Source organism: Gordonia sp. CPCC 205515, assembly GCF_048537925.1.
GTDB lineage: Bacteria > Actinomycetota > Actinomycetes > Mycobacteriales > Mycobacteriaceae > Gordonia.
The window spans coordinates 57,672-114,804 of sequence record NZ_JBCLVJ010000004.1 but is presented as its reverse complement, the minus strand read 5'-3'; the positions used below and the strand labels follow the sequence as shown (position 1 = coordinate 114,804).

Sequence of the window (57,133 nt, the reverse complement as noted above, 5' to 3'; positions counted from 1 at the left end):
CGGTCGCGGTTTGCAGTTGCAAACCCATCCGGTACAGCCGAGAACACCGATTCAATTTCTGATCACCCACTTCCGGAATATTTTCCGAGTACGTTGTTCGGCGATTTAACCCTTTCCGAGGTCAATGTTGTCGTACCTTCACAGACCCGCCAACCGACCGACGTCACAGTCGAACTGATGGGAATTGATCAAATGCTGCGGGAGTATGCGCCCGGACGCGCGTCCAGGCGATTCGCGACGCGAAACAGCGAGGACCGCCACTGGATTCCAATCCCCGTTGATAGCCAAGAATCGACAGTGGACGTCGAAGGGTTCATTCCAGACTTTGATGTGGCCGCAACACCACTCGTCACTCACCGAGGCAGAACTACGAGCCTCGCCCTCGTGCGCCCCCACAGTCTCACGCTCTCGAAAGTGCCTCCGGATATTAGGGATTCCTCGAACGCGCGATTGAGTTGGTGTTCGCAGTTCGTCGAGCAGGGCACCGGGGTCTCGGTGAACTTCCCGTCGACCGACCGGATGGGATCGATGATCCGAGAGGCTACCTTCTTCCTGCATGCCAGGAGTGATTGGGTCCGGGTACATCGTCTCGCAGTCGAGAGTGACGCAACCATTCAGTACGAGGACGGAACCGAGAAGCGGTCCCGCGTGCAATTCAGCAGTGCCGGCCAGTCTGCTGGTATCGGAGCCACGTTCGACGTCGATGCCCTCCGTTTCAGGGTGGACCTTCCAACGATTCCCGCCACAGCACAGGATCATGACCTCGGCATCGCCAGCGCCTGGTTCATGCACGTCATCACTACCGACGAGACGCTGCTTCAGCACGGAAATACCTTCCAACTGAGATCGCTCCATCAGGCCTTGGAAACGATGCTCATACTCGAGGCCGTCGAGAAACAGGTCACGCTCGAAGACGCATATTCGCTAATCGGCGACTCCGTTGTCACACGACTCGGCAAAACACTGCAGGCCTTGTTTCAACGCCCCGGACTGGTGGTTGACGACACTGATCCTGACGCGAATCCGAGTCGACTCCTCCAACGACTGACAGCCTTGGTGACGATTCCCGCAGTGGCAGTTCGAATCGATGCACTCGTCCCTGAACTCTGGCGACCCAACCGCACCGCACAGGACGCGTGGATTCGCACCCGACTACTCACCACCGTGGGGCAGGCCGCCTTTGCGGCCGCCAGGCAACTCTGTCCCGACCACGATCCCGACGGCTTGTACGTCGATACCGAACCCGGTTTGCGTAGCGACGGCCTTCCCCGCACTTGCGAGGTCTGGCTGTCCGAACCAAATATTGGCGGCGGAGGATTTCTCGAAGCGTTGGCTAACCGCATCCAGGCCGAACCACGTCGATTCCTACGCCTAACGTGGTCAGCTATCCAACCCGCGCCCGCCGAGAGGATCGACCGGCAACTGCGCGCGATTACAGACAGGTTGACGAGTGAACCCACGCTCATCGACGTTGTGGCCAACTATCGCTCTTGCCATACCCAAACTCAACGAATTGCCGCGTTGGCGAATGTCCGCAAGGCGATCGGTCGGCCCGCTATTCACGGTGACGAACACATGCTGATCGCCAACTTCGCCAACCGCATCTTGCGACCCGGCACTTCAACAGGAACCGACCAAACAGTCCACGAACTCGTCACCACATGGGCTGATGCCGAAGATCGTCTCGGACTCGAAATCTCCGCACGCACTTGGGCGTTCCTGGCCAGCATCGAGCAGACTCACGATGCTGCGTTAAATATCAGCGGGAGTGACATCGACGCCCGACAACGCCGCCTGGACGCCATGCTAAGCCTCCTTTGGCCGACGGGTTGGCAACTGCGGTCGGAGGCCTTGAAAACATGGAACCCATTCGCCGACCTCGCCGACCCCCTACCGGAACTGCTGCGGGAGATCGTCCCCGAAGGCTCCCGCATCGTCCCAATAGGCAGCAGTGCTGTCGTCGAGCAAATTCGGGAAATCCTCGCAGAGGATGATCAGGTTCGAGTGTCAGGATCCGACCTGGATATCGCAACGATGTCCGACCTCATCGTGGAACTCACTACGCACCCCGTCGAGAGTGAATGGCTCTACGTGCACCCGCGCGTCGTCGAAGTTACGACCACTCAGACCGGTGACACGCTCATCACGCTCGAGACGTCAGAAGGCGCCAGATGAGGCGCATCACTACACATGGCGACGGGCCGACACTCCTCGCTTCCGACGCCGTTGAATCGCTTTTCATCGCCGAACTCATGTCGCCGTCTCCTGACATCTGGCTACTTTCACCATGGGTATCAGACATCCCAGTGATCGACAACCGTTCCGGCGCATTCGCAGGACTCGCGCAAGAGATGGGGGGCCACACCATCCTTTTGACGCGCGCGCTTATCGAACTTTCGACGCTCGGAACTCACGTTCACGTCGTTGTCCGTCCAGATCCGCGGAACACCCAGGTGACCGACAGACTCCGTGCAGCGGCAGACACGACTCGAAAAATCAGTATTGTCGTAAGGGAGAATCTCCACGAGAAGGCCCTGCTCACGTCGCGGTTCTACCTGCATGGGTCAATGAACTTCACTCACTACGGCAGAACTGTCAACGAAGAGTCGCTGGTGCTCGAGAATGACGTGACCAGCATTTCCCGAGCGAACCTCGACTACAACGATCGGTTCGGAACACGATGAACCAACTGATCGAGGATTTCTTCGGCGCGCGCAATGAACTTGCTCGAGCCTCCCTCTCCACCGAAGAACAAGCGCAACTTAATAATTGGATCCGCGCGCTACTCACAGGAACGCAAACCGCATTCCTACCTCGGTCTTGGCAGGGCCGACTGTTTTGGTACGTCTTCACACCACGAGATCGCCGGGCGAATGAAATCCTGGAATTACTCGGAGCATGGATCGGCCCGACGTACAGCGACGTATCTCGAACCCGCGGGCGACTTGATCTCACTGATCCCTTCGACACGCGTATCGACAGCGCCTCCGAGTTCGCAGTCCATCGGTTTGAAGTATTGCCGCGGTCCGGATCGCCTACAACCAAAGACGCCAGAACATTTGTGCGGCAAGCCCTCGTCCGACTCACCGAGTTGTTGGACCATCGTCCCGAATCCGAATTCCGATTCGCAAGGACGACCGCTGACATCCTGGATGACCTCGGACACGCATTGTCAACACGCGACCGCGCTGCCGCCGAGATCGCACTGAACGAACTGTCAACGAACGGGGATCTGGACGCGACCAACATGTCGTTCGTCCGCATTCGAGCACTCGCAGCATTGGGTGACTGGCAGGAAATCCTCGCGGACCGGGCAATCAACGACGTCCTCCGCATGAACAGACCACCAGGTGTGACTCGCTCAATCCGACGAGCTGTATATCACACGTACCTAGCGGCTCTAGATCGCAATGAGCGCGATATCGAGTTGCTGTCCGCAACAGAAGTTCTTCCCAATCCGTATCGATCGATCGCGAAGGGGCCCACGCCGCGATACCGAGACGAACTGGTACTTCAAGTACTTCTGGCGCTTCGATCCGATGCACCGAACGCAACGACGGCAATCGAGCGTCTCATCATGGGCGCCGATGAAATCGAAGTGGGGTTGGAATCTCGGCTGCGGCGACTCGTTGCGGCCTCCACAGCAGACAGCCAAACGAGCGCGGCCCAGGTCGACCCTGCCTCCATGGCAGTCGAGTTGTACGACGCCGGCGACGCGCGAGGCGCCCTGCAAGCGGTCCTTATCCTCCCGCTGACAACCAAAACGGGCCGCATTGCAGTCTCTGCCGCAGCGGATCTCGAAGATGAGCAACTGGCTCGAACTGCACTTGACTACGTCAACCGGGATCCCGAAGTGCGCGCGCGCTTGGCGAGTATCAAGTCAATTCAAAGAAATCTCGACGCCCTCGACGAACTCGGCGACACCGGCGCGCCCCACGACTGGGCATCGTGGTTCGACATGGTGGCCCAGGGAACAGACTTAGCAACGGTCTCTGCGCATACTCCCGACGACTTCGAACGCTGGGCGCCTCTTGACCTTGCCGATCTCAGTGCGCGTTTGGATACACTCAACGACGACGCGCTCATGATTCTGGGGGAGGCATCGGGGCAGTTTCTGGCAGCACACCGCGAAGTACTCGAGGTTTCGGGTGCGACAGGAGGCAATGTCGGTCGCCGCCTCATCGAGGCACTTGCGGTTGGCAGTAAGTGTTCAAGCGGAATTCAAACCCAGGCGCTCAATCTCGTTGAGCTGGCATTTGCTGCAAGTCACACACCGTCCGAGTATCGAGAACTCATCGAGAACATCGGTGAGATCCGCAGAACAAATGCTGCGCCGAGTACCACTGAATGGCAGGTAGACCTCCTACAACTAGTTACGTCATACCCACACCCCGACCAGAATAGTTCGGCGCTGATCCAGTTTATTGTTTCTTGCTTGAACGACTTGACGAAATATCGGCTTTCGTTGTCGTTCACATCAATCACCGCGGTAAAAATGGTCGCGGACGAGGCGGGTATCGCGCTTCCTCCCGAATTTTTCGCTGATTCAGCCAACGAAGAGGAGGACGAACTAAACGCCTACTCCTACCTCACAGGTAAGCGTGTTGCCCTCTATTCCCTTATGGGTTCAGCGATCCGCCGCGCAGCTAGCGTGCTTCGACAGTTGGTTCCCGGGATTGACGTTCGCCTCTACTCGGACAGTGTCGGAAGCCCCTCACTCGCCAAGGCAAGTGAGAATGTCGATATTTTTGTCATCGTCACCGCAGCGGCTAAGCATGCCGCCACCGAATTCATCGAGGCCAATCGCGGCAAAGGACCGATTGTCCGCGTCAACTCTAAAGGCACATCTGCAATACTCCGAGAACTTCGAGGAAACAGCGGAAACTCGGGGTGACAATAATGGCAAGGCGGTCATCCAGGACCGCTTCACTGACAACGATTGAGCCCTCCGCGATGACTGACTCACACCGGCGATGGAAAGCACCACCCCTTAGCCAACTCGGCTATCAGCACCGCACAGTTCGAAGTAAGAGATTGGTCAGCAATTTAACATCATTTGGCGTATTCTGCAGTCCATTCCACTTACGCGTATCGTCAGGTCCTAGGCGCCATTGCCCGCCACTCCAGGCTGAAATCTTCGTAATCGCCTTTATTTTTCGCTCGATCTCAGCACGATCCAAATGATCCACATGGTAACCGTCTGTGAGCGCATCCATCACGTATCCAAGTGACTGAATCCCGGCGCCGTGCGTGAGTCTTGACTTTCTCGGGGGTGATAGCCATTCATCCGGCCAAGTGTCACTGACTATCGACCAGAACATTTCCAAGTGGGCGACCATCGCTTCTTCGTCACCCGAGCCGTCGATCGGATCCCGGTACCTGTACAGAGCTCCTTCGAAAAGACTGTTTTCGATCATTCTGAGAATACTGTTGTCTTTTATGTAGCCGTCTGGTGAGGTCGGGGTCTGAATTCGTTCGAAGAACGGACCCTCTGGGTTCAGGTTCAACTGAATCATGACCGAAGCAGGAAGCCTCCGGCGCGCATACTTTGGGGGAAGATACCCGGCAGCGTCAGGGATCAACTCATGTATTAGACCTTTAGGGAGGGGTTTTGTGTTATTCACGAGAATGAACTGCGAGCGCTGTTCGTCGTCGTCCGCCACAAATCCGACCGCCGCAATTGGAAAAGATTCGACTTCCGCATCTCTAATAGCGGCCACACGCTGCTGGCCGTCGACCAACAGAGCCGGTTTATAATCACCATCGAAGTCAACGGGCACGTGGAGTTCGCCTACAGTTGCCAGTTCCTGGCCATTCACGCGCCGGGACGGGCGGAAAGTCACGCTGTCGTTAAAAGCAACAACGACAGCGTTCGGCAACATTGCGCCATCGGACTCGATGTAGCGTCGAATGGCGCGAATATGACTCAGCACCTCTGGCCGTTGATAGCCTGCGAGTTCGCCATCCTCGCCGCGCCCAATCCTGGAGACAGTCGTGAAGTCCAAGAGTTGTTTTCCGTCGACGGCAAAACTATAGATTTCGCGGTCACCCTGCTTTATGCGAAGCGCAGGTAGACGCATGACTTTACGAGTAACGTTCGCTCGACTCATTGCTGGACTCCCTCTAGTCTCAGCGCGATCTTCTTTCGAAGAGTCGCTAGATTGTGAAATCCCCGGCGCTTATTCCGTTCAGTGCCACGAAAAACGGCGATCTCAATCCCATGATCCGCGCAGAGTCCACACCGACATGACCGCCATGGCGCCGCCTCTAGGGTACGCCTGTATTGCGCTTCGTAAGATTTCTTTTTCGGGTCAATAAAGATTCGCTCGTACTCTAGGACGGACTCGAGTGCCGCAGTCGCACTGACTTTTCCTGCATCATATTCACGTAAGGCAACTAATGCACTCCGCTCCCCTGAGATGGCTTCGGCTTGCCGGACGCGACCTGAAAGAATCGCCCGTTTCAGGGTCACATTTCCCTCGACTTGCGGAATACGGATGGCGGCATATGTTGTATCGACAGTGTGGTAGTTATCTCGGTCATCCATGAAAGCCTGTCTGAACGCTGACGTGCTGTCGAAACTTGTGACACCGTGGGACCTGAAATCATCGAAGTTCTCGATTCGACTAATACCAAGTAGGTGAAGGCCAACATCGTCGGCTCGAATATCGTCGATGGCTTCCAGACAATCGAGGATATCTGGAGTCTTCAGCGCAATCATTCCACCGAGAGCAATGCGCTTATATCCCATCTTCTGCAGTTCTGCGACACTCTCCGAGTAACTGATGGGATCCCACCCTTGAGCTGCGCCCACTGGCTCTACAGTCGAATTTCGAGACTGTGTTTCGTCGAGATACTTTTGAGCGCATTCAAGCGTGGTCTGCTGTCGTCGATACCAATCATCGGAAATCGGCTGGCCGTGTTTGAGATAGCCGAGGATCACGTGATCGATGCTCACGCCAGCGTCGAAACCACACTCTTCATAGAAATCCAGTACTTCACCGACGCTGTAGGGAGGTTCGGGTTCATTTGCGTACGTAAATGAACCGCAGTCCCCCATTGTTGAGGTCGTCTTAGGCAGGCGAAAGAAGGCTCGGACACCCATTCGATAAATCCGCTGCCGTTGCGGCATCGAATACTTACCGGCGCCCTGCACCGACCCATCCACCACGGCCTTAGACACAAGGACACCGTCGTATGCGGGCTCACTCAAAACTTCGTGCGCGTACCGATCATCACGCTGCCGAACGCGCAGTGGGGAGTATTCGTCGTGCACGAAGTCGTAGGTTGGACTCACAAGATCCTGGCTGTCCGGAAAGAAGAACTTCATCTCTGTGGACTCGCGCTTCTCGCATCAACGTACGCACGAGCGAGATAGTTCGACAGAGCCGAGATGTGCCGAGGCGTGTTTTGCAACTCGTTCCACGGCAACCCTAGCTCGTCCCAGATGCCGTTCGTCCAGCGACAACCGGCTGCAACTCGTCGGAGTTCGACCATTGCCGCTGACCCAGCGTCGGACGACGCTATATCAACCTGAGCCATCACTCGATCCATCAGTCGACTCATTGCTCTGATCCCGACGCCACCCATGAGACGCGACTGGGTCGGCGGTTTGCCCCAAGCCCCAGGAAATGTATCGCGCACTGCCGACCAGTAGATGAGGAGTAGCTTCCGAATACTCTCAGTGTCCGTGGTACCAGTCGCCATATTCCTGTACGGAAAGAGAACTCCAGCCGGTGATTCGAGTGACTCCCGAAGTGCCTCTACAAGACTCGTGTCCGTGACGACCGCCTTCTTTCTGTCTTGCTCATCCGTCGACGCACGCTTGATCAGCCCGACGAAGGGCGACTCTGGGTCCATGTTCAACATGTCCACCAAGGCCGAAGGAAGACGTTTTGCAGAGAGCCTCGGAGACGGTGCAGCGAAGACTTCCGGCAGCAGTTCTGTTACTAGATTCACCGGGAGCGGTGACACTGTATTGACACGCAAAAACTGCTCGCGCTGAAGTGCGAGGGTAGGGGCAATGAATCCCGCAATCGGGACCGGCAACCGGCGGTTCTTGGATCTGGCAAGTGCCAGACTTCGCTGCTGACCATCAACTATCCACGCAGGCCGAGGCTCCTCAGAATCGGTAGGTATCGGTATCTCGAGCACTCCACTGACCGCAAGTCCGTCCGATGCGCCCGGACCTCTGCTGGACTTGAAGCGAACGTTATCGGGCAACGCCAAGATAAGTCCGTTCGGAAAGAGGACGTCAGCCGAATCGAGATATTGCTGGATTTGTCGGACGTGACTCTTTCGTTCCGGCCTTTGATACCCGATAAGCCGTCCCGCCTCATCGCGTGAAATTCGTGCGACATCAGCGACTAGATCAATTTCCTCTGCAGCCAAGGCGAACATGAAAAGCGGCATCTCAGAGTTCTGGTTCAGCCGGAGCGCGCGTCGTTCGAGTATCACAGGCGCAGACATCTCACCCCGCCATTTCGCTGTGTAGCCGATGGAATCGCCGTTGCTCGCAGGCACGGCCGGAATCCCGTAGTTGCCGTAGGGCGCGCGTCGCGGATGTCTCAGGCTGCTCCACGAGGATCTCTTCGAGAAACGCCCGAACCTCATCGTCGGACATCGGTATGCGGTCGTACACCTCGACATGCCTGGATACCTGGGACCACTCCTGCCACGCGCTCCGAACGTCGTCGTCAGTGAGTCGTCGACTCTCTACGAGTCCAAGCCATTGACGCGCCATACGCAGGGTGAGACTCGATGCGGTACCACCGAGCTCTCGGCGAAGGGCTCTATCGGCCGGCAACCGTCGCACCGTCGGATTCTGTCCGCTGGTACCACCGACGAGTAGCAAATCATCGCATTGGGCATGCCACCGATCAATGTCATCGGCAATGACTTGCCCGTAGCTGTCCGATGCGACGATCAACATGTGATCTCGGAGGGCCTCGTCGGTAGGAAGCGACCCTGGTTGCTGTTTTATCCGCTGCCACCACTGAACTGTGTCCACTCCGTCGGCTGCCACCGAGTCTTCGTTTCCTCGCGCGAAGGTCGCTCCGTATGCCGGACCGAGGGACGCTGCGTGTCGTATACCGAGGCCCGCTGAGACCACGAACAAGTCGGCGTCGTAGTCGTTCTCTTGAGCAGTCGTAAGCAACTCCTTCGCCTGCTGCCAGGCCTCCCCCATGTAAAGATCTAGGAGGTGGGTGCCGCCACGAGCATCGCCAATTCGCTCGATCCACTGGTCGGCCCGTCGACCGATGCTGCCAGGGTCGAGGCTTCGCACTGCCAGGTCAGCAGGCACCGGAGAGCACTTTCGATTAGTGCAGCCAACGACTATTGCTAGTTTTCTCATCGGCGGGCCTCCCTGTCAGACTCACAAACTACACTATGGTTGTCTCTACTCAAGCGCGTAGTTATTCCCGAAACGCGTCTCGTCCAATCAGGAGGTTTTCGATGATCAAGCCACCCGCAGTCGTACTCCTCAGCGGCGGTCTCGACTCCACGACCGTCCTCGCCATTGCCAACGACCTCGGCTATATGTCATACGCACTGTCGTTTCGATACGGACAGAGACACCATGTCGAGTTAGACGCAGCACGCCGGGTTGCCGGTTCCATCGGCGTTGAACGACACGAGATCGTCGACATCGACCTTCGTACGTTTGGCGGATCGTCCCTGACCTCTGATGTTGCGGTACCTAAACACGATTCAGCAGACGCTCTAGCCCAGGATATTCCAAACACTTACGTCCCAGCTCGTAACACCATCTTCCTGTCCTTCGCCCTCGCCTACGCGGAGGTAGTTGGTGCTCGAGACATCTTCCTCGGAGTCAACGCACTGGACTACTCCGGCTATCCCGACTGCCGCCCCGAGTACATCGCCGCATATGAGACGATGGCAAACCTCGCAACGCGAGCAGGTGTCGATGGCCAACGCCTGAGCATTCATACCCCGCTAATCTCGATGACGAAAGCGGAGATCGTTCGTAGGGGGACCGAGTTGGGCGTCGACTACTCCGTAACGTCGTCGTGTTACGACCCTGACGCCAGCGGAAGCCCCTGTGGACACTGCGACTCGTGCCTGTTGCGGCTGCGGGGCTTCGAAGAAGCCGGCATGAATGACCCTCTCAAGTACCAAGGGAGTCTTGTGTGACCTACAAGGTCAAGGAGATCTTCTACACCCTCCAAGGCGAGGGAACCCACGCCGGCAGGCCGGCGGTCTTTTGCCGATTCGCGTCATGCAATCTGTGGACGGGACGCGAGAAGGATCGGCACCGAGCCATCTGCCAGTTCTGCGATACCGACTTCGTGGGTACCGATGGCCCCGGCGGCGGGAAGTTCGCATCTGCAGCCGAACTGGCCGACGCGGTGAGCGCAAAGTGGACTTCAGATGCCGGAGACCGCATGGTCGTCTGTACCGGCGGTGAACCTCTACTACAGCTCGATGAAGAGTTGGTAGACGCCCTGCATGCTCGGGGGTTTTACGTAGCAGTCGAGACGAACGGAACCGTGCTTCCTCCTCCTGGTATTGACTGGCTCTGCGTTAGTCCGAAAAAGAATGCGCCACTGATCGTTACAAAAGGTGACGAGTTGAAACTTGTCTACCCCCAGGAGGACCTGTCGCCCAAGACTTTTGAGACGTTGAAGTTCACGCGCCTGCGCCTGCAACCACTCGACGACGCACATACGCGCGAAAACACCGAAGCCGCGGTCACCTATTGTTTGCAGAATCCCAAGTGGCAGTTGAGCCTTCAGACCCACAAAATGTTAGGAATTCCGTGACCGGCGGTATGGAAATCTTTCGAGAGTTCACTTTCGAGTCCGCGCATCGACTACCAAATGTGCCAGAGGGGCATAAGTGCGCTCGCCTGCACGGGCATTCGTACAGATTGACCGTTACTGTCGGTGGTCCGATCGATGACAGGCTTGGATGGGTGATGGACTTCGGTGATCTGAAGACTGCCGTTGAACCCCTGGTCCGATCGTTAGATCACCGCGCGCTCAACGAAGTTGAGGGACTCGAGAATCCCACGAGTGAGAATCTCGCCATATGGATCTGGGACCGACTCTCCCCTGATATTCAAGGCCTCCGAAGCGTTCGAGTTCGGGAAACTGCTACGTCTGGCTGTACCTACTACGGACCAATCTGATCCACATTCAATCGCGACTACTCCCGATCCGGCGACGAAGCACCCGGGTTAGTTGATACCCCGATCGACTCGATGGAGATAAACAGTCAGCCCGTGATCCCGAGCGAGAGACTGTAGTGCGGTCGCGTTGGATCGGTCGACCTTGAGGTCAATCGAGTATTTGGGAATCCGAACAGACCACGGACTCGAGTCATGCTCCACATCGAGAACCACCGACTCCTCTGCCATCCGTCTGTAATGGCGATCAACCGACGCTCGGACTGTTTCGCGCCCAACGCGGTAGTGGCTCGCGAGGTCGGCATCCGTCCACCCCAATACTGCAAGCCGATGCATTTGCCTATCGCGCTCGACGCGCCAGGGTGCTGACCCATACTCGCCGGCGTTCTCCAATTGATCGCGTAGCCCGTCTAGAAACTTCTGCGCTATTGCGTCGCTCTGACCAGAGTCATGCTCTTCGGGTGGCGGATACCCGCCCCGACGTGCACTCATACGAGTTCCCTTTCCATTCGACACCAAGAGGTCACCTGAGACGTCCGGAATCAGCAATCCTTTGATCTTCGATGGTAGTTGTAGCTCGGGAGAGTGCTCATCGGCCGGCGGTCGGGCGAGAGCGTCTCATATGCCGTCGGCAATCGGAAGAAGTCGGTGACCATCGTCAGAGTCGGTTAACACCACCGGGACGTGTCGGCGGGCTTGCGTCAGCTCTGAAGTTGTCGATCATCGGCCAGAACCAGCCACGCCCTCCAACGCGGTGAAGTGACACCTTCTCGCGGTTCAGTGGTGACTTACAGTCTCGGACAGGCGGGACAGACCGGCCAAAATCAGTAAAGAATAAGTAATTCACGACCTTTTGTTTAGTAAATAGATTGCTTCCCCTTCATCTGTGTGATCAACGGGCGACGGAACACGAAACTGAGGCCTGGTAATTTGGCGATCAGAACTGGCTTCTTGGGGGTGGGGACATGGCCGACGATTTAAGCGTGGACCCGACAGAGGTTCGCCAGGTAGGAACACGGTTCTCAGATCACGCAGCTGACGTTCACGTCGCTTTTCAGGGCCACAACCAGAGCCTCGAGGATGCGGCGACCGGTCTTCTCCCCGGGGCAAAGGCTGGTCTATCGAGTCTTGTGTCGACGTGGACAGACCGGGGATCGAGCTTGACGACAACGGCGGGAACGCACGGCAACTCTCTGCACACCAGCTCGTTGACGTATGAGGACACCGATGCGGACACGACGCAGGCCATTGAATCGTCGATCAAACCACTGAACCTCTGATGAGTGCTCCGATCACCATCGACGAGCTGATCTCGAGTTTTGACCCCGAGCAGCTCACCGAGATCTTCCGGGTGTGCGCTGACCGACATCAGCACTGCAACGATCTGCACACGACCTTGCAGGCAATCGACACGATGCAGATCCCGTGGCAAGGCGACGCGGCAACGGCCGCGAAGAATGCCGTCGGTAAGACCCGAAAGGACCTCACCGATCACGGCGACGAGGTGTGGAAGGTCGGCGCCGCTGCCAACGATTGCTATGCCGACGCGGTCGCTGTGAAGGACCGAGCCAAGAAGTGTGAGAGCGAAGCGCACGGTCACGGGTGGGTCATAGACTCCGGCAACAAGGTCACTGATCCACATCCACCGGACACTTCAGATTGGTCACCGGAGGACGTTCAGAAGTACAAAGACGACATGGAGACGTTGCAACACGAGGTCGACTCGACGATCGAAGCAGCGAATCGACTCGATGACGACCTCGCAGCGTTGTTCAACGTCGCGGATGGGGAGCTTCCGGACACACCTCGGGGTGAAGCCTCCAATGTGAACGAGGCGGGCCGAAAGGCCAACGAAGTCGCGGCGTTCAAACAGCTGTACGGCCGAACTCCGACTTCGGACAATGATTGGCGTATCGCGCAGGCACTGGACCCTCACACATATGACCCCAAGTACCGGGGCGCGAAGTCCACAGTCCAGGTTGCGCGGATCAACCCACAGCCTGGCCATGGTGTCGTTCGCGCCAACTTCTACATCCCCGGCGAGGACGTGCAGAATGTGAGCCTGAATCCGCTCGACCTCATCAGTGGTCACACCCTCCCTCACAACCTTGGCGACAATCGTGGACCCGATTCCAATGCCAGCCCTGAGCACTCGCGGGTGTCAGCATTCGTGGACTACAACAACGGGAGCGTCATCGTGCGACAGAACCCGACCGTAGTCAGCGACTACTCGAAAGCTCCAGAGGCGGGAGTACCGACCGTTCATGTCGCACAAACAGCCGATGGGACGGTTCGGATGCAATATTCTGCGACCGACACGTTCGAATCGTGGGCTGCGAAACAGGCAGGGGTAGCAGTCGCCGGCGACTTGACTGTCCAGCCCCAACAAGACGGTCCCGCGAATGTTGGCGGGAAGATCACAACTTTTCCCGCCGCTGAGGTCTACAACTACGGCGATGACGGTGCGGTCACTCCGATAGCGGATTATCGCGCCACCGGATCGGATCTGGGTCCCATGCGATGGCTATGGATGGGCGCCAATCACGACATCGGAGGAGACGTACCCCAGGTGGGGGCCTCCGACCAAGCTTCGCCGCAAGTCGGTTACCCGGGAAGTCAACAGTCTTCTGCCGCTCGAGTGGGTACCGAACTCGGTTCAGCCGACAACCCGCCCACCGCACCGATCGTCCCTGCCCGCCGATGACCGACAGGCGCAAGTCAAGCTTTCTCCGACTCTGGCTCGGCTCCATGCTGTGGGCCATTCCGGTCAGTGCGGTCATCTGCATCCTTGCCACAATCGTCGCCCTCGAGATCTCTCTGATCGGGGAAGAACCGTCGCAGGCCGGTGACGGTCGCATCGCTTCGCTTTTCAGCGGATTCTTCTGGGGTCTCCTCATTTTCGTCGGATTCTGCTACATCTGGATTCCCCTGGTGGGCTTAATAATAGCGACAATTCGCTGGGTCAGACGCCGGCGCCAACGCTGGCCCGCTAGTTGACCGTCTCGACCAGAGTCGCGCTCGCTGCGCTCATCGGACGGCGGGGCTTCGCTACGGATTCGACACGGTCGACATTTTCGTCAGCCGCATGTGGTCGGCACACCCCTCGAACGGGCATCGCCGGATTCGGATAGCACCACCGGGTCCACTGGCGCGCGTGCTCCGAGGTTGCCGCTGCTCAAAGACCGGGTCCACCCAGACCCGCCAACGCATTTCGCAGCGGCTGCAACAGTCCACTGCCCATTTCAGCCTGCAGCAACACATTCCGCGCGTCCGCGACCACTGCGCGATCCTGCTCCTCGAGCAGTCCGTCGAACCTCTCATCCAGGATCCAGCTCGCATCCGTGACGGCATGGGCGGCGACGGCGTCGAGAAAAATCTCCATGCGTCGGATGCGATCTTCGCGTTCGCGCCCTTCGCAGACGAACCAGTTGAACTGCTTGTTCCACAGCGCCTTTCGCGCTTCGACCCCGGACACGTCGACGAAGGTGCCCTGGGTGGTGCGGGCGTCGCTGCGTTCGAGGTAGTCGTCGACCTCCATCGCGAGGCGGATCACGTTGTCGTCGGCCAACGATGCCCCGACGATCAACAGATGCTTGGTGAGCAGCAACGCCTGCAGCAGTGAGCCGGCCGGACGCGACTTGGCGTCGAACAGCACGAAGTCGCGTCGGGTGAGGACGATGCTGTTGGGCTGTCCGATGTCGCCGTGCAGCTTGAGCAGCCACGGCCGGCGTTCGTCGACAGTCTCCCAAGGGAGAACCGTGGGCCGCTCGCTGCCGGTGGCGTGCACGGCCCGCTCGTAGAGGTCGTCGTAGTTGGTGGTGACCGCTTCTCGGCAGGCCATCCCGGCGAGCAGAGCGTGGGCAAGTGCCACCTTCGTGCGGTCGCCGACGACCTCGGCGACTTTCGCATTCAGCTTCTCCGTGCCGCCCAGCCGCGCAGCGAGATACTGCGCCTTGTCGAGGTCTCCGAGTTTCTCGTAGTCGTCCGGGTACTCTCCCAGCCCTTGACCGATCTCGGCAAGCAAGTCGTTCCAACTGGGAAGTCCAGCAGCCATACTCACTCCGGCGCCGAGGAACAGTGCGAGGTGTCCGTTGGCGGCGAGGGCGCCGAGTCGGCGTGCCTCCGAAAGATCCGCCTCGCTCAGCTTCCACTGTTCCGTGCCGCCCGTCTGACCATGCCGTCGACTGTGTTGCGCCGCAGCAAAAGCCGCTCGGTTGGCGGCCACCAACAGGATGTCGATGCTCGTCGTGGCCGCCGCGCGATGCAACGTCTCCAGCAAACCCTTGAGAACGGCACCTCGGCGACCCCCGAGTCCACCGGCACCAATGCCGAGCACCGGCAGAGCGACACGCGGCAGCACCCGCCCCTCTGCCTTCTTGATGTTCGCGTCGGCGATCTCGGTGAGCACCTTGTCGACTCGACGAATTAGTTCGTCGTCGGTCAGGATGTGGTGGTCGGCCACGCTGATAAACCACACCGGGTCGCCGGTGGCACTGCGAGCGCAGTCTTGTGGCCAGTTATGCGGCTTTGCCGTGTTGATGTCGCCGGTGACCGATCGCGGCCAGTGCTGGCGGACGTCGAACTCGTGGTCGGTGGGGATGATGACGGCGTCGTAGTCGAAGTTCTCGATCAGTCCGTGCAGGACGAAGAGGTGTCCGGTCGAGTCGCGCTGAGTGCTCACAGCAGCACTCTATTCCGGCTACATCTGACACAATGTCCGCGTGTCTCCACGCCTGTCCGAGTTCCTGAACGCGCCGCTCTTCACCCGCGCCGAAGCACTCTCACCCCAGACACCGGTGCCGTCCGAGCCAGGTATCCACGGCGTGTGGTTCCGCGAGCTGCCCGCGACGATCGACACGACCGCGTGCGAGCAGCGAGATGGACTGACGCTCTTGTACGTCGGGATCAGTCCCGCCAAGCCGCCGGCAAACGGCAGGCCCGCGAGTCGGCAGAATCTCCGCACACGCATCCGGTACCACTACCCGGGGAAGGGCAGACGGATCGACGCTCCGCAAGTCTCTGGGGTGCCTACTGGCAGACAATCTAGGAATCGAACTGCGCCGCTATGGGTCTGGTGCCCAACGACATTTCGGTGCGGGCGAGGCGGTGCTCGATCAGTGGATGGCCGACAACGCACTGGTCTCGTGGATAACTGCCGGCGAACCGTGGGAGCTCAAGACTGACTTCATCGCCGAGCTGGATGTTCCGTTGAACATCGATCAGAACCCACACAACGCGTTCGCTGAGGAACTGAGCGAGACGCGACGTCGCGCGGATCATCGGGCGAAGCAGCTTCCGGTCCTTCCGAACCCAGGTCGGAGGTAGTCGAGGACTTAACCGCGTCCACCGGGCGAACGACACGACCTCCAGTCCGAACCTCCCCAACCAGCGACGTCCGCCTCTGCGTCGGAATTGCCGGTATTGCAGCGCCGCAGAGGGTTTCATAGCATTCCCGCATGGATAGCGGGGGCAACAATCCAGGAGATCAACTGCAGGTCATTCCAGACGACGTCAAACAGGTGGGCGCAGCGATCCGGGCGGCACAGCAGACTCTGCATCGCGCACTGAACACCACAGCCGGCGACGTGCACAACCTGACATCCGTCGACTGGACCGGTGACGCGGCGAAAGCATTCGGCGAGGGGTGGAACGACTGCCATCGCGGCGGAACCGAGATCCTCGACGCGCTGGAGCGACTCGCCGAGAAGCTGCACGTCTCCGGTGACAACTACTCGACATCGGAATCGGTCAACACGAGCACCTTCACCGGACTCAACATGGGCGTGACCTCATGACCGACGAGTTCCGCGTCGACCTCGATGAACTCGATTCCGTCGTCCAGCGACTCACTCAATTCGACAAGCTCATCGGCGAACAGCTCACGCACATCGACCAATTGGTGACGAACCTGCACGGTTCCTGGTCCGGTCTCGCGGCGACCGCCCACGCCGAGGCACACCGCACCTGGGCGGCCGGCGCCAAGACCTTCCACGACGGCGTCACCGAAATGGGTACGGTCGCCAAGAACGCGCACACGCACTACACGCGAGCTCAGTCGGTCAACCGACGGATGCTCGGGTAGCGCGTCATGGTCCAGGTCAACCCGCAGGTGTACTACGACGCCGCGAGCTCCTGCCACACACTCGCCGATGATCTCGCAACCCAATTGGGCTCCCTCAAGGCGAAGCTCACACGTACCGACTGCATGGCCCGCGACTACCCCCAAGTCCATTCGTGGAGTTCGACCTACGCCTCGCACTCCAAAGACTTCATGAATGGTACGGCCGTACTGGTCAATGCGTTGGAGAACTTCAGCGACATCCTCAACGTCGCGGGCCACAACTGGGCCATGGCGAACTACAACGCCAACCGCGATCCCAACAAGGGTGCGGCGCCCATTGCGCCCGCCCGGTCGCCCGGTCCCATCTGCCGCGGCGAAACCATCCTTCCGCCGTCGGCCACCGGCAACAACGGCGACGGCTTGGACACCAACATCGGCGGGCTCCTCGAGAAGATCGGCATGGCCGTACCCAACGGCGACACCGACAAACTCTCGACCGCCGCGTCGTCGTGGGCTGCGTTCGCCGGCCACAATTCCATCACCAACGCGGCCACCACCCTGCAGAAGTCACACGACGCGTTCCACGATGTCGTCGCCGACGACGCGACCGCGATTCAAGGGCACCTCGCCACACTGAAAGGAGGCGCGGCAGCGGTCGCCGGATTCGCAAGTGAGATGGGGTCGGCCGTCGATGGCCATCACGGAGGTTTGGTGGATCTCCGGAACGGGATCGACGAGAAGACCCAACACCTCCTCGCCGAACTCGGTGTTTCGACCGCGCTCACGGCGATCGTCGTCGGGATCTTCACCCTGGCGACCGCCGGCGCCGCCGCTGCCGGACCCGACGAAGCCATCGTGGGACTCGACGCTGCCGCGGTGGCCGGCATGGTCGCCGAGGCCGCCACCGCAATTCGTGGACTGATCACGACCAGTCAGCTCTTGGTGTTGCTTGGCGGAGTTGCTGCCGGGTTTGCCGGTGCAAAAGGTTTGACCCCGACGAGCGCCCTACAGCACATCGCGATGCTCACTGCACAGACGATCGACGACGGTCAACCTGAAAAGACGCAGGGCTCTGAACACGACACAAGTCACGACGGCACTGCGCCTGAACGTCCCCCCGAGGTACCCGACGATTGGATTCCACGGACCGCTGACAATGGGAAGGGCGTCGTCTGGCAGAAGCCCGGATCTGAGGGCAACAGCGATACGATCAGAATCATGGATCCCACATCCAGGTATCCCGATGGCTATGTGCGCTATTACAATTCGCATGGTCAACCGGTGACTCTGGAGAATAAGCCGGGTCCAAACTCTCAGACTCACATCCCCAGAAATCCAGATGGCAGCTTCCCGAAACCGAAAGGATGGTGAGGTGTGATTCTCCCGCTCGCAGGTGAACTCGTGACACCCAAACTTGAAGACTTCATCTTCGTTGCCGAAACATCGTCAGGTTATGAACTGCAGGTGGAGACAGAACTTAATCTTCATAGGGCGACAGGTACAGACATCACGATCGGTGTAGCAGGCGACGAGGATCACGACATCGAACTCGGCAGTTTCTTCGCCGGGACTGTGCAGACTGCGGAGGTGTCTGGCTCCGGGATGTTGTTGGTGACAATGGAGTCTGGCAACCGACTTTCTGTCGAACCCGACCCTGACTTCGAATCGTGGACGCTGACCGGACCGGGTGGTTATCGCGTGGTGTGCATGCCAGGCGGAGAACTGGCGACGTGGGAATCCCAGACCTGAGCAACGCGTGTCGCACTGGTGATATGCGCCAGTCACCATCCCGAGGAACAACTGCCAATGCGGGTTCGAAACCGCCCGCCGCTCCGGCATCGACGCCCACCGTCTCCACGCCGAGTCCGGTGATGTCACGCTGTACGGCAAGGTAGGACTTCGCTACCGGGTAGCGACAAGTGATGGCTCAGCTACGCCATACCCTCACTTACCTAATAAGTGAGGGTATGGTTCGGATATGCCCTCACTTATGGCTGACGCGGCCCGCGACCGAAACCGATGGCCGGCGGTGTCGACCGAAGTCGTCGAATGGATCCCGACGATCCCTGCCGAGTTGCTCAGTCGAGCGCAACGCGTGCGGTATCGAGGGCCGTATCGCGCTGCGGTGGTTCCGCACATCGCATCCGTCACAGCGCATCTCCCTGCTGAGACGTCGTCCCTCGTCGCCGAGGCGAGCGCGGTGATCACCCGGTTCGATGCCGACCTCGGCCGGGAACTCGCGCCATTCGCCGCGATACTGCTGCGATCCGAATCGACGTCGTCGTCGCAGATCGAGAATCTGTCGTCGGGAGCCAAGCAGATTGCGCTCGCCGAGCTGGGCAGCCGCGAGAAGCGCAACGCCACCCAGATAGTCGGGAACGTCGCAGCGATGACGGCGGCGATCGATTTGGCGGACGATCTTGATACCTCGGCAATCCTGTCGATGCACCACGCACTGATGGAACACACCGACCCGGAGATCGCCGGGCGGTGGCGTGATGATCAGGTGTGGATCGGCGGCTCCAGTATCGGTCCGCATGATGCAGACTTCGTCGCGCCGACCGCCGAGCATGTACCCGAGCTCATGGCGGACCTCATCACATTCGCGCACCGCACCGACATTGCACCCCTTGCGCTCACCGCGCTCGCCCACGCTCAGTTCGAGACGATTCACCCGTTCCCCGATGGCAACGGCCGCACCGGCCGGGCACTCATCCAATCCATGCTCCGGGCCAACGGTCTGACGCAGAACGTAACGGTACCGGTGTCGGCCGGACTGTTGGTCGACACTCGAGGCTACTTCGCCGCGTTGGATGCCTACCGATCCGGTGACCCGTCCCTGATCATCGAAACACTCTCTCATGCAGCCCTTTCCGCAGTAGCCAACGGCTTACAGCTGGTGGCGGACCTGCGCCTCGTTCGCGAGAACTGGGGCAACCGAGTGCGGGCTCGACAAGGCTCGGGCGCGCAGCGCCTGCTCGACATTCTCCTCCGTCAACCCGTTGTCGACCGACAGACCACCGCAGTCGAACTGGGTATCTCTCCCGACAACGCCGACAGAGCCATCCAACCCCTCGTCGATGCCGGAATCCTCCACGAGTTCACCGGATTCAGCCGCAACCGGATGTGGCATGCGGCCGAGGTGACCGATGCCCTCGACGAGTTTGCGGCGAGAGCGGCTCGACGCGGAGGGTGATGAGTCGAGGCCACCCGGCTCGGCCGATCTCATCCGGCCAGTCGATTCCTTCAAGGGCCTACTCCTGTTGCACCGGAACAGCTCTCGCAGGATCTGGAGCCGCACATGTGGTTCCTGCGGCGAACACACGAGGACGGGATTCGTTGACCGCAGCGGGATGTGCTGCAAATCCTGGTGGCGGTCGCGACGGTCAACGGCCTGCGCCGGGCATCGTCGAATCCGACACGCAGCGCCGTGCGACAGCGCAAGGCGCCATCCTCGCAGGATTCCACCACGTGGCGGATATGCAAAGTTTTCGTCGATTTCTTTACATATACTGGGTGACGTGTGAAGTTCCTTTGCACGTGCGTAATGCAATGCAGCGGCGGGCACGATCCGTGCCATCCTGACACCATGGACCTCATCCGCCACCTACGGTTCTTTGTCGCGGTCGCCGAGGAAGGACACTTCGGTGATGCGGCCGCACGCCTGGAAATGACGCAGCCGCCGGTGTCGCAGGGCCTGCGTCGGCTGGAGAAGGCCTACGGCGTCACGTTGATCCGACGAACGTCCCGAGGCGCTGAACTCACCGATGCCGGACGCGAACTGCTCCCGCGCGCACGGCTTCTCGTCGACGACGCAGCACGGATCGGGGATGAGGCCCGCCGCCTGGCGACGCTGTCGGAGGTGCTGCGATGGGGTGCGGTCCCGCACCTGGGCAGCGCCGCGCTGGCCAGGTGCGCGCGCGTCGTCGGCGCCGCCTCGCCGGCCCAGGAGATGCTCACGGCTCCGGCGACGTCACTCGTCGAGCAGGTGCTCGCCGGCAGCCTCGACGTGGCCGTCGTCGATCATCCGTGCGTGACCGGCACGCTGCACATCGGGCCGGTGATCCGGGTGCCGCGCCACATCGTGGTGCCCGCCGGCCATGAGGTGGTCACAGCCACCCGCCCGCGGTTGCGGCAACTCGGCGACCTGATCTTCTGCCACCCACCACGCTCGTGGAATCCACCTGCCTACGACCAACTCCTCGACGGCATCCGCGAGTCCGGGCTGAACCCGCCCGTCCGTTCCGCGACGTCGGAGGCCGAAATGATCGCGGCAGTTGCGGGCGGCGCCGCCTTCGGGCTTACCGCGCACCCGAATTCGCTGCGCGACATCGCCGAAATCGAATGCACCACTGCCGCTGCCGAAGCAACCAGGCTTCGGCTGCGGGTCATTCACCGGTCGCCAGACCATGCGGACATCGCGGCAGCTCTGACTGACTCCATCGCGGCCCTCGGAGGCGCGGTATGACCTCCCCACGACTCAGCGGCCGGATCGCCGAGATCTTCGCCGACGCCGGCTGCGCCGGATGGGTCCACGCGGTAAACCTCGGGCATCCCCACCTGCGGTGCGATTACGGTTCCGACACACCCGTCGTACTCGCCTCGGTCTACAAGCTGCCGCTCCTGGTGTCTCTGTGCCGCCTGGCGGATCGCGGGCAGGTGGACATGAGCGAGACGATCGCGGTCGATCCGACCGAGTGGGCCGCCGGTTCGACGGGACTCGGCCTGTTCCGCGATCCCGTGCAGATGAGTTGGCGGGACCTCGCGGTGTCGATGATGACCGTCTCCGACAATGTTGCCGCCGACGTCATCTTGCAGCGCATCGGTCTCGACGTGGTTCGCGCCGATCTCGTGTCGCTCGGGCTGACGGAAATGCGCATCGTTGGCGGCATGCGCGAGGTCGACGATCGTCTCCGATCCGAGACCGGTACGAGCACCGTCGCCGAGGCGTTCGCGACATTGGCCGATCCCGATGTCGCGACCGAGGTTTCTGCCTACGACGCTGCGTATTCCAGTGCGTCGACACCGCGGGAGTGCACGACGCTGCTTCGCGCTGTCTGGGACGATCGTGCTGCTTCAGCGCCATCGTGTGCGTTCATCCGCGAGGTGATGCGCCGCCAGGTACTCACCGCACGCCTGGCCTCCGGTTTTCCGTACGGCCACGTCGCCGTGGCCGGCAAAACCGGCACCCTCGCGGCGATTCGGAACGAGATCGGTGTCGTCGAGTTCCCGAACGAGCACCCGGTGGCGGTGGCGGTCTTCACGAAGAGTGCCCGTGCAGACCCGTCGCTGCCGGGTGTGGACCGGGCGATCGGCGCCGTTGCGCACGCGGTGGTGTCGGAATTGCGGATGCCTCTCGACTGATATCGCCCGCGCTGACCTGGCTAGATACCGATCCGCTATCGACCTGGCAGCGTGGCGGACCTTGCCGACGGCCCCGAGACCCGGTTGGGTGCAGCACATGATGCGCACAACGCGGCTGACGATGACCGGTCTGCTGGTCCTCGCGGTGGCCACCGGATGCTTCCCGTGGTCGAACTCACCCGAAGACACCGTGAACCGCTTCACCGAGGCCCTCACACGCGCGGACGTCGACGCCGCGGCCGCGGAGACCTCAGACCCCGCTTCGGCGAAGGCAGCGCTGCAATCGATGTTCGATGGCATGGGCAGCAAGGCCACCCTGGCGGCGACGCCGAAGCTCGACGACAAGGACGCCACCGGAACCGTCGACTACAGCTGGACCATCCGAGAGTCGCGGACCGTCGGCTACCAGACGACAGTGACGCTGCAGAAGGGGGCCGGCGACTGGAAGGTGCAGTGGGCGCCAACACTGTTGCATCCGCAACTGAGTGCGGGCCGGACGCTCTCCTACAGCGACGACATGGACTACAGCACACGGGTTCTCGACCGCAACGGTCAACCGATCATGAACTGGCAGCCAGTCACTCTGGTCTCGTTGAACCGCGCCGACCTGGCCTCGGCGGCCCGACTTGCTCGAACGCTGCGCGTTGTCGAGCCGACCATGACCGAAGCCGGCATCCGCAAACAGTTCGAGTCCTCCCCCGCTGACGTGCAGACGGTGATCCGCCTGCGGGACAGCGACTTCGCTAAGATCAAGCGGCAACTCACCGGAATCACGGGCGTCACCACCACCAACCAGGGAGCCCTGCTCAGCGCGACCAAGGATTTGCATTCACCTGCGATGTCGGGCCTGGAAGACGTGTGGCGCAGCGCGATCGGCGCCACCGCCGGGTGGTCGGTCAGCATCGTCGACGGCAACAACGTACCCACCGACGTGATCAAACAGGTTGCGCCGCAGCCCACCGAGCCGATCCGCACCGGTCTGGACCGCGACATCCAGAGCCACGCACAGCGCGCCGTCGACACCGAGCGTCGTCCCGCAGTGGTGGTCGCGATCGCGCCGTCGACCGGTCAGATCGTGGCGGTGGCACAGAACAGCGCGGCCGACCGGTCGGGTGCCATCGCGCTGTCCGGTCTGTACCCACCGGGCTCCACGTTCAAGACCATCACCACCGCGGCCGGGCTGGAATCCGGAGTCGTCGAGTCGGACACGCGACTCCCCTGCCCCGGGCGCACAACCGTCGAGGGCCGAACCATCCCCAACGAGAACGACTTCGACCTCGGCACGGTGCCGCTGGCCACCGCCTTCGCGCAGTCCTGCAACACCACCATGGGTGCGCTGGCGAACCGGTTACCCGCCGACGCGTTGCCCACGACGGCACGACAATTCGGCATCGGGGTGGACTACGTGATCCCCGGCGTCACCACGGTCACCGGCACGGTCTCCGACGCCTCCTCGCCTGCCCTCCGGGTGGAGAACGGGATCGGCCAGGGCACAGTAGCGGTGAGCCCGTTCGGCCTGGCCGTCGCCGAGGCGAGCCTCGCCCGCGGTGCGACGATCACCCCGACGCTCATTGTCGGCAAGCAAACCTCCGCAAATACTGCACTACAACGGATTCCCACCGAAGTTACGCGACAACTCGGGGCGATGATGCGGCAGACCGTCACCTCCGGTACGGCCACCGCGCTGCGTGACATACCGGGCTTGGGCGGCAAGACCGGTACCGCCGAGTACGGAGACAACACGAATCCGCACGGCTGGTTCGCCGGCATCGTCGGCGATCTGGCGTTCGCCACGCTCGTCGTCGGTGGCGGATCGTCGGCGCCGGCGGTGCGCGTCACCGGAGACTTTCTGCAGCCGTTGGTGGATGGCTGAGGCATGGGCTCGTCAGGGCAGATCTCCCTCGCCGGGACGCGAGTGAGCGGTAGGAACCCCCGCCCGCTGGTTGAGCTCAACGGGCGGTGGGGACTGCTGTGAGTGGCGGAGAAGATCGTTACCCCAGCGCCAGATGACGACTGCGGTCAGTTCTTGACCAACCCGCCGTCGACGACGAGGTTCTGCCCCGTCACCGCCCGCGACCACGGGGACAGGAAGAACAGCACCGCATCGGCAAACTCGGCGGGTGTCGTCACCGACCGCAGCGGGGTGGATGCCGCTATCGCGTCGAACACGACCTCGGGAGTCGCGGCGCTGGCGTCGGTGGTCCGCAGAAGTCCACCCGAGACCATGTTCACGGTGATGCCGTCGGGCCCGAGGTCGTGGGACAGGGTTCTGGTCAGCGCCAGCAAGGCCGCTTTCGCGGCGGTGTAATCGTGATAGGGGACAACGGGATTCTGCACGAGGTTGGTGCCGATGTTGATGACCCGACCGCCTCCCGCGGCGCGCATCCCGGGTAGCGCGGATTGAATGGTGTTGAGGGCACCGCCGACGATTCCGTGCAGTTGGGTGTCGAGCTCGGCCCACGTCAGGTCGTCGGCGTGCGAGCGGTCGTCGCCGTTGAACGAGTAGTCGGGCAGCGCGTTGTTCACCACCGCTGTCACCGGCGAGCCGAAATGTTCTGCCGCAGCGCCGATCATTGCCTCGACGGCACTCCTGTCAGTGATGTCGGCTTCGACGCTGATTGCGCTGGAACCGATCTCGTCAGCAAGCGAACGAGCCGCGTCGGCACTTCGGCGGTAGTTGATGACAACGCGGGCACCCTCCGCCGCAATAGCGCGGACGAGATGGACACCGAGCCCCCGACCACCCCCGGTCACCAGGACGACTCTCTCGGCAATGGCAGCAGCACACATCGGACCATCCCTTCGCCGGTACTAACCGGAGCAGGTTCGACGGGTCTCATCTCAGCCGGCCGGTACCGGCACCCCGTGTCGGACACCACTCTGGCCGGTTTCGTTCCGCGAGGCAAGCTCGGCTCGCGCACCGAGCAGGAGGTGCTCGACGTCATCCGGTTCGCCTGTCGACGCGGTCAACCCACACCACAAATGGGCGGACACCTGCAGCGATGAAGCAACACAGCATCAGCCCTCGCTTGTCGGTGCGAAGCGCAATACTGTCTACATGCACTCAATCGCCCGCCCCGCACGCCTCCTTCTCGCTCTCGTTGCGCTCGTCGCTGGAATCATCCTCCCGACGGCAGGCCCGGCCGGAGCCACTCCCAAGCCGACGGTTATCAACGACTGCGCCGGCACCAGCTACGTCAAGCCTCGCATGATCAACTCGATCTACTGCGGCGACGCCGGGATCATCGTGTCCGACATCTCCTGGTCAAGCTGGCAGGCCGCCCGCGCCGAGGGGACAGGGGTCGAGCACCGCAAGACCTGCGTACCCAATTGCGCTGATGGACCGATCGCTGTGCAGCCGGTGACTGTCCGACTGTCGAAGGTGAAGAAGGGCGAGTTCACCACGATCACGCTGGTCAACGAGAACGGACTGACCGACACCTACCCGCTGACCGGGGTTCACCGCCGATAACGCACAAGCGGGAAGACACGCGTTCCTCATCTTGTGACACCTACCAGCGGGCGTATCCGACGAAACTACCTGTACCGCTCAGATTCTCGTTTCGACCAGCGTCGGGCTCGCTTCGCTCGCACGTCGCGCTCAACGAGCGGGTGAGGTGTCGCGCTCAACGAGCGGGTAGCGCGACGGACTCAACCAGCGGGTGAGGTGTCGCGCTCAACGAGCGGGTGGGGCGTCGCGCTCATCCAGCGGGTAGGCGACGTGCTCAACGAACGGGTGGGGCGTCGGCTCGCCTGGTGAAGACGTTTCGACACGGTCGCCTCCTTCGTCGGCGGCCTGCTCAACGAGCGATGGGGGCGGTGGGGAGGGGTGCTGACTCAGCGCGCGGTCGGGACGCCGCTGCACCGAACGCCCCGCGGAACGCTGCGGCCGGATGTCGGGCACTCAACCGGTCCGACCCGAACAGCTTGCGCCGCAGTGTGCCTTCGGCATACTCGGACTGCGCCAGGCCCCGTTCCCGCAGCACGGGTAGGACGTAGTCGGCGAACTCCTCGAACGATCCCGGGATCACCCAGTTGATCACGTTGATGCCGTCGACGCCGGCGGCCTGCCATGCCTCGAGGTGATCAGCAATCTGCTCGGGGGTGCCGACGACGACGGCGTCGCGCAGGCGTTGGATCTGCAGGTCGGCGACGGTCGGCTCGCGGTCGGTGATGTGCTGGCGCAGGTGGTCGAGGAAGCCGTGGGCGGTGTTGGTCTGGATAGCCGAAAGCGGAGTGTCGCTGGGATAGATCCGGCCATCCGGGTCGACGATCGCCGTATGCGCGGCATAGCCGTCGGTACTCACGAACTGTTGGTAGTACGCGAACTTCTCCTGCGCCTCCCGCTCGGTTGCGCCGATCACGAAGCTCAAACCCTGATGGAAGGTAACGTCTTTCGGGTCGCGGCCGGCGGCGACTGCGAGCGCGCGGGTCTCCTGGATCTGGCGTTCGGCGATCTGCGGGGTGGGTGCCACCAGGAACACCGCTTCGGCGTTGCGGGCCGCAAACGTCCTTCCCGCACCCGATGATCCGGCCTGGAACAGCAGCGGGGTCCGTTGCGGGGACGGCGACGGCAGGAACGGACCTTCGACGGAATACCGCTCGCCGACGTGAAAGATCTTGTGGACCTTGTCCGGATCGGCGTGCAGGCTGCCGTCCTTGTCGCGCAGCAACGCACCCTCGTCCCAGGAGCCCTCCCACAGTTTGTAGGCGACCTCCACGTACTCCTCCGCCCAGCGGTACCGCTCGTCGTGATCCTCCAGCGCGCGGTAGCCGAAGTTGCGGTAGCCGTTGTCCTGCGTGCCGGTCACGATGTTCCACGCGGCCCGTCCGTTGCTCATGTGATCGAGCGTGGCGATCTGCCGGGCAAAGTTGGTGGGGTGCTGTTGAAAGACATTGGAGGTCACCGCGAGACCGATATCGGAGGTGTGCGTGGCCAGCGCCGACACCAGAACCGTCGGATCATTGCTGGGGATCTGCAGGCCTTCCCGCACATACACCGAGTAGTCGGCGTCGGAATCTCCGTACAGGCCGGAGACGTCGGCGAAGAACATCGAGTCGAACTTGGCCGCCTCCAATGTCTTCGCCAGACCGATCCAGGTCTGAACGTCGTTGAAGTCGCTTTGCCGCGCATCGGGTCGACGCCACTGGCCGTGGTGGATATGACTGGTGGTGTTCATGACGAAGGCGTTGAAGAAGAGACGGTTTGTCATCAGTTGCTCCCAGAATGCTTGGCATCGGCGAGGTTCTGCACGTCTGCCCAGTTGTTCAGCGCCCAGTCACTGGGTGCGACTTGGTTGAGCAGGTAGTTGCCGACGATGGTCTGCCGGTAGATCACCGGATTGTGCGACCCGAGGGTGCGGGCATTGCGCCACAATCGATCCAGGCGGAATCGTTCGGTCACTGCCGACGATCCGCCCACCTCGAACAGTTCAGTGGTCGCCGACAGCACCAGGTCGATCACGGCGCTCTGCGCGGAGAACACGGCCAGATCGGCGGCGTCGAACAGGTCGTCGGTGGCCGTCCCGGCGACCACCGCATCCGCGACCGCACCCACCGCGTCGGCGGCGACGGTGGTGGCGGCGGTCGCCGCGAACGACAGACTGGCCACTTTGCCGACGACCTGCTGGATCTGCGGATCATCCTGGGGCCGCGGGTACCTCGGATTGAGGAGGTTGCGTCCGCGTTGCCGGACGAAGCCGGCGGCCTCGTCGACGGCGGATTTCCCGAGCCCGGACAGGGTGGCGAGGTGGATCAGCTGTAGGAACGCCAGCAGGTAGGTGCCTTTGAAGGCTCCGTTGGGATGGACTTCGACGTCCTCCTCGGGGATCCGGACGTCGTCGAAGATCGTTGTGCCGCTGCCGGTCAGGCGTTGACCGAATCCGTCCCAGTCGTCGATGCGGGAGACGCCCTCGCGGTCGACGGGCACCAGCACGTTGGCGCTGGTGTCGGTGTCGACGGCGGCGGTGGTGTGGATCCAGTCGGCGAACAGGCTGCCGGTGGAGTAGAACTTCTTGCCGGAGAGCACCCAATCGTCGTCGTTCTGGACGATGGTCGTGGCGTGGGTCCAGAACGAGGTGCTGCCCTGTTCGGATTGGGCGTTGCCGATCAACGCGCCGTCGGCGATGCGCCGCAACCACTTCTCGCCGACCGTCACGTCCGGATGACTCAGGCGGGATTCGACGAACGCGACGTGCCCGCGCAGGAGTTGCGGCAGGTTGGAGTCGGCGCGCCCGAGTTCGATCAGCTGCCGAATGAATTGGGGCACGGTGGCGCCCAGCCCGCCGTACTCGACCGGCACGCGGATGCGGCCGAATCCGGCCTCCCGCAACCAGTCCACCTGCTCGGTGGGTAATCGACGATCAGCTTCCCGTTCGATCGCCCCGTCGGCGATGCGCGCGAAGACCGGGGCGAAGGTGGCGTCGAGGTGCTGGTCGGTGGTCATCGCACGACCTCCAGTCGTGGTAGGGCAGTCAACAGGGACTGCGTGTACGGATGTTGTGGTCGCTCGAAGATGTCGTCGGCACTACCGGATTCGACGACCTTGCCGTCCTTCATCACCAGGATGCGGTCGCTCATGTGGTGGATGACGCCGAGGTCGTGGGAGATGAACAGGTAGCTCACGCCGAGTTCGTCCTGCAGGTCGGTCAGCAGGTCGAGCACCTGCGCCTGGATCGACACGTCGAGCGCCGACACCGGTTCGTCGCACACGATCACCGTCGGGCTCGGCGCCAAAGCGCGGGCGATCGCGACTCGCTGTCGCTGGCCGCCGGAAAGTCGCAGTGGCGCAGCGTCGAAATGGGCGTCGGTCAATCCGACCTGACCCAGCAGCCGCACCGCACGTTCACGGGCCTCGGCCTTGTTCGACGGCGGGGTCGCGCTGGTGGACAGCGCATCGACGAGGATGCGGCCCACCGACCACCGCGGATCGAAGGAGCTGAGCGGGTCCTGGTAGACGACGCCGATCTGTCGTCGGCGTTCCCGGCGGTCCTGCGGGTTCAGCGACGACCATGGCTGTCCGTGCAGGAATGCCGCACCGGCCGTGGGTGTTTCCAGGGTCAGCGCCATGCGGGCGGTGGTGGTCTTACCCGACCCCGACTCCCCCACGATGCCCAGCGTCTCGCCGGCGAACAACTGGAACGACACATCGTCGACGACGGTCCGATCCTTCTTGTCCGGGCCGCGGTACACCTTCGACAGGTTCTTGGCCTCCAGCACGATACGCTCGCCGTCGATCGGACCGCGGGACCGCGTGAGGACCTGCGCCCCCTTTTCGGGCCGCGCCAGCCGCGTGCCGCGGGTGTGTGTTGAGGGCACCGCGTCGAGGAGCGCACGGGTGTACTCGTGCTGGGGATTGTCCAGGACCTGCGACACCGGACCCTGCTCGATGATCTCGCCGTCCTTCATCACGGCCACGTCGTCGGCGAGGCGGGCCACCACCGACAGGTCGTGGCTGATCAGGATGATCGCCTTGCCACGGCTCTTGGTCTCGATGAGCAGATCCAGGATCTGCGCCTGCACCGTCACATCGAGGGCGGTGGTCGGTTCGTCGGCGATCAGCAGCGGCGGGTCCAACGCGATGGCCGACGCGATCAGCGCACGTTGCCGCAACCCGCCGGACAGTTCGTACGGCCGTTGGCGCGCCTTCACTTCCGGTTCGGGAACACCCACCGACGCCAGGAGTTCGACGGCCTTCGCGCTGCGCCAGTGCTTGCTGCCCTGCCGATGGATCTTGAGGGGTTCGGCCACCTCGTCGCCGACGCGGCGCAGCTGGTCGAGGGACACCAACGCATCCTGGAGGACGAAGCCGATCTCGCGGCCCCGGATGCGGCGCCACGATCGTTCGCTCTGCCGGGCCAGATCGATTCCGTCGAGCCGTAATTCGTCCGCCTGGATGCGGGCGCCGTCACCGGTGAGGCCCACCAGGGTGCGGGCGGTGACCGACTTGCCCGACCCGGACTCGCCGACGATCGCGAGGCATCGCCCCGGCGCGGTGGTGAACGAAATGCCCTTGACGACGTCGCGATCGCCGAACGACACCCGCAGGTTCGTCACGGTGAGCAGCGACTGTGCTTGTGTGTCGTGCGTTTCGGTTTCCGTTGCGGCTGGCGCGTTGACGGTGAGGGTCATCGGCCCGCTCCTTCCAGTTGTTGCTGCACGCGGCGTCCGACGGTGGTCACCGAGATCGCGAAGAGCACGATCACCAGGCCGGGCAGCACCTCGAGCCACCACTGGGTGGTGATGTAGTTGCGGCCGGCGTCGAGCAGGGCACCCCACTCGGGGCTGGGTGGGGGCACACCGAGACCCAGGAAGGCCAGCGACGACGCCCACACAATGGATTGTCCGATGCCGAGGGTGACCACGGCGACCAGCGGGCGCATGGCGTTGGGGAACAGGTGTTGCCGGATGACGGTGGATCGGCTGTGCCCCAACGCCTGTGCGGCTTCGATGTAGCCGGAGTTGCGGACGCTGAGCACCTGGCCGCGGACCATCCTTGCGTAGCCGGGCATCGAGCTGATGCCGACCGCGACGATGGATGTGGTGACCGACGGGCCGAACAGCGACACCACCAGCAGTGCCGCCAACAGCGCGGGAAAGGCGAAGAACACCTCGAGGATTCGGGTGATGAGGGTGTCGACGACACCGCCCGAGAGCGCCGCCACGAACCCGAAGATGATCGCCAAGCCCATGGCGATTCCGGTGGCACCCAAGCCGATGCCCAACGACAGCCGGGTGCCGTACACGACGCGGGAGAACACGTCGCGGCCGGCTTCGTCGGTGCCGAACAGGTGCTGCCACGAGGGATCGGCGAGCGCGTTGGTCAGGTCGATCTCGGTCGGCGAGTACGGTGCCAGCACTGCCGGAGCCACGGCGGCGATCAGTACGAGCAGCACGAAGAACGACGCGGCCAGCACGCCCGGTCCGATCGCGGTGATCCGCGCCCACAGCGGCTTGGCCGAAACACCCAGTGCGGGTGCGGTGATGGTGGTCATGAGTCACCCAATCGGGGGTCGATGAGATGGTAGGCGAGGTCGACGACGAGGTTGGCGATGATGTAGATCGCCGCCACCACAACGACGATCCCGGCGACCGTCGGCACGTCCCGCGTGTTGACCGCGGTGACCAGCACCTGCCCGATACCGGGCCGGCCATAGATGTTTTCGACGATGACGGCCCCAGAGATCAACGCGCCCAACGCCCATCCGGACAAGCTCACCGCCGGCACCACGGCGTGCCGGAGCCCATGGCCGAGGCGGACGGCGGTGTCCCCGAGTCCGCGGGCGCGGGCGGTGGTGATGAACGGCTGGTCGAGCACCTTGTCGAACTCGTCGCGGATCACCTGTCCCAGAAAGCCGCTCAGCGGTATCGCGAGGGTCAGGACCGGGAGCACCGACCCCCACAGTCCCGTCCCGCCGATGACCGGGAAGATCGGGATCTGGACCGCGAAGATCACCAGCAGGATTACGCCCACCCAGTAATGCGGCAGGCTCGCGGTGAAAGCCTCGAACGCGGAACCGAATCCGGAGACCTCGCGGCCGCGTTTGACCGTCGCGAGGCTCACGACCACCGCGATGATCCAGGCGAGGACCAACGCCGACAGCGTGAGGATCAGACTCGGCCCGATCTGGTTGCCGATGATCTCGCTGACCGGCTTGTACTGGGTGTACGACGTCCCCAGATCCCCGTGGGCGAGGCCCTGCAGATAGTGCAGCCACTGCACGATCAGCGGGTCGTCGAATCCGAATTCCGAGTTGACCGGCGCGAGCTGGTCGGCGGTGTAGATTCGTTCGTTGCCGTTGCGCAGGTTGAGGATTGCCGTGGCCCGGTCACCCGGCACGACCAGCTGGGAGAACCAGGCGAGTGAGGCCGCCGACAGTAGCACCAGGATCGCGGTGAGCACCTTGACGGCCACCCGGCGCGCGGCCTGCGCCCGCACCCACACGGGCCGCGCGTCGGGGGTGCCGAGTTGCAGGATGTTGGCCATCAGTCGGGCCGGCTGCTGGTGAGGTAGGCGTCGGAGAAGACGGGTTCGCCCTGACTCTTCTCCACCCAGAAGCCTTGCAGCTTATTGGATGCCGCGATGAGGGTGTTCTGGGTGTAGAGCCCGATACCGGCCGCGTCGTCGGCGATGATCTTCTGCGCCTGCTTGTACTGCTGGAACCCGGCCGTGGTGTCGGTGTTGGTGTTGGCCTGGTTGATCAGCGCGGTCAGTTGCGGATTGTTGTAGAACGACCGGTTGTTGCCGTTCGGGTTGTCCGGGGTGCTTGCGCGCCACACGATCCACAGGATCGCCGGGCTCGGGCTGGTCCAGTACGACGGCATCGCGTCGTAGGTCTTGGGGTCGCTGTACTTGCCGCCCCACTGTTCGGCCATCGTCGCCGGCGTCAGCTCGACGTCGAATCCCGCCTGCTTCCACTGTTCCTGCAAGGCCTGCAGGACGGTGGCGCCCTCCTGGGTGAAGATGAAGCCCGCCCCGTAGACGAGTTTCACGTGCAGCGGCTGACCGTTCTTGGTGTAGATCCCGTTGCCGCCCTTGCTCCATCCGGCCTGCTTGAGCAGCTCGGCCGATTTGCCCGGATTGAACGGATAGGGGTCGCCGTCCTGGTATCCCGGGGTGGATTGGGAGACAGCGGCATTCGGCTCATAGGGGATGACACCGTGGAATCCGGCCTCCACCGCCGATTTGCGGTCGGCGCCGTAGGCGAAGGCCTGGCGCACCAGTTTGTCGGTGAACGGACCTTCCTGGGTGTTGATGAAGAACGACACCGGTTTTCCGGGGGTGATGTAGCGGATGGTGTTGGAGAACTGCTGCTGCGCGTTCTTCCACTGCACCGTCGGCACCTCGTACACCACGTCGGACTGGCCGGTGGTCAGCGACGCGTAGCGAGAGGTGGCGTCGGGCACGAACTTCCAGTGGATGCCGTCGACGTAGGCGGGCCCTTTGTTCTTGGCGGTCGCCGGCCACGAGGTGTAGTTCGGGTTCTTCTTGAACACGACCTCCTGCCCCTTCTTCCACTGGGCGACGGTGAACGCGCCGGAGCCGATGGGCTTCTCGCAGTTCTCCTGCTTGGAGCGGGTCTTGAGCGCGGCGGGTGACTGAATGCCGAAGTAGCCCTGTGTGATCAGCCGCAGGAACTCCGGGTAGGGCTGGTTGAGGTGGATGGCGAGGTGCGTCGGGTCGATGGCCTCGGCCGATTTGTAGTACGGATCGATCGACACCTTGGCGGTGCCGTTGAGGTCGGTGTTCTCGAACTGGTCGAAGTTGTAGGCCACCGCCGCGGCGTCGAGCGGCGTGCCGTCGGTGAACTTGACGTTGTCCTTGAGGGTGAAGGTGTAGGTCAGACCGTCGGGGCTGACGTCCCACTTGTCGGCCAGCCACGGCTTGATGGTGTTGTCGTCGTCGAGGGTGACCAGGCCGTCGAGCACCTGCCGGGAGATGTAGGCCTGCTGAATCCATCCGCCGAAGATGCACGGTGGTTCCTGGACGTGGACGTAGTTGATGGTGCCGCCGCGCACCGGTGTGCCCGAGGCCGACGACGACCCGGAGTCGCTGCTGCTGCAGCCGGCCAGCGCCGCGCCGGCCAGGAGTGCGCCCGCCGACCAGATGGCCACGGACGGACGAAGAAATCGCTTCATTCCCATGCTTTCGTGTGTGTGAACGCGGGTGTGTCAGTGTGCGGTGACCAACGGCGCAAACGCGCCGCGGTAGCTGGTGGCGTGATGCCGGTCGGGGAGTCGGTCGCCGGCACCGAACAGCTTGTGCCGCAATGAGCCCTCGGTGTACTCGGACTGCGCGAGACCACGCTGCTGCAGAGTGGGGATCACATGATCGACGAATTCCTCGTAGGAGCCGGGGATCTCGTAGTTGACCAGGTTGATGCCGTCGACGCCGTGCGCCTGCCACTCCGCGAGGCGGTCGGCGATCTGCTCGGGGGTGCCGACGATCCGCAGATTGGTCGCGGTGTAGTGCGCGACGTCGCGCAGGGTGGCGGGCCGGTCGGTGACCACGTCGCGAATCCAGCCGATCACCGATTGCACTCCCTCGGTGTGGATCTCGCCGACCGGGGTGTCGAGGTCGTCGTGGCCGAAGTCGATGCCGATCGCACCGGACAGGTGCGCCAGGTGGGCGTCGTGGTCGATCCACTCGTCGAGGTCGGCGGCCTTGCGGTTCGCTTCCTCTTCGGTGGAGCCGGCGACGACATAGAGGCCCTGGAAGAACTTTAGATCGTCGGCCCGACGTCCCGCCGCGACCGCGCGTCGTCGAATGTCGGAGGTATCCCGCAGTGCTGCATCGACATTCGGGGACTGGATGAACACGGCTTCGGCGTTCTTGGCAGCGAAGGTGCGGCCTGCTTCCGACGCGCCGGCCTGGAACAGTAACGGTGTACGTTGCGGGCTCGGACTCACCAGATGCGGGCCCTCCACCGTGTAGCGCGGACCCTCGTGGTTGATGCGGTGGACCTTGTCGAACTCGGCGTGGATGCCGCGCTCGCGGTCCTGGACGAGGGCATCCTCATCCCAGGAGCCCTCCCACAGTTTGTAGGTGACGTCGACGTACTCGTCGGCCCATGCGTACCGCTCGTCGTGCTTTGTCAGGCCCTCGAGGCCGAAGTTGCGGCTGGCGTTGGGCAGATAATTCGTGACGATGTTCCACGCGATCCGGCCCTTGGTAGCGTGGTCGAGGGTGGAGATGCGTCGCGCGAAGTTGAACGGATGCTCCTGCAGGATGCTCGCGGTGAACGCGATCCCCAGGTGTTCGGTCGCGTACGCCAGCGCGCTGGCCAGCACGCTCGGGTCGTTGCTCGGCACCTGTAGACCGGCCTCGAAGTACTTGCGTTCGTCGTCGCGATAGGGCGCGTAGAGGCCCACGACGTCGGCGAAGAAGATCGCGTCGAACTTGCCGCGCTCGAGGGTTTTCGCCAGGTCGACCCAGTAGTCGAGGTCGTTGAAGTTGGCCTGCCGGGCTGACGGCCGACGCCACGTCCCCTGCACGATATGGCTGGTCGTGTTCATGACGAAGGCCGAGAAATGCAGCGGCCGAGGCGGAGTGGGTGAGCTCATCGTGACGGAGTCCTTGCGCTGGGAGCGGGTGCGAACTGCACGCTATGGCAAGGATGTGGGGTTTCGACCGGTTACATCCGGCGTGATTTCATGTTGGCGATGGGTGTGGGCGTGGGCTAAGCAGTGGCGTCGGAGGTCGTCACCCCCACCGCACCACCCCACCCGGCCGCAGCTCTTCGACCTCCCCACGGCACTCCACCTGGATCGGTGCCTGCGAGCCGGGCGCCGCGGTCACCTGCACTTCCCGACTACTGATCCGGAGCCGCAACCGATGTCCGCGGTAGATCATCGCAAACTCGAGTGCACCAAGGGAATCCGGCCAATGGGGGCGCAGGATCAGGCGGTTGCCGCGGGTTTCGAGTCCGGTGAAGCAGCGTTGCAGCAGATCGACGCTGCCGGCCATCGCGGCCAGATGGATGCCCTCTTCGGTGGTGCCGCCCTGGATGTCCTCGATGTCCGAGCGCAGCACGTCGTCGAAGAACTCCATCGCCTCGGGACGATTGGTGCGGGCCAGCACCCCGGAGTGCACGAGTCTGCTCAGGGTGGAGCCGTGCGAGGTGCGTGCCATGTAGTAGTCGATGGTCCGTCGGATGTCGTCGTCGGACAGCTTGTAACCCATGCGCTCGAACAGGTCTCGCAACTCGCTGTCGGACAGCACGTAGAACAGCATTACCACGTCGGCCTGCTTGGACGCCCGGTAGGCGTTGACGTCGTCGTCCTCGGCCTCCAGGATTCGGTCCAGGCGTGCGATGTTCCCGTACTTCTCCCGGTAGGCGTCCCAATTCAGTTCTGCCAGAGCCTCATAGCCCTCGAATTGGCTGATGACGTCGTCGTGGAACGGCACGAACATGCGTCGGGTGATGTCCTGCCAGCGGTCGGTTTCCCGAGACTGCAGACCCAGCCGCTGGGTCAGTTCGGCGCGTTCCCCCAGCGGCAGCAACGTCAGCACCTCGGCGGCACGGCGCATCAACCACACCGCCATGACATTGGTGTAGGCGTTGTTGTCGACCCCGTCGTACGGCTTGTCGGGGTACCCGCCGTGGAACTCGTCGGGTCCGATCACCCCACGGATGACATACCGGCCACGCGATTCGTCGAAGTCGGCCAAACTGGCGTAATAGCGGGCGATTTCGATGAGCATCTCGGCGCCGTAGTCGACGAGGAACTCGACGTCGCCGGTCACCTGGTAGTACTGCCACACGTTGTAGGCGACGGCGATGCCGATGTGGATCTGGCGGCGACTGGGGTCGGGGTTCCAGTGCCCGGAATCCGGATTCAGGTGCAGCTGTTGGCTTTCCTCGCGGCCGTCGCTGCCCGACTGCCAGGGGAACATGGCACCCCGGTGTCCAGCCTCGGTGGCGGCGGCCTGCGCTTCACTCATCCGCAGGTAGCGGTAGCGCAGGAGCGATCGGGTGAGGGTCGGCATCCGCAGGTTCAGCACCGGGAACACGTACAGTTCGTCCCAGAAGATGTGGCCGCGGTAGGCCTCGCCGTTCAATCCGCGCGCCGGCACCCCGACATCGAGTTCGGTGGTGTTCGGCGACAACGTCTGCAGCACCTGCATCAGATGGAACCGGACGATGCGCAGCACATCGTCGCGGCCCTCGAATGCGATGTCGAAGCGATCCCACAAAGTGCCCCAACGCAATACATGCCCGTCGAGCAGCTCGTCGAACCGTCCGAGCCGATCCAGCCACCGGGCGGCCTCGACAGCCGGTTCGGAGATCGCCGGGTCCCGGCCGGTGAACACGGTCACCACCTTCTCCAGCGTGACCGGCCGTCCGTCGTGGGCGTCGACGGCGATATCGTGACCGATCCGCTCTCCTGCCCCCTCGGTCTCCCGGACCAGGCGGTACTCCCCCGCCAGCCGTTCTTGCCCGTCCCACAGCAGGTTTCGGGCCGCCATCGCCACCGGCACCCCCGACTGATTGGTCCGCACCTCGAGCACCACCGCGTCGTCGGAGAGTTCGGTGGCCGCCACCGCCTCGAGGTGGGTGCTCGCCAGTTCCCGGTAGCGCGCCACCAGCGAGTTGGTGACGGCCCCGTCGAGCAGGGATCGGAACTCGACCCGACCCGACCATCCGTGCGGGGTGATCGTCGTCTCCAGTGCGCAGGCGTGCGGCAGATGCATTGCCATCAACCGCCTTTCGGAGACATCCGTGATGCGCCCGGCGGCATCGCGGAACCGGAAGCGGCGGGTGAGGATCGAGCGGCGCACGTCGAGGGCTTGCTGGTAGTCGAGGAGATCGGCGTCGTCGATGTCGAACCAGGGGCCGTCGTCGATGCGGAAGGTCAGCGACAGCCAGTTCGGCAGGTTGACCATGCTCTCGTTGTCGATGGTGTGGCCGTCGATCTGGTCCTCGAGGCGGTTGAAGATGCCGGCGCCGTATGTGCCCGGATAGTGCGTGTCGTCGGCCCGTTCGCACGGGACCGCACCCCGAGTGCCGAAGACTCCGTTGCCGATGCTGCACAACGACTCTCGGAGCTTCTCGGTAGCCGGGTCATACCCGTGATACACCACCGTCCAGGGACTGTTGGCGGACGCGGCGAGTTCGGGTGCCGACCCCACGAGATCGGCCAGTCGCTGCAGCAACTCGCGCACACCGTCCGGGTCGGCGACGGCGAACTCCGCCGACGACCGACGATCGGCGGCGAGCTGGCGCACCACGATCCCGATCGAATCCGACGGCAGGGCGTCGAAGGCGGCCTCGTCGACGATGCCGTCGCCGACATAGATCGGCAGTGTCGTCGTGCCGTCACCGAGGAGACCGAGGAGTCGGTGCAACGCGCGGCCGCGGTCCCAGCCCTCCGCTGCCTCAGACTCCACGTCGTGGCGTGCGCCGTCGGGATCGAGGAGTTGCCGGCCGTCGCGGCCCGCATACCAGATGCCGTCGACGCGGACCCGGGCGCGCAGATCGGCTACATCCCGGCGGCTGATCACCGCCACCGGACACAATCCGGCCACCCGGACGATCTGCTCGCGCATACCGGCGACAAGTTCGTCGGCAGCGGCTCCGGGTGTCGCCGAGGCTCGCGTCGGCGCGATGGTGCCGTCGAAGTCGAGCACCACCACAGGCATCCGGTCGCGGATTCTGGCGGTCAGCTGATACCGCGAGTTGATCGCCTCGGGGATACGCGACACCCGGGTGAAGCCGGATCGGATCTCGATCTGCGACGGGTCGGCGACCACGGCGTCGGCGCCGCGGTCGCGCAGGGTATCCACGGTGTCGGCGGGTCCGATCCCGATGACCAGACCGAATCCGACTCGGCGGGCCGCACGCACGCCGTCTCCGGTGGCGTCGAGAACCACCGTCCGCGCCGGCGCCACGCCGATCCGGCGCGCCGCCTCGAGTAGTCGGTCACGAAAATCTGTTGCGGGGTCGGCGGGGACGATGAGGATCTCGCCGCCTCCGGCCGACTCAATGATCTCGGTGTGCTGTTGTGATGTCGCGAAACCGGCCAGTGCGATTCCCGCATCCTGGAGCCGCCGACCGAGCTCAACGGCGGACGGGAGCACCGAAACCTGTTCGGTCGCATCGGTATCGGAGATGACGCTGTCGACTCCGAAAATGACCGCATCGTGATGGCGGATGTCGATCGCGGGTGCGCTCATCGACGCCGCTCGGCCCGAATATCCATGTCGTCGTCTCCGGTGATCGATCGTTCTGGACAGGACTGACCCTATCGGGTAGCGGGGCGTGAGGTAGCCTCTTGGCGGCCTTCGATTGGACGACGTCCGGAATCGTCGCGACCAACTTACGTTCTGCAGAGCGGCGTCACTCGACGCTGGACCTGGCAATCAAGTATCGCGCCCGACTTTCGGCGGTGAACTCAGCAAACTTGGACTCCAGGCCTGACGCCCCCGGTTCTTCGCCGGGAGGAAGTGGCATGAATCCGATGAAGCCTTCCATCTGCGCTGGGTAATCGAAGTCGGCGTACAGTTTCTCGATCACCGAGAAAGGTGGCTCGTCGAAATGGTCGCTGTTTGCGTGGACCCATGCTGAGGCCAGGTAGACCCACACGTCCCTTCCGTTCAACAGATCGGCCATCAGTTCACGGACGCGATCGAGCTCGTCCGAAAGCAACAGGGACAGCGCCTCCACCACGTGCAGATCATCGCCATCGGCCACGACCGAAGACAGAGCCAGCTCAACCACCGTCCCCTCGGTGATCCAGCCGTTCTCAAAGCCGTACTTCAGCTCCGCTGGAGTGAGTTTTGCGCGCTCTTCGATGAACGAGGTCGGAATCTCGAACTCAACTAGTTTGTAATTCACGGTTTGATCGGAACTCCGTTGATAGTGCCGTTGCGCACGAACATCTCATGCGAGATATAGCCGTTCTTGTCTACTATCCACTCAAACCGCCCGGGAACGCCATTCACCTCGCCCGGCATCTGGACGAGAGTCTCGGGTATTCCTGAGCGACTATCGATCTGGAACACTGTGCCTTTCGTGCCGATGTCGTCCACAGGGTACGCAGCCGATCGATGCATCGGATCGTTCTTCAACCCCTTCCCCGTCCGTTCCGCGGTCGTGATGACGTCTTGGGCTTCCTGTGGTGTCGGTGCTTGCCCGCCAGGCGCGGACTTCGGCACCGAGGTAGCTTCCTCCAGCCCTTCCTCGAGGTCGGTCGCTGTGAGTTCGTTGATGTTTGCCAGTTCCGTGCTGGTGTTGGCGAGGACGTCCTCTTCAGCGGCGGCCGTCGACAACAAGCGGTCGATCTGCGCTGCCTCTACCGCTGCGGTGATGGTAGAGGCAGCCTCATCGACATCTCTCGCAGACTTCGCCAAGGTGATGCCATCAAGCACGACACCCACACCAGCGGTCACCACATCGGCCAGGATCGAAATGGCGAGGCTGACTGCAATCGCTTCCTCGAGAGTCGTCAGAGCGTCATCGATTTTTGTGCGCAGCGTGTCGAGGGGCGCCTTGTGGTTGGCGCAGTCAGCAGCCAGCTGGTTGGTCGATTTGTAGAGTCCCTTCGCAGCCTGTTTGAGCGTATCTAGGTGCGTCATGATGTCGAGTACGTCTGGTGCGTCGACCTCGCCGAGTGAGTTGACGACGCCGCTGATATCAGAGGCTGCGTGGGCAACAGCTTCGGAACCGAAAAAGTCCTTCCACGCCGACGAAGCATTACCGAGTTTGTCGGTGTCACCGTCGGGCACGTGGATATGGATCTTCTCCATAAGTGCGCCGATACCCGAGACGAGGCCGTTGCCGGGGCCACCCGAACTCGGCACGCCAACAAGGCACAAGCCGGCTGGCGGCCGCACGCTGGAGGGCTTCGTAGGCTCTGGGCCTTTGTTGCCGCCGCTGTCCGCGCGATAGTTGGCGAGCTCGTGGTTGTAACCGGCCAACGCCATCAGTCCACCGAAGTACGTGAGGGTCCCGGAAAGGTCGTACGCGGCCTGTATCGCGTTGTCAGCACGCTTGTCGTAACTCGTCGCCCACTTCTTGGCCGCGTCGCTCGTTCCCGACATTGATCCGGTATCCGACAACGAGGACGAAAGCGTAGATCGTGCTGACTCGATACCGCTACCAATATCGGTGAGCTTCTTGGCGCCGTTGTAGTAGATCTGCGGGTCGACCCGAATGCTCATCCGCGGCCTCGGAACATCGTTGTATTGGCCTTGACCGCCCCGGTGTACTGAGCGTGGGCGTCGGCGCCGATCCGCTTCATTGTTTTGACGCCATCTGCGAATTCTTTGGCAGCGGATAACCATTCGCGATGCGCAGTCCGGTGCGCATCGGCGGCTCGCCCGCTCCAACTGCTCTGTTGGACATGCGCTGCCTGGCGATCGATGTCCTCGAGACGTCCATCGAGAAACTCGTGTAGGTCAGTCAGTCGTCGGACGAGTTGTTCGAGTTCGTCAAGGTCGACGGTGAACTCACCACTCATCAGAGGTTCAACCGAGCAAACGAATCGCTGTTGTCACCCTCTTGACCCACATACCGATTCGCGCTTCCACCGACTGCTACAGCGAGCGTCTCCAGAATGGAGATGATGCGTTCGCCGCCGTGACGACACTCGTTCCAGCCGGCCCCGAAACTGTCAGCGGCTGTGCCGCACCAGCCACTGCCGAGCAGCGTTTCGACGTGGCCGCCAGTGCTGCCGAGCGCGGCGCGCATCGTCTCCGCCGTCTGCGCGGACAGGCGCCCGAGCTCAGCCACATCGTCGGGAATCACGGACAGGTCAGCGCTACCCCCAGTGTCTGCCATGGGCAGACGGTATCAATTGCGCAGAGCCGCAGTGTAATCCGATTTGCCGTGTTCATCCCGCTTTGTCCGACTATTTGACCTGGTAATCCACCGGATGGATGACACTCACGCCAGAGCGATCCAGTCAACACGGGAGCACCACGAGGTGAAGTGGAGCAGCCGATTATGCGGTCCCCGGCCGGCATGGGCCTCTGCGCCGGGGCGGCATCGAGCAATCGATTGCCACACCGATCAAGCCGCACCAGAACTGAGATCCGCGTCGCGAATTCGCTTGAGTGGCAATCACTCACGGTAGACGCACTACCCGAGAGCAACTCGCCAGCGACGGGATAATCCGCTGCCTAACAGCACCAGTCTCGCTCCGCCAACCGTACATCGTCGCAGGTATGTGAGCACGGCAAATCGTCGAGGACTCCCTGCAGGTTTGTCGGACCTCACCCATAGAGTGCGCCCATGGCTCAGCCACAAGTCGCCAGTCCGCAGGAGGCGCCGACCGACACACCTGCGCGTAGTCTTGTCGTAACCGAATGATCAGAGAGGGAATCTCCGCATGGGCCTCGCGATCGAACGACACAGCGGGCCGTGGACCCCATCCGACGTCGAGAAACTCGCCGAATCCGGCGACCATTCACGCTACGAACTGCTCACTCCCGGAGTTCTCACCGTGAGTCCGGCTCCCGGCACCGTTCATCAGCGAGCCTCGCGGCGCCTGGCCAATCTTCTCGAAGCGGCAGCAACAGACGCAGGCCAGGACGTCGAGGTGCTCGAAGCTGTCAACATCGAGACCGCCGACGGCCGCCTTGCCGTACCCGATGTCGCGATCGTGCGCGGCGAAGTCGCTGATCGCAATCCCGTCCGATATCCGACGGGCTCGGTTCTACTCGTCGCCGAAATCGTCTCACCGGGCAGTGAACCTCAGGACAGGTTCATCAAGCCCCGGCTGTACGCCGCTGCGGGCGTCTCCGCCTATTGGCGTTTCGAGCTCGACGGCGCTCCTCGGATCGTGGTCCACACCCTGGACGCCGACGGCCAGTTCGCAGCGACTGCAACCCTGCTCGCCGGCACCGTCACGACCGTCGACGCGCCGTTCCCCATCAACGTTGACCCCGGCCTGCTGGTGATCAGGTAACTCATTCTCAACCAAGCGATCACGATCGCCACACCGAGGACGAACAGCGCTGTCGCCGGCACGTCGCGCCCTGCCATACCGATATGTATCTGGCGGTCAGCCATCATCACCTTCGCGGGTCGCATACCCGCCGTGTTCGACGGCATTCGCCCGGCCGAGCGATAGGGCTCTAGGACGCCTTGGCACCACGCTTCGGGATGACGTGCATGATCGCCACGATGATCGCGCCGACCACCAGACCCACGAGCGCCGAGACGACCGTGCCCGAGGTCCAGGCCAGCACACCGCCGAAGCCGTGAGCAAGTTCTTCGAACCAGTGCTCGATGTCGTGCAGACGATCTGCCGGCCAATGCCATCCGGCCTCACCGACGTTGACGATCAAGATGTGGCCGCCGACCCACAGCATCGCGGCGATACCCACCACGGTCAGGGTAGACATGACCTTCGGCATCGCCTTGACCAGGCCACGCCCGATACGTTGACTCGCCGTCGACTCACGTTGCGCCAGTGCGAGTCCGACGTCATCCATCTTGACGATCACCGCCACCACACCGTAGACGAGTGCGGTGATGAGAAACGCCACGACGATGAGCACCAGCAGCCGCGTGAGGAACGGTTCGGATTCAACCGACGAAAGCGAGATCACCATGATCTCCGCCGACAAGATGAGGTCGGTGCGGATGGCGCCGTTGACCATCGTCTTCTCGAACTCCGGTCCCTTCGCCGCGGCCGGTGTCTCGTCGGTGTGCTCGTGGTCGTGTCCACCGCCGAAGGCCTCGTACACCTTCTCGGCTCCCTCGTAGCAGAGGAACAGACCGCCGGCGATCAGCAGATACGGCAGGGCTTGGGGCAGGAACTGGCTGAGGATCATCGCCACCGGCAGGATGATCAGCAGCTTGTTGCGGATCGACCCGACGGCGATCTTGCGGACGATCGGGAGTTCGCGGTCGGGGGTGAAGCCGTGGACATAGCGCGGTGTCACGGCGGTGTCGTCGACGACCACGCCGGCCGCCTTGACGCTGGCTTTACCGGCGGCTGCGCCGATGTCGTCGATTGAGGCCGCGGCCAGCTTCGTGAGAGCCGCGATGTCGTCGAGCAGCGCGACGAGGCCACCAGCCACAGGAACCTCCAGAATCAGACGAACGGATCATCGACAAGTATGCCCACTCTTGATCTCGCGCGTGGACGAGCGGTAGCAGAGAGGTCAGGAGATGGTGAGCGCGCGGCATGGGTCAGAGATTCGCTCCGAAGAGCAGTTCACCAGGCGATCACCACAGCGTCATTTCCACCCGTGCACCGTGCCCCGGTCACCGTCCGGCCGGTGTTGAGCGTCGCGACATATCCGGGCGAGCAAGACATCGAGTACGTCGTCTCGGTCACCGGACTGTAGGCCAGGACCGTCGACGAGTAGGACTGCATCCATGCGTCGCGGACGTTGTCGGCGAATGCACACGACGTCACACTCGTCGCGACCCCGGACCGCCCGCTGGGGCATACCGTGAATCGTTCGGACGCGGGCGTCCCCGCATCGGCTGGTACCGGGGCTGCCGCTGGTGCTTGTGCCTGCGGTGCAACGGTTTTGGTTTCGGTGACCGTTGGTGGCGGAGCGGGGGCGGTGACCGTCTGGGGCGTCGGTTCCGTCGCCGCCGTATTGCTTGGCGCGGCGGTTCTGCCGATTACGTACCACGCACCGATGCCGAGCAGGACCAGGAGAGTGACGAGCACGGCAATCAGTACGGCGATCAACAATGTGTGGTTCGAGTTCCGGTCACCCCGGTAATACGGGTCGTACATCTCTGCTCTCTATTTCTGAATCAACAACGCGCGCTTCATCATTCACCGCTGCGGTCGTGCAGGACGACGGATCTGCTCGTGACAAGCATCGACGCCGGCCATGCTCGCTCCTTCACGATTACGATAGGCCTTCCACCAATATTTGTCAGCATGATCTGGTGATTTGTTACATCGATCCGCCTCGATCGTCGGCAGGACGACCTCGCGCGCACCATGTGGCGAGTGCGAGGCCTTCCATCCGATCAGAGCCCCGCGCCGCGCACTCCGTACTCCGCTTGGGCTGCGGTGAAGCCCTCGAACTCCAACTGCTCGACGAGTCCGGAGTGCGAGAACGAGGAATAGCTCAGGTAGTCCTTCGCCTTCTGCACGGCCTGTGCATTCCAGTTGACCTTCAAGCTGTCGACCGCGAAGGTGGCATCGCTCTCGGTGAAGCCCTCGAACTCGAGTTGCTTGATCAGCCCGGTTCGGGAGAAGGCCGAGTAGGCGAGGTAGTCCTTCGCCTTGCCAATCGCGTTCTCCTGACCGGCGGTGCGGCCGTAGTCGACCGGCACGGCGATCGCCGCACCCGGCGCCTGCCGGCTTGCACCGACAACCGCGCTGACTGCGGGCGCGTGCACCGGTTTCAGCGCGGAGGCACCGCCGACGTTCCCGGTTGCGCTGACGGTTGACGCGGGCATGGTGGCGGCGGAGAAGATCCCGCCGATCACTGCGAACGCGGCCAGGGCTCCGACGAGCCAGGGCCACACGCCGGACGACGCGCCTACTGTGGACGCCTGATCAGACTGCGGGGGCACGGCGTTCGACTGCCGACCCCACCCTTCGTTTCGCTGTGACATGTTGCGCTACTCCTTCTTTCGACATTGGTGGTCGTCGAGCTCGGGCGATCCGAAAGAGTTCGGATCCGGGCTCTCGGATTGAATGGCGAAAGGGTAGCGGCAGCCTCCGACAATTTCGGGTCCGCGCGCAGAACGTCACCTGTGGCTCGGCCGCATTCAGCGAAGACGATACGGTGAGCTCGTTCGGCGAGGAGAATGTCGGGCAGCCACACACCAGGCCGACCACCTCGGTCCCGATTCCCTCAGATTGGCGATGACCATGCGATCCCTGACAGCATCAGCCGCCGCGCTCATCGCGCTCGTGGCACTCGGCGTGGGACCTGGAGCTGCCGACGCCTCACCCACGGGTGGTCCCCAGCTCGGCCAGCGCTGCATCGGCGCCGACATCGGCCGTACCGCGCTCGATGCGCGCGGCAACAGCATCATCTGCGACAACTATCGGTGGCGACTCAACCACGGGCAGCGGGCACGGCATCCGTGGGTCGATGACCAGGTCGAGTGGGCGGAATGCACAGCCAAGCACAGCGTCGAATGGTGTCGGCAGCAGTTGAATACACCGCCTCGGCGATAGTCGGCTGGGTGATCTCGAAGGTCAGCGCCGTTTGTCAGACCCCACTCTTAGTCTGAACACCATCACCTGACTGATCGGAGCACGATGCCCTTCACTGCTGGTTCCACCGCCATCGACTTCTCGTTTCCGGAAGTCCATGTCGACGCCACTCTGCGCATCACCTTTCACCGGACGCTCCGGGTGCCGGACGACGCCACCACCTACGGGCTACCACCCAGCCTGGGCGCGCTCGACATCCGAGCCGCCCGCGACACCGAACTCGCCGACCGCGCAGACGTCGATGCGATCCTCCCGCTGTGGCAGTCCGAGGCGACCTGGATCGACTTCACCTCCCCCGCGGGCTACCCGTTCTTGGTCAACGTCGGGGTCGGCGGAATCAGCGCGATCAGTGGCGAAACATACTCCCCTCAACCTGATTTCGCCTCGGAGGACTATTTCGAGGTTCCTACCCAGCCGTGGCTGGACGGGTTCCGCGCCGACGCCACCACCGTCCGTCAGTTCGTCGCGATGCCGCTGGGCGACGGCTATTCTGCTGCCGAGCAACTCACCGGCGCCGACGACGGACTCATCCGTCTCGCGGTCGCGCCACTGAACGCCGACATCTGGTCACAACGGCTCCAGCGATCGCGATCCCAACTCATTGTGTGCGCGGAGGCGCCGCCGTCGTCGATGGGTCTTGGTGCGGGCGGCTCCATCCAGCAGTCGATCGCCACACCTCTCGAACCTCAGGAGAACTGGGCGCTCGACTCCCTCACCGAAGTGCGCCTGCAGATCGTCAACTCATCTGTGTGGCAATCACTCACCGGCACTCCGCCACACCACGAGCCGCTGACCATCAACGAATACCTCGCCCATGAGTTCCCCTGGTTCGAGTGGTACGACGACTCGTTGGCTCGCCAAGGGGAAAGCCGGTTGAACCAGGTGAAGTCGGTGCACCAAGTCGGTGACGAGAAGGGGACGCAGCCGCTTCCCGACAACATCAGCTTCGATCCGCCGATACCGCACATCGTCGGCGGATGATCGAACTCGAGGAACCTCAACGCTGGGTCGACTCGAACTGCCAGACCGTGAGGTGGAACGCGACCGGGTCCCAGCCCGCTCGGGTCGCCAGACTGTTCATCAACTGGGCGGCGTACTCCGGGGTCACTGCTTTGCCGAGCGCCCGCGACACGTAGTCGACGACCAGCGGATCGGTCTTGGCGCCACCGATGCCGGCGAGGGCCAGTAGGTAGGTCCAGGTCACGCCCGACTCCTGGCCCGGCGCTGCACACCAGATCCGCCTCAGTTCCCTTGCCCGGCCCTTGGCGACCGCGTCCAGGAGGTCCTTGGCGGTCGCGACACCGCGAGTCACGAACTTGAGTGATACCTGCTGCACCGCAGCAGCTTTCAACGGAGCATCGGCAGGGGTGGGGGTGATCCGCTGGTCACCGATGGCCTCCGCCCACCTCGGTACGTCGCCGAACTCGGTGAATGTCCGCAACAACTCGTGCAGTCCGTCGGTGTAGGCGTCGGCACCGTTCGCCTGGCGGTAGCTCACGTAGCGGTCGACGACGTCCCCGGTCGCCGCGGCGTCCATGCCGGTCGCGTAGACAGCGTCGATCACGCACAGCGCCAGTGAATTTCGATACCCGGTGGGCACAAACCACAAGTCAGGATCGCCGAGATCGGTTGCGGCGGCCGCTTCCAGAGCTGCCATCTCGTCGTCGCGGGACATGCCGAGGTCACCCTCGGACCTCGCCGGCCTGCCAGGCCTGTCCTGCGGGCTCGACTGCGACATGATCATCAGCTCCTTCGACCCTCTAACGATAAGCAATCCAACCGTATTTGTCGTATTCGCGGCAGACGAGTGATCTGGTTGCGGGGCTCAGACGTGATCGGTTGCGGTTTTCTGCGCTTACCGATGTAAACCACAACCAATCTCCAGCCGTCCAGACACACAGCAACCCCGCCGCGGGGAGAATCGCGACGGGGCCACCAGGCAGGGGCGTCAGCCCAGAGCTCAGATCACTGCCAGGTCCAGATCCAGCGACGCGAGCGCTGATCGAACTTGCGGACACGGCGACGACGCTGCGGAGCAGCGGGGGTGTTGGGCTTGCGGTTGTTGTTGGGAGTCGGCATCGTGTGCCCTTTCTGATCGTCCGGCTCGAGGCCGGTGTGCTCTGACATCAACAACTATGCGCACCAAGGCTTGTGGTGCCATCGAAGGCAGCTGGGAGATGGCTGGCAGCGTCGAGACACAGGTCGGTGCATCTCACCCGTGATTCACGGGGATCGCCACTGTGTGGAAGAGTCAGCGACCAGCGGCCCAACCCTGGCCCCTCCGACCGTGAACAGGACCGACCCAATGACCGCGACACCCGAACAAGCCGCCCGACGACAACTCCCGATCTGGGGATTCGTGCTCCTGGTCATCGGCTACCTGGTCGCCATCCAGACCATTCCGCGACTGACCACACCGAACGACACCGAGTACGCCAGCTTCGAGACGACCGCCGACATCACTCGTGGCCTCTGGGTCACCACCGGCATCGGCATCGTCATCGTGCTGGTCGCCGTCGGCATGTTGCGGTGGTGGCGGCCGGTATTCGTCGACGACCATCGACTACCGCGGTGGGTATGGGTGTTCCCGATCATCTTGCTCGTCACCGTGGCCGCGGGAACCGCCTATTCGCGCTTGGCGGACAAGGGCATCACCTTCACCATCTTGCTGCTGATCGGGGCGCTGGCCGTCGGAGTCAGTGAGGAAGGAATGTTCCGCGGTCTTGGCGTCGTCGCCTTCCGCGACGCCGGATACAGCGAACCCATGGTGGCACTGTGGACGTCGGTGATCTTCGGCCTCGCGCATGCCACCAACCTGTTCTCCGAAGGGCTCGGCGCCATCCCCCAGGTGCTCATCACCGCCGTCGCGGGCTACTTCTTCTACCTGACCCGACGGGTGTCCGGATCACTGCTCGTCGCCATGGTCGTGCACGGATTGTGGGACTTCGGCCTGGTCACGTGCACCATCGGGGACACCGTCAGTCTCGGGGCGTCGTTGTTCCTCCTCGCCGATATCGTGCTCGCGGTCATCGCGATCGCCACGTTCCGCAAGGTGTTTCCCCGTCAGTCCTCCGACGCCCCGTGATCGGCTGACACCGCCGAGCCACGATGTCCCTATCCTCGACTCATGACCGGAGACCCGTCCGACGCCCGCCCCCAGTTCGAGGTGATCCTCGGCGGACAGCATCCATCCCAGATCGGTCAGGACCCGGTCCCGGAACCACCGCAACGGGGACACTTCCGCAAGTCACCGCTGCCCAGCCCCTACGTATTCCGGGTGCGCGTCGAACTCGATGATGCCGAGCCATCGATCTGGCGCACGCTCGAACTGCGGTCGGAGATGACGCTCGACCTGGTGCACCGCGCCATCCAGGGCGCGTTCGGCTGGCTCGACTACCACCTCTACCGCTTCGCACTCGGTGGTGATCCATTCGGCCGGACCAGCGAGCTGTTTTTGTGCGACTTCGACTACCTGGAGGGCGACGACGGCGAACCCGCTCTCTTCGTGCAGCTGGATGAAACGATGCACGACCCCGGCGATGTACTGACCTACGTCTACGACTATGGCGATCACTGGGCGCTGACGCTGCGCCTCGAGTCGGTGGTTCCGCTGACACATGATGCGCCGCTCGCGATCTGTGTCGACGGCGACCGCGCGGCGCCACCCGAAGATTGCGGGCATCTCACCAGCGCAGAGGAACTCGCGGCTGTGGTCGCCGATCCCGCACACTTCGACCTGGCCGCCGTCAACACGGTGATGACCGATCCGGTCCTCCAGCTACCGCTGACCGGCGCACCCCGGAGGCTGGATGGAATGCTCTACCGACTCCAGCCCGTCGACACCTCGGGCGACCTGTCGGCGCGGGCGCAACGACTCCTCGACCCCGCGCCTCACATTGCGCCAGAACAACTCTCGATCGACCTGGCGCCGTACTTCTGGTTCCTCGAACGCGCCCAGGGCGAGGGCATCCCACTGACCGCGGCGGGGTATCTGAAGCCGGCCGATGTGATCGCGGCCTGCGAGACCCTGCCTCGGATGGGCGACTGGATCGGCGCGAAGAACCGGGAGAATCAGTCCGGTCCGTTGCTACACTTTCGGGAGTCGTTGCAGCGCTTCGGGTTACTACGAAAGACCAAGGGTTACCTTCATCTCACCAAAGCCGGCGCCAAACTCATCGAGAACCCGGTCGGACTCGCCAATCACCTCGCTCAGCGCCTGCTCCCGAAGGGCAAAGCGGACGCCTTCAGCGTCGACGCGACGATGCTGATCCTGTTCTACGGTACGACGTCGGATGACGGCGAACTGCCGATGGAACACCTGGCAACACTTCTGGCCGAGCTCGACTACCGAGTCGACAACGAGATACCGCCCGATCAATACGATGTGCGGCGCATCGACGGCAGCGCCTACGACATCCTCGCCGACCTCTCTCCGGCGAGGGCACGGTGGAATGATCCGCTCCGTCTGAGCCCGACCGCGATGGCGATCGCCCGGGCCGCATTGACCGGGTGGCCCATCGAACAGTAGCGCGACCGGCGACGACTGCCTGGCCACTGTCTGACGTACGGTGACTCTGTGACCTCGTCGCCGTACCTGCACAAGCTGTTCGCCCTCGACGACCGCACGGCGCTGGTGACCGGCGGTAGCTCCGGCATCGGGCAAGCCATCGCGACGGCGCTCGCCGGTGCCGGGGCGCACGTGATCGTCGCCGCTCGGACACAATCTGCGATCGACGACACGGTGGCGGCCATCCGCGCCGGCGACGGCTCGGCGGACGGGGTCGTCGCCGACTTGTCCACCCGTGCCGGTGCGCACGGCTTGGCCGATGCAGTCTCCGGCGTCGATATCGTCGTCAACTCGGCGGGCATCAACCTGCGTCCGCCGATGCGTGATCTCGACGAAACCACCTGGGATGCCACGATGTCAGTGAATCTGGATGCGCCGTTTGTCCTCGGTCAGCGGCTGGCCCCGGCCATGGCGGAACGCGGGTACGGACGATTGATTCACCTCAGTTCACAGCAGGCTCATCGGGCGTTCGCCTCGAGCGGCGCGTATGGGGCCTCGAAAGCCGGACTCGAGGGGCTGGCGCGGTCGCAGGCAGAGGCATGGTCGTCGCACGGTGTGACCGCGAACGTGCTGGTGCCGGGATTCGTGCAGACCCCGTTCAACCGCGCGTTGAGTTCCGACCCAGCAGCGGTCGAGGCGTTGGCCGCGCGAACATTGATCGGCCGCAACGGACTTGCCGATGACTTCGCCGGGGTCGCGGTGTTCCTCGCCGGACCCGCGTCGGCGTATGTGACCGGGCAGGCGATTGCGGTGGATGGCGGATTCTCGGTCCACTGAGTCCGCCACCCGGGCACGGGATACGCTGCTGGACAACGGTGTTGAACAGACTACGACCCCGCCGCGGGGTGTCGCGACGGGGCCGCAGAGGGTAGGGCCTCAGCCCGAACGTTCGGCACACCAAGTGGTCAGGCCCACAGCCACTTTCGCCTTTTGTGAGGGTTGGTCGGCAGCTCGGCCAACGCGTCTAGTGGATTTGCGGCGGTGTACGCGGCGTATGGATAGCGCTCGCACGTATCGTGCGGCGAGTGTTCCTGTGGCGCGTCGCTGTCCGGCTCGTCAACGTGTGTCATGGTGCGTGACTCCGCATTTCGCATTCTCCGCCGGCATTCGTTCTCCGAGCAGGCGGTACCTGTGTGGCAACAAACCGTTGTCGCACATCATCATTTGCTCGTATGCAACCCTGCCCGGGCCCACCTCGCGGGCCGACCGGGCATCCACTTCGAGGAAGGTCTGTTACCCCGAATCGGGACGCCGGTATCGCGTTCGCTTGTGGTCGCGGATCGGCGTGGTCATTGGTGTCACGGCGAGATGCGTCGCACGATTGCTGTCGTGCGGTTGCACTTCCGATTGCGCCATGACACTCACTCCTTCGGTGATTGATCGTAATCACCCAGCCAGGGATTTGCCATAGTTACAAGGATATTTGTTGGAATTATTCATTCCCTTGCAGGACATCCGCCGATTCTTGAGAGTTCTCCCAATTCCTTAGTACTGCATGCTATCTGGCGCTTCGTGTCGCTCCTTGGTGTCGACGGCAGCGACCCCGCCGCGGGGAGAGTCGCGACGGGGTCACCAGGGGCCGGCGTCAGCCGGGGGTCAGATCACTGCCAGACCCAGGTCCAGCGATGCGAGCGCTGGTCGAACTTGCGGACGCGACGGCGGCGACGCTGCGGGGCGGCCGGGGTGTTGGGCTTGCGGTTGTTGTTGTTGTTCGGAGTCGGCATCGTCGACCTCTCTGTTCGTCCGGCAGGTACCGGTTCGCTCTGACATCAACAACTATGCGCGGCAATACTTGTGGGGCCATCGGCTGTTGCTGTGAGCTGACTGGGAGCCGTGGACCGGCGCCCTCGCGGCAATCAGGCACGCTGATGCAGGCTCTGTCCGATGGCGATGGTCACCGTGCCGATGAGTGCGGCGGTGGCGAACACCAACCAGAGCGCCACCTGTACCAGAAGTGCGCCGACCAGCGCGCCCACCAGGATTGCGGCGATCGCCGCGGACCGTCGATTCAGGATCGTGGCGCGACTCGGCCTGGCGAACAAGTCAACCGCCCACACAGTGATCGTGGAGGTGACGACGACGGTGGTGACATCGGCGACGCCCACCTTGCGGGCGACAGCCGCTTGCATGCCCATGGCGCATGCGGTGATTGCCGCCGCGACGATCCCGGAGGCCGACTCCGCCGACGTCAGCCCCACCAGGACCGCGGTGACGGCGACCAGCGTCACCGACGTCCCGGCAACCGCCGTGAGTCGCGGACTCCACCCGGTCGGAGTCGAGCGCAGCGCGAGCCCGGCAATTCCGGCGCCCACGATGAAGGTGATCAGTGCCAACGCCGGTCCGAGCACCGGCAGGCCGTCGGCGCCCGCGAAGCCCATGCCGAGGATGACGACGTTACCGGTCATATTGCCGACGAACACACGGTCGAGACCGAGGTAGCCGCCGGCGTCGACCACACCGGTGACGAAGGTCAGCGTGACCATCAGGGCGACGTGCCGGAACGGGGTGTCCATGCGTTCCCATGTTTCCAGGTGCGGCGGGCCGCGTCGTCCTATGTCACGGCACCAGTACCTGGACGCGTGGTTCTCCACCATCGTCTGAGTAGTCTTGGGCGCTAACGACTCATATTCGGAGCCCACAGAGGAGTGTTTCGACCGTGGCCGACACTGCTCTCGCGCTGGTCCACGATGTCCCGTCGGAGAACCGACGCGCGATGCTCGGTTCCCTCTCGCCGGCATTGGAGCGCCGCGGATTCACGGTGGACATCCGGGACGCCTGCGAGATGGATACCATCGATCTGGCCGGAGTCGATGTGTTGTGTGTCATGGGATCTGCTGCCTCAGTGGACGATGCTGCTCGTGACTGGATCGCGGCCGAGATGCGTCTGCTGCAGGCCGCCGATGCTGCCGACACTCCGATCTTCGGCATCTGCTTCGGCGGACAGATCCTGGCGCGGGCTCTCGGCGGTTCAGTGGGGCCGAGCGCCGAACCCGAGCACGGATTCACCAGAATCCGCAGCACCCGGCCAGAGTTGGTGCCGGCCGGGCCATGGATGCAGTTTCATCACGACACCATCGGTGTACCAGCCCGGGCCGAGGTGATTGCCCGCACCGACCACAACGTGCAGGCCTACGCACTCGGTCGTCATCTCGGCGTGCAGTTCCATCCGGAGATCACCCCGGAGTGCTTCGCGTTGTGGTGTCGTCGGATGCCGGCGACGGACCCCGCCGCAACCGGTATCGACCTCGTGGCCATCGCCGCCGAGGTGGAGCGCCGCTCGCGGTCTGCGGCGACGGCATGCGATGAGTTGCTCGGCCGCTTTCTCGACCTTGTCGATGGCGGTGGAACCTGACCCTGCGGGCACACCGCGCGCGCCTCAGCTCGCTCGGGCAGTACTCCGTTGGGCGAGAGTCGCCGGACGCGGCCGCTCCCCCGGCCTATGCTCTTCTCGTGCTCTCGCGTTGTGTTCCTGCCGCCATATTGCTCACGGCCGCGGTGATCACCTGGGCAGCTCCCGCGGCCGGCGCGGCGCCGGGCGCGCAGGGGCTCGATCCGCTGCTCGGGACGGCCTATGCTCAGGCCGCGCAGTCCGCCCGCGCCGAGGGTGTCCCGCTGCGGATCACGTCGGGCAAGCGATCGGTGGCCGAACAACAACACCTGTGGCGACAGGCGATCGCCACCTACGGCAGCCCGGGTGCCGCCCGCCAGTGGGTGCTACCGCCGAACGAGTCCACGCATGTGACCGGTCGCGCGATCGACGTCGGACCACGTGACGGAGCACTCTGGCTGGAGCGCAACGGTTTCCGGTGGGGACTCTGCCGGACGTTCACCAATGAGTGGTGGCACTTCGAGGTGGTGACGGTGCCGGGTGTGCGGTGTCCGCCGATGTGGCCCAATGCGGCGGTGCGCGCCGATCATCGTCGTCGCGGTGGGATCTGACGAGAGGTCGCGGCCACCGGTAGAGCCTCCCGAAGGGGGGGCGGCAGCCGACGGGCCCACGACGCGAGGAGATCGTCGAACTAGGAAAAGCGTTGGGCCAGTTCCAGTAAACCAACAGCCGCGGGTCGGATTGAGGTCGCATGCGACGTCGTTTCGAAACGGCGACGTCGGCTGAGGTCGCGGTTTCGAGATGAGGTCGCGGGGCCCTTCGAGGCTCGGCTGGCGCCTCGCACCTCAGGGATCGAGGGGCTCAGCGGCGGGAGTCTCAGGGAGCGAGAGTGGCTGCGGCCATGATGATCCCGGCGGCGGCAATGCCCACCGAGATCACCGTGAACAGCGCCGGTGACGCAGTATCCGTGCACTGCGGATTGTCGCGGTACCGCCGCCCGCGGTGCGCCATGCCCAGACCGAGCGCCGCGACGACGACCGCGCAGAGCGCGACGGCGACCGCGTGCAGCACCGTGTGGTCGTGCAGGAAGGCACGACCACACAGCAGCAGCACGCCGACCGCGGTCAATGTTGTTCGGCGCCAGGCCAACACGGTGCGTTCCGGTTGGAGCCCGGGGTCGCGCTGAACAACGGTGGTCACAGGATCACGACCACCACGCACACCAGTGCGATCAGGCAGACACCGCCGACGGTGACGCGCACGATGGTGGCCGGCGGCAGCGGATCGCTGCGACGCATGGCCGCCTGCAGTCGACGCCACCGGAAGAACGCACCGAGCGACAGCACGGTAGCCACCACCACACATGTGATCGCGAGCACCGAGTGATCGAGATTGCCTGTGCCACCGCCGATCAATTCGTCGGCGGCAACACCCGCGGCCAGCAAGGCCAGCGCGGTGCGGATCCAGGCGAGGAAGGTGCGCTCGTTGGCCAGGGTGAACCGGTAGTCGGGTTCCTGGTCGACGGGCGTCTCGGTCTCCTGCTGCACGGTCACGGCGTCACGATGTTGAACGTACGGGCAAAGGTGTCGAGCAGGGCGAACAGGTCATAGGCGATCGCCTCGTCACCGGACACCTCGACCATGCCGGCTGCGACCGCGTCGGCGAGCTGCACGGCACCCAGGGCCAGCCCGGTCAGGGCCTTCTTCGGCAGGCGCAGCGTCGCATCTGCACCGGTAGAGCCGTCGGCCGGAGTACTCACCAGAACTCCGCGTGTCAGCTCGGCGCGGCGGTACTCGCCGGTATCCGAAATATCGAGCAGCAGTGAGAAGTTGCGGCCACTGGCCTTCGGGCCGTTGAGGCGGATGGCGAGGTAGTCGAGCAGCATGTCGGTGGTCATCGCAGCGATCACTTCGCCGGCGCCGAGCGCGGCTTCGTCGCTACGTACACCTTCACGTAGATCCTGCGCGCCGCTGAGGTAGAAGTTGCGCCACGGTGCCGCCTCGCTCTGATACCCCAACTGCTCCAACGCATCTGCCTGCAGTTCGCGGGCTTCCTGGTTGTCCGGGTCGGCGAACACGACATGGTTGACGACCTGCGCCACCCAGCGGTAGTCGCCGTCGTCAAAGGACTTGCGCGCCTTGCGCAGCACCTCGTCGGCACCGCCCATGAACTCGACGTAGCGCTGTCCGGATTCGACGGGAGTGTGCGGGTGCAGGGTAGCCGGGTTGGCGTCGAACCAGCCCAGGTACTTCTGGTACACACCCTTGACGTTGTGGTTGAGCGATCCGTAGTATCCGCGCGTCGCCCACGAGGTGGACAGGCCTTCCGGGAACTCGACCATCTCGGCGATCTCGTTCATGGTGTAGCCGTGGGCTGCCAGACGCAGGGTCTCGTCGTGGATATAGCGGTACATGTCGCGCTGCTCGGCGAGGAACTCACCGATCGCCTCGGTGCCCCACACCGGCCACTGGTGGCAGATGAACATGACGTCGGCGTCTTTTCCGTAGCGGCGCAACGCTTCATCGATGTAGCGGCTCCAGCCGAGAGAGTCGCGGACCTGCGCGCCACGCAGGGTATAGAGGTTATGCATGTGGTGCGAAACGTTCTCCGCCATGCACAGTGCCTTCATGTCGGGGAGGTAGAAGTGCATCTCGGCGGGTGCTTCGGAGTCCGGGGTGTACTGGAACTCGAAGCGCAAACCGTCGAGCACGAGCTCCTCGCTGGTCCCCGAGATCACGTCGGTGGGCTGCAGCAGACTCATCTGCCCCTGCGACAACGCGATTCCGAGACCAGTGGATACGACGCCGTTTGCGCCGACAGGCAGGTTGGTGCCGTACATGTATCCGGCGCGACGCGTCATTGCGTTGCCGGCGTAGACGTTTTCGCTGACGGCGTGTTCGAGGAAGCCGAGCGGTGCGACGATCCGCACCTTGCCGCTGGCCACATCGTCGTCGGAGACGATGCCCTTGACGCCGCCGAAGTGGTCGGCGTGGCTGTGGGTGTAGATGATGGCGT

54 protein-coding genes, 1 pseudogene and 1 riboswitch (2 of these 56 only partly in view) are annotated in these 57,133 nt (G+C 63.2%); of the genes and pseudogenes, 27 read left to right on the top strand and 28 right to left on the bottom strand.

Annotated elements, in window-relative coordinates; all coding sequences use genetic code 11:
* The 3 genes in view from dpdJ to dpdD are tightly spaced (each overlapping or abutting the next) and all read left to right on the top strand, a layout consistent with a single transcriptional unit that may run on beyond the window.
* Positions 1-2,175, top strand: partial view of a protein DpdJ gene (gene dpdJ, locus AAFP30_RS05775; RefSeq protein WP_419228914.1) — the 3' end only. Its footprint begins 2,346 nt before the window's first position; only the last 2,175 of its 4,521 coding nucleotides appear in the window; its start codon lies off the left edge, out of view; it ends in the stop codon at positions 2,173-2,175.
* Positions 2,172-2,684 (top strand): phospholipase D-like domain-containing protein DpdK, encoded by a 513-nt coding sequence (gene dpdK / locus AAFP30_RS05770; protein WP_419228913.1) that lies wholly within the window; start codon positions 2,172-2,174, stop codon positions 2,682-2,684. The genes dpdJ and dpdK overlap by 4 nt, the downstream gene beginning before the upstream one ends.
* Complete coding sequence (gene dpdD / locus AAFP30_RS05765) at positions 2,681-4,894, top strand: protein DpdD (protein ID WP_419228912.1); 2,214 nt, start codon at positions 2,681-2,683, stop codon at positions 4,892-4,894. The genes dpdK and dpdD overlap by 4 nt, the downstream gene beginning before the upstream one ends.
* A 112-nt stretch (positions 4,895-5,006) precedes the next feature.
* Here dpdD and dbpB (AAFP30_RS05760) read toward each other — a convergent pair whose 3' ends face one another.
* The 3 genes from dbpB (AAFP30_RS05760) to dbpB (AAFP30_RS05750) are packed head-to-tail and all read right to left on the bottom strand — an operon-like array spanning position 5,007 to position 8,523.
* On the bottom strand, positions 5,007-6,110 hold the full coding sequence (gene dbpB, locus AAFP30_RS05760; RefSeq protein ID WP_419228911.1) for a DGQHR domain-containing protein DpdB: 1,104 nt from the start codon (positions 6,108-6,110) through the stop codon (positions 5,007-5,009).
* On the bottom strand, positions 6,107-7,330 hold the full coding sequence (dpdA, locus tag AAFP30_RS05755; protein WP_419228910.1) for a tRNA-guanine transglycosylase DpdA: 1,224 nt from the start codon (positions 7,328-7,330) through the stop codon (positions 6,107-6,109). The genes dbpB (AAFP30_RS05760) and dpdA overlap by 4 nt, the downstream gene beginning before the upstream one ends.
* Positions 7,327-8,523: a DGQHR domain-containing protein DpdB gene (gene dbpB, locus AAFP30_RS05750; RefSeq protein ID WP_419228909.1), complete on the bottom strand. Its 1,197-nt coding sequence runs from the start codon at positions 8,521-8,523 to the stop codon at positions 7,327-7,329. Before dbpB (AAFP30_RS05750) ends, dpdA begins: the two co-directional genes overlap by 4 nt.
* 933 nt (positions 8,524-9,456) lie before the next feature.
* On the opposite strand from dbpB (AAFP30_RS05750), the gene queC reads away from it, so the two are divergent.
* The 5 genes from queC to AAFP30_RS05725 all read left to right on the top strand — a co-directional run bounded on the left by queC (position 9,457) and on the right by AAFP30_RS05725 (position 14,146).
* Positions 9,457-10,155, top strand: coding sequence for a 7-cyano-7-deazaguanine synthase QueC (gene queC / locus AAFP30_RS05745; protein WP_419228908.1), 699 nt, complete (start codon positions 9,457-9,459; stop codon positions 10,153-10,155).
* Entirely contained in the window at positions 10,152-10,784 is a 633-nt protein-coding gene (queE, locus tag AAFP30_RS05740) for a 7-carboxy-7-deazaguanine synthase (protein WP_419228907.1), read from the top strand. The genes queC and queE overlap by 4 nt, the downstream gene beginning before the upstream one ends.
* An 8-nt stretch (positions 10,785-10,792) precedes the next feature.
* Positions 10,793-11,152, top strand: coding sequence for a 6-carboxytetrahydropterin synthase QueD (gene queD, locus AAFP30_RS05735; protein WP_419229210.1), 360 nt, complete (start codon positions 10,793-10,795; stop codon positions 11,150-11,152).
* Positions 11,153-12,428: 1,276 nt separating this feature from the next.
* Positions 12,429-13,853 (top strand): hypothetical protein, encoded by a 1,425-nt coding sequence (locus tag AAFP30_RS05730; protein ID WP_419228906.1) that lies wholly within the window; start codon positions 12,429-12,431, stop codon positions 13,851-13,853.
* On the top strand, positions 13,850-14,146 hold the full coding sequence (locus AAFP30_RS05725; RefSeq protein WP_419228905.1) for a hypothetical protein: 297 nt from the start codon (positions 13,850-13,852) through the stop codon (positions 14,144-14,146). The genes AAFP30_RS05730 and AAFP30_RS05725 overlap by 4 nt, the downstream gene beginning before the upstream one ends.
* 178 nt (positions 14,147-14,324) lie before the next feature.
* Here AAFP30_RS05725 and AAFP30_RS05720 read toward each other — a convergent pair whose 3' ends face one another.
* Positions 14,325-15,830 (bottom strand): SIR2 family protein, encoded by a 1,506-nt coding sequence (locus tag AAFP30_RS05720; RefSeq protein ID WP_419228904.1) that lies wholly within the window; start codon positions 15,828-15,830, stop codon positions 14,325-14,327.
* Between the two features lie 272 nt (positions 15,831-16,102).
* Here AAFP30_RS05720 and AAFP30_RS05715 point away from each other — a divergent pair, with 272 nt between their 5' ends.
* From AAFP30_RS05715 to AAFP30_RS05695, 5 genes are all read left to right on the top strand, one after another.
* Positions 16,103-16,474, top strand: a complete 372-nt coding sequence (locus tag AAFP30_RS05715; RefSeq protein ID WP_419229209.1) for a GIY-YIG nuclease family protein — start codon at positions 16,103-16,105, stop codon at positions 16,472-16,474.
* Positions 16,475-16,605: 131 nt separating this feature from the next.
* Positions 16,606-16,944: a WXG100 family type VII secretion target gene (locus tag AAFP30_RS05710; protein ID WP_419228903.1), complete on the top strand. Its 339-nt coding sequence runs from the start codon at positions 16,606-16,608 to the stop codon at positions 16,942-16,944.
* Positions 16,941-17,231: a WXG100 family type VII secretion target gene (locus tag AAFP30_RS05705; RefSeq protein ID WP_419228902.1), complete on the top strand. Its 291-nt coding sequence runs from the start codon at positions 16,941-16,943 to the stop codon at positions 17,229-17,231. The genes AAFP30_RS05710 and AAFP30_RS05705 overlap by 4 nt, the downstream gene beginning before the upstream one ends.
* Before the next feature lie 6 nt (positions 17,232-17,237).
* A complete protein-coding gene (locus tag AAFP30_RS05700; RefSeq protein WP_419228901.1) occupies positions 17,238-18,581 on the top strand; it encodes a hypothetical protein in 1,344 nt (447 codons plus the stop codon).
* A gap of 3 nt (positions 18,582-18,584) precedes the next feature.
* Entirely contained in the window at positions 18,585-18,959 is a 375-nt protein-coding gene (locus AAFP30_RS05695) for a DUF6188 family protein (protein WP_419228900.1), read from the top strand.
* Between the two features lie 49 nt (positions 18,960-19,008).
* Here the strand turns inward: AAFP30_RS05695 and AAFP30_RS05690 are convergent.
* Positions 19,009-19,104 (bottom strand): annotated as a pseudogene (locus AAFP30_RS05690) (cyclase family protein); the annotation flags it as partial.
* An 84-nt stretch (positions 19,105-19,188) separates the two neighbouring features.
* Between AAFP30_RS05690 and AAFP30_RS05685 the strand changes: the two are divergent.
* The 4 genes from AAFP30_RS05685 to AAFP30_RS05670 all read left to right on the top strand — a co-directional run bounded on the left by AAFP30_RS05685 (position 19,189) and on the right by AAFP30_RS05670 (position 24,447).
* Positions 19,189-20,406 (top strand): Fic family protein, encoded by a 1,218-nt coding sequence (locus AAFP30_RS05685; RefSeq protein ID WP_419228899.1) that lies wholly within the window; start codon positions 19,189-19,191, stop codon positions 20,404-20,406.
* Between the two features lie 393 nt (positions 20,407-20,799).
* On the top strand, positions 20,800-21,678 hold the full coding sequence (locus AAFP30_RS05680; protein WP_419228898.1) for a LysR family transcriptional regulator: 879 nt from the start codon (positions 20,800-20,802) through the stop codon (positions 21,676-21,678).
* On the top strand, positions 21,675-22,574 hold the full coding sequence (locus AAFP30_RS05675) for a serine hydrolase (RefSeq protein WP_419228897.1): 900 nt from the start codon (positions 21,675-21,677) through the stop codon (positions 22,572-22,574). Before AAFP30_RS05680 ends, AAFP30_RS05675 begins: the two co-directional genes overlap by 4 nt.
* A 97-nt stretch (positions 22,575-22,671) precedes the next feature.
* Positions 22,672-24,447 carry a penicillin-binding transpeptidase domain-containing protein gene (locus tag AAFP30_RS05670; RefSeq protein WP_419228896.1) on the top strand — a complete coding sequence of 592 codons (1,776 nt, stop codon included), beginning with the start codon at positions 22,672-22,674 and terminating at the stop codon, positions 24,445-24,447.
* A gap of 146 nt (positions 24,448-24,593) precedes the next feature.
* Here the strand turns inward: AAFP30_RS05670 and AAFP30_RS05665 are convergent, their stop codons facing one another.
* Positions 24,594-25,364 (bottom strand): 3-oxoacyl-ACP reductase, encoded by a 771-nt coding sequence (locus tag AAFP30_RS05665; RefSeq protein WP_419228895.1) that lies wholly within the window; start codon positions 25,362-25,364, stop codon positions 24,594-24,596.
* Positions 25,355-25,450: riboswitch (TPP riboswitch) on the bottom strand. Its footprint overlaps the gene before it by 10 nt.
* Between AAFP30_RS05665 and AAFP30_RS05660 the strand changes: the two genes are divergently transcribed.
* On the top strand, positions 25,440-25,580 hold the full coding sequence (locus AAFP30_RS05660; RefSeq protein WP_419228894.1) for a hypothetical protein: 141 nt from the start codon (positions 25,440-25,442) through the stop codon (positions 25,578-25,580). (Overlaps the previous riboswitch by 11 nt.)
* A 52-nt stretch (positions 25,581-25,632) precedes the next feature.
* The gene (locus AAFP30_RS05655; RefSeq protein ID WP_419228893.1) at positions 25,633-26,046 is read left to right on the top strand and encodes a hypothetical protein; all 414 of its coding nucleotides are present in this window, start codon (positions 25,633-25,635) and stop codon (positions 26,044-26,046) included.
* Between the two features lie 328 nt (positions 26,047-26,374).
* Here the strand turns inward: AAFP30_RS05655 and AAFP30_RS05650 are convergent, their stop codons facing one another.
* The 12 genes from AAFP30_RS05650 to AAFP30_RS05595 all read right to left on the bottom strand — a co-directional run bounded on the left by AAFP30_RS05650 (position 26,375) and on the right by AAFP30_RS05595 (position 41,854).
* Entirely contained in the window at positions 26,375-27,787 is a 1,413-nt protein-coding gene (locus AAFP30_RS05650) for an NtaA/DmoA family FMN-dependent monooxygenase (RefSeq protein ID WP_419228892.1), read from the bottom strand.
* Positions 27,787-29,019 carry an acyl-CoA dehydrogenase family protein gene (locus AAFP30_RS05645; RefSeq protein WP_419228891.1) on the bottom strand — a complete coding sequence of 411 codons (1,233 nt, stop codon included), beginning with the start codon at positions 29,017-29,019 and terminating at the stop codon, positions 27,787-27,789. Before AAFP30_RS05645 ends, AAFP30_RS05650 begins: the two co-directional genes overlap by 1 nt.
* On the bottom strand, positions 29,016-30,704 hold the full coding sequence (locus tag AAFP30_RS05640) for a dipeptide ABC transporter ATP-binding protein (protein ID WP_419228890.1): 1,689 nt from the start codon (positions 30,702-30,704) through the stop codon (positions 29,016-29,018). The genes AAFP30_RS05645 and AAFP30_RS05640 overlap by 4 nt, the downstream gene beginning before the upstream one ends.
* Complete coding sequence (locus AAFP30_RS05635) at positions 30,701-31,567, bottom strand: ABC transporter permease (protein WP_419228889.1); 867 nt, start codon at positions 31,565-31,567, stop codon at positions 30,701-30,703. The genes AAFP30_RS05640 and AAFP30_RS05635 overlap by 4 nt, the downstream gene beginning before the upstream one ends.
* A complete protein-coding gene (locus tag AAFP30_RS05630) occupies positions 31,564-32,559 on the bottom strand; it encodes an ABC transporter permease (RefSeq protein ID WP_419228888.1) in 996 nt (331 codons plus the stop codon). The genes AAFP30_RS05635 and AAFP30_RS05630 overlap by 4 nt, the downstream gene beginning before the upstream one ends.
* Complete coding sequence (locus AAFP30_RS05625) at positions 32,559-34,217, bottom strand: ABC transporter substrate-binding protein (protein WP_419228887.1); 1,659 nt, start codon at positions 34,215-34,217, stop codon at positions 32,559-32,561. The genes AAFP30_RS05630 and AAFP30_RS05625 overlap by 1 nt, the downstream gene beginning before the upstream one ends.
* A gap of 27 nt (positions 34,218-34,244) precedes the next feature.
* Positions 34,245-35,636 carry an LLM class flavin-dependent oxidoreductase gene (locus AAFP30_RS05620; protein ID WP_419228886.1) on the bottom strand — a complete coding sequence of 464 codons (1,392 nt, stop codon included), beginning with the start codon at positions 35,634-35,636 and terminating at the stop codon, positions 34,245-34,247.
* A gap of 139 nt (positions 35,637-35,775) precedes the next feature.
* On the bottom strand, positions 35,776-39,249 hold the full coding sequence (locus AAFP30_RS05615; RefSeq protein WP_419228885.1) for a glycosyl hydrolase family 65 protein: 3,474 nt from the start codon (positions 39,247-39,249) through the stop codon (positions 35,776-35,778).
* A gap of 163 nt (positions 39,250-39,412) precedes the next feature.
* A complete protein-coding gene (locus AAFP30_RS05610) occupies positions 39,413-39,910 on the bottom strand; it encodes a DUF2247 family protein (RefSeq protein WP_419228884.1) in 498 nt (165 codons plus the stop codon).
* Entirely contained in the window at positions 39,907-41,235 is a 1,329-nt protein-coding gene (locus AAFP30_RS05605; protein ID WP_419228883.1) for a hypothetical protein, read from the bottom strand. Before AAFP30_RS05605 ends, AAFP30_RS05610 begins: the two co-directional genes overlap by 4 nt.
* Positions 41,232-41,534 carry a WXG100 family type VII secretion target gene (locus tag AAFP30_RS05600; RefSeq protein WP_419228882.1) on the bottom strand — a complete coding sequence of 101 codons (303 nt, stop codon included), beginning with the start codon at positions 41,532-41,534 and terminating at the stop codon, positions 41,232-41,234. The genes AAFP30_RS05605 and AAFP30_RS05600 overlap by 4 nt, the downstream gene beginning before the upstream one ends.
* Positions 41,534-41,854 (bottom strand): WXG100 family type VII secretion target, encoded by a 321-nt coding sequence (locus AAFP30_RS05595; protein ID WP_419228881.1) that lies wholly within the window; start codon positions 41,852-41,854, stop codon positions 41,534-41,536. The genes AAFP30_RS05600 and AAFP30_RS05595 overlap by 1 nt, the downstream gene beginning before the upstream one ends.
* A 550-nt stretch (positions 41,855-42,404) precedes the next feature.
* Between AAFP30_RS05595 and AAFP30_RS05590 the strand changes: the two genes are divergently transcribed.
* On the top strand, positions 42,405-42,983 hold the full coding sequence (locus tag AAFP30_RS05590; RefSeq protein ID WP_419228880.1) for a Uma2 family endonuclease: 579 nt from the start codon (positions 42,405-42,407) through the stop codon (positions 42,981-42,983).
* Between the two features lie 169 nt (positions 42,984-43,152).
* Here the strand turns inward: AAFP30_RS05590 and AAFP30_RS05585 are convergent, their stop codons facing one another.
* The 3 genes from AAFP30_RS05585 to AAFP30_RS05575 all read right to left on the bottom strand — a co-directional run bounded on the left by AAFP30_RS05585 (position 43,153) and on the right by AAFP30_RS05575 (position 45,613).
* On the bottom strand, positions 43,153-44,103 hold the full coding sequence (locus tag AAFP30_RS05585) for a DUF808 domain-containing protein (RefSeq protein WP_419228879.1): 951 nt from the start codon (positions 44,101-44,103) through the stop codon (positions 43,153-43,155).
* 137 nt (positions 44,104-44,240) lie between these two features.
* Complete coding sequence (locus AAFP30_RS05580) at positions 44,241-44,777, bottom strand: hypothetical protein (protein ID WP_419228878.1); 537 nt, start codon at positions 44,775-44,777, stop codon at positions 44,241-44,243.
* Positions 44,778-45,019: 242 nt separating this feature from the next.
* On the bottom strand, positions 45,020-45,613 hold the full coding sequence (locus AAFP30_RS05575; protein WP_419228877.1) for an Ltp family lipoprotein: 594 nt from the start codon (positions 45,611-45,613) through the stop codon (positions 45,020-45,022).
* Positions 45,614-45,866: 253 nt separating this feature from the next.
* Between AAFP30_RS05575 and AAFP30_RS05570 the strand changes: the two genes are divergently transcribed.
* Both AAFP30_RS05570 and AAFP30_RS05565 read left to right on the top strand, forming a co-directional pair.
* A complete protein-coding gene (locus AAFP30_RS05570) occupies positions 45,867-46,184 on the top strand; it encodes a hypothetical protein (protein WP_419228876.1) in 318 nt (105 codons plus the stop codon).
* A gap of 84 nt (positions 46,185-46,268) precedes the next feature.
* A complete protein-coding gene (locus tag AAFP30_RS05565) occupies positions 46,269-47,204 on the top strand; it encodes a hypothetical protein (RefSeq protein ID WP_419228875.1) in 936 nt (311 codons plus the stop codon).
* A 16-nt stretch (positions 47,205-47,220) separates the two neighbouring features.
* On the opposite strand, the gene AAFP30_RS05560 is transcribed toward AAFP30_RS05565, so the two are convergent.
* A complete protein-coding gene (locus AAFP30_RS05560; RefSeq protein ID WP_419228874.1) occupies positions 47,221-47,961 on the bottom strand; it encodes a heme peroxidase in 741 nt (246 codons plus the stop codon).
* A 227-nt stretch (positions 47,962-48,188) separates the two neighbouring features.
* On the bottom strand, positions 48,189-48,350 hold the full coding sequence (locus AAFP30_RS05555; protein WP_419228873.1) for a hypothetical protein: 162 nt from the start codon (positions 48,348-48,350) through the stop codon (positions 48,189-48,191).
* A 178-nt stretch (positions 48,351-48,528) separates the two neighbouring features.
* On the opposite strand from AAFP30_RS05555, the gene AAFP30_RS05550 reads away from it, so the two are divergent.
* The 3 genes from AAFP30_RS05550 to AAFP30_RS05540 are packed head-to-tail and all read left to right on the top strand — an operon-like array spanning position 48,529 to position 51,567.
* On the top strand, positions 48,529-49,308 hold the full coding sequence (locus tag AAFP30_RS05550; RefSeq protein WP_419228872.1) for a CPBP family intramembrane glutamic endopeptidase: 780 nt from the start codon (positions 48,529-48,531) through the stop codon (positions 49,306-49,308).
* A gap of 42 nt (positions 49,309-49,350) precedes the next feature.
* Positions 49,351-50,751 carry a plasmid pRiA4b ORF-3 family protein gene (locus AAFP30_RS05545; RefSeq protein WP_419228871.1) on the top strand — a complete coding sequence of 467 codons (1,401 nt, stop codon included), beginning with the start codon at positions 49,351-49,353 and terminating at the stop codon, positions 50,749-50,751.
* A 48-nt stretch (positions 50,752-50,799) separates the two neighbouring features.
* Positions 50,800-51,567, top strand: a complete 768-nt coding sequence (locus AAFP30_RS05540; RefSeq protein WP_419228870.1) for an SDR family NAD(P)-dependent oxidoreductase — start codon at positions 50,800-50,802, stop codon at positions 51,565-51,567.
* An 824-nt stretch (positions 51,568-52,391) separates the two neighbouring features.
* Here the strand turns inward: AAFP30_RS05540 and AAFP30_RS05535 are convergent.
* Together AAFP30_RS05535 and AAFP30_RS05530 are read right to left on the bottom strand one after the other, a co-directional pair.
* On the bottom strand, positions 52,392-52,514 hold the full coding sequence (locus AAFP30_RS05535) for a hypothetical protein (protein WP_419228869.1): 123 nt from the start codon (positions 52,512-52,514) through the stop codon (positions 52,392-52,394).
* Positions 52,515-52,646: 132 nt separating this feature from the next.
* Positions 52,647-53,303, bottom strand: a complete 657-nt coding sequence (locus AAFP30_RS05530) for a YoaK family protein (protein ID WP_419228868.1) — start codon at positions 53,301-53,303, stop codon at positions 52,647-52,649.
* A 143-nt stretch (positions 53,304-53,446) separates the two neighbouring features.
* Here AAFP30_RS05530 and AAFP30_RS05525 point away from each other — a divergent pair, with 143 nt between their 5' ends.
* Together AAFP30_RS05525 and AAFP30_RS05520 are read left to right on the top strand one after the other, a co-directional pair.
* Positions 53,447-54,142, top strand: a complete 696-nt coding sequence (locus tag AAFP30_RS05525) for a type 1 glutamine amidotransferase (protein WP_419228867.1) — start codon at positions 53,447-53,449, stop codon at positions 54,140-54,142.
* A 98-nt stretch (positions 54,143-54,240) separates the two neighbouring features.
* On the top strand, positions 54,241-54,729 hold the full coding sequence (locus AAFP30_RS05520; protein ID WP_419228866.1) for a M15 family metallopeptidase: 489 nt from the start codon (positions 54,241-54,243) through the stop codon (positions 54,727-54,729).
* A gap of 265 nt (positions 54,730-54,994) precedes the next feature.
* Here AAFP30_RS05520 and AAFP30_RS05515 read toward each other — a convergent pair whose 3' ends face one another.
* The 3 genes in view from AAFP30_RS05515 to AAFP30_RS05505 are tightly spaced (each overlapping or abutting the next) and all read right to left on the bottom strand, a layout consistent with a single transcriptional unit that may run on beyond the window.
* Positions 54,995-55,318, bottom strand: coding sequence for a DUF202 domain-containing protein (locus AAFP30_RS05515; RefSeq protein WP_419228865.1), 324 nt, complete (start codon positions 55,316-55,318; stop codon positions 54,995-54,997).
* On the bottom strand, positions 55,315-55,671 hold the full coding sequence (locus AAFP30_RS05510) for a YidH family protein (RefSeq protein ID WP_419228864.1): 357 nt from the start codon (positions 55,669-55,671) through the stop codon (positions 55,315-55,317). Before AAFP30_RS05510 ends, AAFP30_RS05515 begins: the two co-directional genes overlap by 4 nt.
* Positions 55,668-57,133 carry the 3' portion of an alkyl/aryl-sulfatase gene (locus tag AAFP30_RS05505; protein WP_419228863.1) on the bottom strand. It continues 430 nt past the right edge of the window, so the window shows 1,466 of its 1,896 coding nt (coding positions 431-1,896); the start codon falls outside the window, past its right edge; its stop codon occupies positions 55,668-55,670. Before AAFP30_RS05505 ends, AAFP30_RS05510 begins: the two co-directional genes overlap by 4 nt.

Excerpts from the sequence above, each read along its gene's own strand:
- dpdK (WP_419228913.1), top strand. The coding sequence starts at position 2,172 with ATGAGGCGCATCACTACACATGGCGACGGGCCGACACTCCTCGCTTCC.
- dpdD (WP_419228912.1), top strand. The coding sequence starts at position 2,681 with ATGAACCAACTGATCGAGGATTTCTTCGGCGCGCGCAATGAACTTGCT.
- dbpB (WP_419228911.1), bottom strand. The coding sequence starts at position 6,110 with ATGAGTCGAGCGAACGTTACTCGTAAAGTCATGCGTCTACCTGCGCTT.
- dpdA (WP_419228910.1), bottom strand. The coding sequence starts at position 7,330 with ATGAAGTTCTTCTTTCCGGACAGCCAGGATCTTGTGAGTCCAACCTAC.
- queC (WP_419228908.1), top strand. The coding sequence starts at position 9,457 with ATGATCAAGCCACCCGCAGTCGTACTCCTCAGCGGCGGTCTCGACTCC.
- queD (WP_419229210.1), top strand. The coding sequence starts at position 10,793 with ATGGAAATCTTTCGAGAGTTCACTTTCGAGTCCGCGCATCGACTACCA.
- AAFP30_RS05730 (WP_419228906.1), top strand. The coding sequence starts at position 12,429 with ATGAGTGCTCCGATCACCATCGACGAGCTGATCTCGAGTTTTGACCCC.
- AAFP30_RS05725 (WP_419228905.1), top strand. The coding sequence starts at position 13,850 with ATGACCGACAGGCGCAAGTCAAGCTTTCTCCGACTCTGGCTCGGCTCC.
- AAFP30_RS05710 (WP_419228903.1), top strand. The coding sequence starts at position 16,606 with ATGGATAGCGGGGGCAACAATCCAGGAGATCAACTGCAGGTCATTCCA.
- AAFP30_RS05705 (WP_419228902.1), top strand. The coding sequence starts at position 16,941 with ATGACCGACGAGTTCCGCGTCGACCTCGATGAACTCGATTCCGTCGTC.
- AAFP30_RS05700 (WP_419228901.1), top strand. The coding sequence starts at position 17,238 with ATGGTCCAGGTCAACCCGCAGGTGTACTACGACGCCGCGAGCTCCTGC.
- AAFP30_RS05685 (WP_419228899.1), top strand. The coding sequence starts at position 19,189 with ATGCCCTCACTTATGGCTGACGCGGCCCGCGACCGAAACCGATGGCCG.
- AAFP30_RS05680 (WP_419228898.1), top strand. The coding sequence starts at position 20,800 with ATGGACCTCATCCGCCACCTACGGTTCTTTGTCGCGGTCGCCGAGGAA.
- AAFP30_RS05675 (WP_419228897.1), top strand. The coding sequence starts at position 21,675 with ATGACCTCCCCACGACTCAGCGGCCGGATCGCCGAGATCTTCGCCGAC.
- AAFP30_RS05670 (WP_419228896.1), top strand. The coding sequence starts at position 22,672 with ATGATGCGCACAACGCGGCTGACGATGACCGGTCTGCTGGTCCTCGCG.
- AAFP30_RS05665 (WP_419228895.1), bottom strand. The coding sequence starts at position 25,364 with ATGTGTGCTGCTGCCATTGCCGAGAGAGTCGTCCTGGTGACCGGGGGT.
- AAFP30_RS05655 (WP_419228893.1), top strand. The coding sequence starts at position 25,633 with ATGCACTCAATCGCCCGCCCCGCACGCCTCCTTCTCGCTCTCGTTGCG.
- AAFP30_RS05650 (WP_419228892.1), bottom strand. The coding sequence starts at position 27,787 with ATGACAAACCGTCTCTTCTTCAACGCCTTCGTCATGAACACCACCAGT.
- AAFP30_RS05645 (WP_419228891.1), bottom strand. The coding sequence starts at position 29,019 with ATGACCACCGACCAGCACCTCGACGCCACCTTCGCCCCGGTCTTCGCG.
- AAFP30_RS05640 (WP_419228890.1), bottom strand. The coding sequence starts at position 30,704 with ATGACCCTCACCGTCAACGCGCCAGCCGCAACGGAAACCGAAACGCAC.
- AAFP30_RS05635 (WP_419228889.1), bottom strand. The coding sequence starts at position 31,567 with ATGACCACCATCACCGCACCCGCACTGGGTGTTTCGGCCAAGCCGCTG.
- AAFP30_RS05630 (WP_419228888.1), bottom strand. The coding sequence starts at position 32,559 with ATGGCCAACATCCTGCAACTCGGCACCCCCGACGCGCGGCCCGTGTGG.
- AAFP30_RS05625 (WP_419228887.1), bottom strand. The coding sequence starts at position 34,217 with ATGGGAATGAAGCGATTTCTTCGTCCGTCCGTGGCCATCTGGTCGGCG.
- AAFP30_RS05620 (WP_419228886.1), bottom strand. The coding sequence starts at position 35,636 with ATGAGCTCACCCACTCCGCCTCGGCCGCTGCATTTCTCGGCCTTCGTC.
- AAFP30_RS05615 (WP_419228885.1), bottom strand. The coding sequence starts at position 39,249 with ATGAGCGCACCCGCGATCGACATCCGCCATCACGATGCGGTCATTTTC.
- AAFP30_RS05605 (WP_419228883.1), bottom strand. The coding sequence starts at position 41,235 with ATGAGCATTCGGGTCGACCCGCAGATCTACTACAACGGCGCCAAGAAG.
- AAFP30_RS05600 (WP_419228882.1), bottom strand. The coding sequence starts at position 41,534 with ATGAGTGGTGAGTTCACCGTCGACCTTGACGAACTCGAACAACTCGTC.
- AAFP30_RS05595 (WP_419228881.1), bottom strand. The coding sequence starts at position 41,854 with ATGGCAGACACTGGGGGTAGCGCTGACCTGTCCGTGATTCCCGACGAT.
- AAFP30_RS05590 (WP_419228880.1), top strand. The coding sequence starts at position 42,405 with ATGGGCCTCGCGATCGAACGACACAGCGGGCCGTGGACCCCATCCGAC.
- AAFP30_RS05580 (WP_419228878.1), bottom strand. The coding sequence starts at position 44,777 with ATGTACGACCCGTATTACCGGGGTGACCGGAACTCGAACCACACATTG.
- AAFP30_RS05575 (WP_419228877.1), bottom strand. The coding sequence starts at position 45,613 with ATGTCACAGCGAAACGAAGGGTGGGGTCGGCAGTCGAACGCCGTGCCC.
- AAFP30_RS05570 (WP_419228876.1), top strand. The coding sequence starts at position 45,867 with ATGACCATGCGATCCCTGACAGCATCAGCCGCCGCGCTCATCGCGCTC.
- AAFP30_RS05565 (WP_419228875.1), top strand. The coding sequence starts at position 46,269 with ATGCCCTTCACTGCTGGTTCCACCGCCATCGACTTCTCGTTTCCGGAA.
- AAFP30_RS05560 (WP_419228874.1), bottom strand. The coding sequence starts at position 47,961 with ATGTCGCAGTCGAGCCCGCAGGACAGGCCTGGCAGGCCGGCGAGGTCC.
- AAFP30_RS05555 (WP_419228873.1), bottom strand. The coding sequence starts at position 48,350 with ATGTCAGAGCACACCGGCCTCGAGCCGGACGATCAGAAAGGGCACACG.
- AAFP30_RS05550 (WP_419228872.1), top strand. The coding sequence starts at position 48,529 with ATGACCGCGACACCCGAACAAGCCGCCCGACGACAACTCCCGATCTGG.
- AAFP30_RS05545 (WP_419228871.1), top strand. The coding sequence starts at position 49,351 with ATGACCGGAGACCCGTCCGACGCCCGCCCCCAGTTCGAGGTGATCCTC.
- AAFP30_RS05535 (WP_419228869.1), bottom strand. The coding sequence starts at position 52,514 with ATGCCGACTCCGAACAACAACAACAACCGCAAGCCCAACACCCCGGCC.
- AAFP30_RS05530 (WP_419228868.1), bottom strand. The coding sequence starts at position 53,303 with ATGGACACCCCGTTCCGGCACGTCGCCCTGATGGTCACGCTGACCTTC.